Raw genomic sequence first — 57,671 nt, forward strand, 5'->3', positions numbered from 1 at the left:
TCTTTTGGATATCTTCATCCTGCCGCCATAACCCAGAGCAAATTGATTATCATTTTCTATTTCAGGATTGTATAGGTTTTTATGGATGTAGGAAGGCACGAGTTCTAAAGAAAGCCTTTCCGATATTTTTCTGGAAACAATCAACTGCGTGATATAAGTCAGCCTGTCTGAGAATTCAATTTTTGGATAATCATCCTTTTTTAGCAGACTATTGATATCTAACGTATTGTAACCTACAATTTCAAACGGGAACATATCGCTCTGACGTGCCAGTCTGTATTTTACAGAAGCCTCATATACTTTAGAAAGCGTATGCCTTGAACCACTAACCGAAAGCCAGTCCGTAAGGCCATAAATACCACCAATTTTAGTAGTAGCATCATCAAACCCAAAAAACTCGGAAATACCGCCTTTTACGGTTCCAAACCGGTGGGATACGACAAAATAGAATTCTTTTTTGGCCGGCATTTTGGTTGACTGCATAGTAATGACCTGCAATCCTTTGAATGCGGCAGTAGCATAAGTATCTTGCACCTGGGTAGAATCCAGTTGCGACAGCAGGTCTTCCTGAGCCTGGGCAGAAATGGCAAGCAACAGGCAGGCCAACTGAAAAAGCATTTTTTTCATGGGTAGTATTAACGTATTAGCGTACATTGGTCTAGTTTTACTTCTTCCATCAGTTCATCAAAGCCGATGCATCTTCCTTTTAAGGTTATTTCCTTGCCTTGGATATCAGCGCCCATCTTTTTGCCAAAACTGCAGGATATGCCGGAATCAAGAGTCAGCAGTGAATCGGAAACCTGTGTGACTTTTCCCCGAACTTCTAGGGTTTTATTCAGGTAGTTTGAATCGGATGCAGGCAGGTTGGCCTTATATTCAGCAGCAAGTTGCAGGGAAGAGAGCCTGAATGCGGCTTTTTCTTCTGCAATATTGCGTGCTTCCTTATATAGCACGCCATTGTAGAGATAGGATCCGCAGATAATCAACAGGGCTATTGCAGCAATCCACGCGTATCTTTTTTTGTTCATGATCTTGGATAATTTGTTTTGTCTGTTTTAAGTCCCCGGAAGAAGATTTTTAGAAACTAGAAACCTATTCCCGGGAATTTCTTAAACAACCAAAAACTTTTATCAAAATTAATTGATACGCTCGTAAGCCCAGAAAAAATCAGGTAGACAAAAGGTAGACAAGCCGTGGTAATACAGTAGAAAGTAAGTAGACAAAGGTCTTTTTTAGACCGAAAGAATAAAATTGGTAAGGTTTTCGTCGGCCGCAAGCTGTAATTTTTTACGCAAGCGATAACGGGCAGTTTTCACACTATCCGGAGATATGTTTAATATGGAAGCCATTTCCTTGATGGAAAGGTTTAGCTTGATAAGCGCACATATTTTTAAATCGTTGGCACTGATTTCCGGATAAAGTTGTTTGAGACGCGTGTAGAAGTTTTTGTTAATACTCTCGAAATAAAGATTGAAATCGTCCCAATTGTTGTTTTGCTCAAAATGGCGGTTGACCATTTTGATAAGCTGCTGCTCAGATTGTGGCTGTTGTTGTTCAATAGCAGACTTGATGTCGGTTAACAGTTCGTTTTTTTGCAACATCTGCAAAGTAATGGCACTCAATTGGCTTTCCTTATGGTCAAGATCATTCTGGAAACGTATTTCCTCCAATTCGCGCTGTTTTTCCAATGCTTCAAGTAGTGCTTCTTTGGTTTTCAGCAGCTTTCTGTCGCGTTTGTTTCTGCTTTTAAGATAGAAATATCCGGTTACTAATGCTGTCAGAAGTACTATAATACAAATGGCCAAAAGATAGTTAGTAAGCCTTGCCACTTCTTTTTCTTTTGAAATCAGAGCCAGCTTTCTGTTTTTTTCTGCCACTTCAAACTGCATTTCAAGACTTTTGACAATCTTTTCTCTTTCTAAAGAGTGAAGTTGGTCTTTAAGGAAAATCAAACGTTTCTGAAGCTGTGATGTTTCAAAATAGTTTTTTTCTTTTTCATTTAATTCGATCAGCGCTTCAACCGTCATAATTTCAAACAGCTTGTCCGAAAGTGCTTCCGATATCAGATGCGCTTTTTGGAAATAATGAAGGGCTTCTGTTCTGTGGTTGTGATTCAGATGCCATCGGCCTATGGCAAGGAGAGCGGAGGCCTGTGCCTGTTTATTTTCGGTAGTATTGGCTATATCCAGTGCTTTCTGGAAGTATTCGAGTCCGTTTTGATCGTTATGCCGTCCGAGTTCGCTTTCGCCTATGTTGATATAAGCATTGGGTAAATAGGCCTGATTGCCTGATTTTTCGAAGTCTTTCAGTGCCAGTTTATAAAAATAATAAGCTGAATCCCGAAGCTGTTGATGCTCGTATATTGAACCCAAGCTGGAATAGGCGAGTCCTAAAGTACCGCTTTTGTCTTCGCGGCTTTCAAGAATACTGATTACTTCACGGCTGATGGGTTTGGCCTGGGCATATTTTTTCTGTCGGGAATAAATAGTGCTGATAAGCTGCAGGCATTTACTGCGGCCTACTTGCCCAACATCGTGATTGGTTTTTTCTAATCGGGTATAAATAGTAAGCGACTGGAAAGCATAATCCAGTCCTTTTTCATAACTGGAACCAAAAGAGCAGATTCCCAGATAAAGCAGAGATTCTGCCATATCCGTTTCATTCTTCTCTTTTTTTGCTTTTTCGTAAGACAAGAAAAAATGTCGGAAAGCCTCATCATCATGGTCTTTTACAAGAGCATCCCAGCCTTTTTGTATGAGTGCATTTTGTGAAGAAGGCTGCGCCATGCCGCTTAAGGATAGCAGCAACAAAAGCAAGAGTAGGAGCAGCCGGTTATAGCGCATGGCAATTTTTTGATAGTAAAAAGGATTTCAAAGATATAAATATTTAGTCACTGTCCGGAAGTTTGTACCAAATCACAAAAGACACAAATGGCTTTCACAGAAATTGATGTGCTTTGCGGCTTTGCAAGCAATTATTTCACGCAAAGGCGCAGAGGCGCAAAGTTACAGAGCCACTATCGGCTGCTGTTTTTCCTACGGTATTCTGTGGGTGACAATCCTATGTTCTTTTTAAAAGATTTTCCAAAAGATGACTGGTCGCTAAATTGGAGTTCGTCTGCTATCTGTGCAATCGTCAGCATAGGATCAGATAGCAATATACGTGCTTCCATCAGAATCGCTTCTTCAATTAGTTCTCCGGCTGTTTTTCCGGAAACTTCTTTTAGTATTTTGGTAAGATGGCCGCTGGTAACGCAGAGTGAATCAGCATAAAACTGCACACTGCGCTGCTGTTTGAAATTGGTGTCGAGCAATTTGAGAAATTTTAGGGTGAGTTCTTCTTGCCGCGACAGTTCCGACCTGAGTCCTGAATTTTCTTTTTTATAACGAGAAGCAACAATATACATCAGCAGGCTAAAAGCATGGTGAAGGACTTCTTCACTATAGGGATTATGGCTTTTTTCAATATTTTCCTGCATCAACATCCGGGCTAGAAAAATAAAATCCTCCCGTTCTTTCTCTGTAAACGTAAGTTTAGGAATGGCTTTAGAAGCAAAAAACTCAAAAGCATCAATTTCGTTTTTATTTCGGTTGGACTGCCGGGCAAAATCGGAAGTAAAGCTGACGGCAATCAGTTCAAGATTTCCCGTAATCTCAAGTATATGGTTTATGGTTCTTGGCGAAATGATAACCAAATCATCAGGATAGGCGGTATGCGAAATAAGATCCAGTTGAAGTTTCATAGTTCCGGAAAGAATGAGCAATACCGAAAAATTATCAGAACGATACGGATATGGAAATGGAATTGTTGTGAGTGCACCTTTCCCCATATACACATGCAATCCCTCAGATTGCGGTACATCGCCCAATATTTCCAGAATATCGCTGATTGACAGCTTTCGGATGCTTGTCTTTTCCAAATCAAACGTCTTTAGTGTCGTAAAGTTAGTCATTTTATGCAACAGTTCTTTTTTATGGCAGTAGAATGCTCGTCATTAAGCTGTTGTAATAAAAAAGGCGGGTTTCAGACCAATTTCGGATGGATTGGCACGAAGCCTTAGTAGTGATTTAACCGTAAATTTAAGACAACTATTAGTAGCTCATTAAAACTTAAATATTATGAAATATATCCCTTTGATTGGTAGGTTTCTTTTCAGCATCATCTTTATGTATTCTTCTGTTGCTAAATTTTCAGATACGTTTGTGTATGAAGCAGCAGCTAAAGGAATTCCATTATCATATATACTGATTCCGCTTGTTGGCGTATTAGAAATGGCGGCAGGACTTAGCATATTGTTTGGCTTTATGGCCAAATGGGGAGCCTGGCTTATTATTATTTTCCTGGTTCCGGTTACTTTTATCATGCACGATTTTTGGATGGTTGATGACCCAATGCTGCACCAACTGGTTCTGATGACATTTATGAAAAACATGTCAATTATAGGTGCTGCCCTGATGCTAGCTTATTTTGGCGCCGGACCTTATAGTATCGATGCATTGCGGGATGAGAAAAAAGAGGCTTAAAAATAGACTTTCACATAAATCTTAAATCATAATTCACAAATCCAAATCAATACAAGTAGTATGTATTAAGGACTTTCCTATATTAGCTTTCTAAAAATTTAGAAATGAAAAAGTATGTCCTTATTCTTTTCGTCTCATTTTCTTTGCAAATGAGCGGACAGACTATCCAGCAAATAGATTCTTTATCTTCCAAAATGTGCGAATCGTTTAAGGCATTAAAAGGTGTAAAAGATCAAACTCAAATCTTGATGGTTTTTCAAAAACACACGCCTAGATTTTATAAAATGGTAGGAGTGACTTCTAAGGAACAGGCCGATTCAGTAGCCGATAGGATTTATTTCAGGCTCCAAAAAAATTGCCAGGCTTTTTTAGATGTTTTGGGGCATCTTGAGGAAAATAAGAGTGACTGGCAAAAACTTTTGGAAAAGCCGAAAGCCAAAATTTCAAAAAAACAATGTGATGCCTTCTTTTCAGGCAAAAACTTTTACTATAAAGAATACGATGGAAATATTGTAAAAGTCACGCTTTCTTCCAGCCATTGGATAGAAACATTTCACGATAATACTACTTCGACTTTACTAATCCGAAGAAAAGACAATTGTGAATTCGATCTGGAATTTCTTGAGAGCAATAATAACATGCGAAAAAATCTCAGTGTTAAAGGCGATGTGTATCACTACGGAGTCTTTTCAGTAGAGGAAGGTGTTTATAATTTGTGGAATCTTACAAAAGACAATCAATATTATTCGGTTCGCCTTTATCCTCAAAAATAAGCTGATTTAGCTTTATAGTTGATAGTTTTTAGTTGATAGTGGAAAGTCGATAGTTGGGAGTTATATCAAAAATCAGAAATCCGCTTTTAAAAATTAGATTGCAGTTGGCAGAAATCAAAAATCCCAAATCAAAAATCCCAAATCATAAATCGGGCTGCAGAAATCCAAAATCTCAAATCATAAATCCCAAATCAATGCGCAGTCGTTTTCGAAAAAACATTAATCACAACCACGCCGGCTATAATTAACAACATCCCTATAATAGCAGGCAAGCCAGGAACCTGTTTAAATAAAAAGATACCTGCTAGCGAGATAAGAACAATGCCAATTCCCGACCAAATAGCATAAGCAATACCCACAGGAATCGTTTTCAGTGTCAGGCTAAGAAAATAAAATGCGGCAATATAACCAATAACTGTTATAAGGCTTGGAACAAGTTTCGTGAATTGTTCTGATGCTTTTAGGGACGAAGTCGCAATCGTTTCAAAAAGAATAGCGACCATTAAAAAAAGATAATTTTTCATAGGGCAAGTGTAATTAAGGTATTCTGCTAAAATACGATTTCAAAAGAAAATAGGAATCATCAGGCTATGGTAAATCCAAAAGAAATCTTCATTTTTTCTTCATTTTTAGATACTAAATTTGTTTAGGATTCTTACAATAAGAATATCTGAAATCGAATTAAAAATGGTAAATTCGTTATAGAATGAAGTCTCTTTTGTATAATTTTAAAACCTATGCATCATGAAAAATACTTTTTTAGCAGTCTTATTGCTTGTTACAGCCAGTTTTTACGGTCAAACAGATAAAAAACAACCTTACTCTCCGCCTGATGAGGCACGTTTAGCTTTTGAAAAAGACTTTCCTAAGATCAATGCCGTGTGGCGAAGTGAATTTGACGGTGATGATGGCGATGAAGAATTGTATGTAGCAGATTTTACCGTACAAGGAACTAAAGTTTCGGCTTACTATAATCTAAAAGGGGAAATGCAGGTGTTGGAACACGCTGTTAAACCCAACAAGCTTCCACAAAATATTCAATCCTATCTCAAAAAAAATTATCCAACCTATAAAATTGTTGAGGCAGCACGAGTGCGTCAAAATCCAAACTATTATACTTATGAAGTTGGACTTAGCAGCGACTCCAAATTTTATGATGCCGTTTTTAGCGACCAAGGCGACTTTTTGCAAATGCAGGAAAAAGACCGCTAGTAATTGCTTTGCCTAATTTTAGGAACGATTTGCAAACAATAAACAAGCTATGAACGTTCTGATTGTAGAAGACACCAGGGAATTAGCCGTAGAACTGATAGACTATCTTGCCAAGAGCAGTTACATCTGCAAATGGGTAGCCAGTTGCGAAGAGGCTTTAGAAGAAGTTTCCGTAAACCAATATGATGCGCTATTGCTTGATTTAGGCTTGCCGGATGGTAGCGGGTTTGACGTGCTAAAAAACATACGTCGAACCAAATCAAAAATGGCGGTTATAGTAATTACTGCCCGTGGTGAGCTCGATGACAAAATCAACGGACTGGATTTGGGAGCAGACGATTACCTGACCAAACCTTTTGCTTTGACAGAACTGGTTGCTCGTTTGTATGCCGTTATACGAAGAATTCACGGATTTACAGTCAACGAGCTGGATATTCACGGATTCAAGATTAGGTTGCAGGACTATAAAGTAAGCTATCAGGAAAATGCCGTAGCGCTAACCAAAAAAGAATTTGATATTTTTCAATACCTGGTATTGAATAAAAACCGTGTCATTACACGTCTGCAACTCACAGAACATGTATGGGGCGATGTATTGGAAATCAGTTCCGATTCCAATTTTATAGATGTACACGTGCGGAACCTGCGTAAAAAACTAGACAAACATGCTTCTATCGAGTGGTTTGAAACCGTACGGAATGTAGGCTATAGGATCACAAGTTAGCATGAAGCTCAAAAATAAAATCTCAATATTCAGTGCCGTAACCCGCCTGTTGTTACTAACAATCATATGGTTTACGCTGTCTTTTGTAATCGAAAAGGTAGCCTATAAAAACATTGAAACTTCAATGATTGAAAAACGGGATAAGTTTGTCAAGAATCTCAACACTTCCGAAATCAATGCTTTTATAGAACGAAATGACAAGACTGAATTGTATGTGAGCTTTTCCAATCTTCACAGCGAATTTCTTCAACTATATCGCTCCAATGATACAAAACATCCAAAAGATCATTTTGTTGACGAGACCAGGATTGTAGAGAACGAAACCAACGAATACCGCGTGTTCTACCATCATTTCAGCTATAAAAATACCAACTATGTCCTTGAAATAGGTGAGCGGCTCAGTGAAGTAAACGAATTGCTAGATAAATTTCATCTGGTTATCTTATTATTACTTACGGCAACGCTAATTGTGTCTCACTTTGCCCAATCGGTATTTATAGATTATTTGCTAAAACCTTTTCAGAAAATAATCGATACAAAAATCAATCTTATTAATGAACCGGAGCTGTTTGACCATTCCAAAGTACATACAACCACGTCAGATTTTGCCGTACTGGATGATGGTTTGAATCAGATGATGGATCGCATACAAGAACAATTCAAGAAAGAAAAGCAGTTTATCGCCAACGTTTCTCATGAATTGCTTACTCCGATTTCTATTCTTCAAAACAGACTGGAAAACCTACTTAATAATGAATCCATCAACGATGAAGGCGTCGATAAGATTGTCGTTTCGCTCCGAAATCTGGACACGCTAAAACGCATCATCAATAATCTATTGCTGATTTCGAGAATAGAAAATCACCAATATTCCAATTTTGAACCGATTGATTTTCGCAGTCTGGTTTCCGAACTGCTGGATGATCTTGACGATCGTATCGAAATGAAACAGCTTCAAGTTTTGAATACGGTAGAAAACGATTTTGTTTTTGAAGGCAATAAAACGCTGATACATATATTAATTTATAATATTGTTTTCAATGCCATCAAGTTTACGCCCAACGGTGGCAGCCTGACTATTTCTGATTCTTTTGAAAAAGGACAGTATTGTATTGCTATTTCAGATACGGGCAAAGGAATGTCAGAACAGCAATTGTCGCAGATTTTTAACCGGTTTATGAAAATAAATCTTGAAGAAGATGGACAGGGCTTAGGGCTGGCTATTGTGTCTAGTATTGCTAATCTGCATAAAATAGAAATAAAGGTAAGTTCAGAACTGAATGTAGGCACTACTTTCCGGCTTGTTTTTCCGGAAGTGAAAAAATAAAATGTTAAATTATTTCCTGACGGCAAAATCTTCATTTTATCTTCATTTAAGGAATCTAACTTTGACGTATAATTAAGAAACAAATAATATTCTTGTTTAATTCAAAAAAATAGAAATCATGAAAAAATTAATGATGTTAGCAGCTTTAGTTCTAGGAACAAGCGCAATGGTAAATGCTCAACAAAAAGCACCTGCAAAAGCAGAAACAAAAATGGAAGCTAAAGCTGATGCAAAAGAAAAAAAGGCTGAAAACAAAGAAATGAAGAAAGCAGATAAGGCTAAAAAATCTGAAGTAAAAAAAGTTAAAGAAGAAGCGAAGGCAAAAGCCTAAGGTTCTTTGCCTAATCTGCAATAAACTGTACCAAGAAAGCTCCTGAGATATCAGGAGCTTTTTTTATGCCAATAGGTATGCCTTAACAATATAACTATCTGGTTAACACAATCATAATTTTTATTTGTTCGTTTTGAAAACTTGGCGTAATACAGGAAGCATAAGTTTGTTCCGCTTGAAAATTAAGCACTTAGGAATTAACTAAACTTGTATTACAATTATGAACAAAAAATTACAAAAACAAATAATGCAAATGGCCTTGTTTCTTATGTTGGCTATTACAACAGATTCATGGGGGCAAATCGCTCCGGATGCCAATGGCGTTTTATACGTCAAAAAAGGTGCAACCGGAAATGGTAGCAGCTGGACTAATGCTCTTGGCGAACTGGGCAATGCGCTTAAAGCCGCAAGAGATCTGACTGCGGGAACTGTTAGCCAGATATGGGTAGCTGGCGGAACGTATTATCCGCAATACCGACCGGATAATTTTAGCGGAGCGAATCCTCTCGACAGGAATAATTCTTTTATGTTGGTGAAAAATGTCAAGGTATATGGTGGATTTGCAGGTATAGAAACGCAATTATCACAAAGAGACTTGTCTTTGACAGCAAACGCTTCTATTTTGAGCGGAGATTACAATAACAATGATATAATAAGCGGTAACGGGAGTACGTTGGCTATAACCAATAATGACGAAAATGCGTATCATGTGGTTATGAGTATGGGTGTTAACGCATCGAATCCAATTACTAATTCTACAGTTTTGGACGGTTTTACAATCCGTGGTGGTAATGCCAATATGGTAGGTACAATAATACCTATGGGAACTACCAAATATGTTGGTAATAATATAGCCGGCGGAATGTATAATTATTTTTCATCGCCAACCATTTCCAATATCATCATTATTGGAAATGTGGGAGAACAGAAGGGAGGCGGAATGTATAATATTTCTTCATCGCCAATCGTTACCAATTTTACGATAAATAAAAATATTTCACTACAGGGAGCTGGAGTACAAAATGACGAAACCCAATCTAAACCGTACTTCTCAAATGGAATATTTAATGGAAATGTGGCCAGAGGAGGAGATGCAGAAGGAGGAGGAGCTATGAATAATTTTGCATCATCGCCAACACTTATCAATGTTGAAATCAGTGAAAATCATACGACTAAATTAGGAGGAGGGATAGTTAACAATACTACCGTAACCATAATGACTAACTTAGTGATTAAGAACAATTCGAGCTTGAATCAGGGAGGGGGAATTTACAGCAATAATTCAGAAGAGGTTATCACCAATTGTATTATTACGGATAATACGGCAGTTTATGGGGGCGGAATGTATATAGAGCGCTTTACCGGTACTAAATCGCCATTTCTGACTAATGTCACCTTTGCAAAAAATTCAGCAACTGTGAATGGTGGTGCTATATATAACACCGCAATGGCATTAAAAATACGCAATTGTATTATTTATGATAACCTTACCGGTGTTTATTATTCGCCATCCCAAGCATTTGCAGCACCTCAATACAGGCATAGTCTTGTTCAGGGTGCTACTACAAATGATGCCAATGGAAATATAGACGGTGCTACCAATCCGCTATTTGTTGATGCTGCGAATGGTAATTATAAAATACAGCAGGGAAGCCCTGTTGTTGATGCAGGAAGCAGCAGTTATTATGCTTCAGGAAGTACGCCTGACATATCAGCAATTACTACCGATATAATTGGAAATGACAGGTTTTATGACGGTACTCCGGATATGGGAGCTTATGAGCTTAATTGTGCCGTGCCTAATGCTCCAAGCGCTTTACCGCAATCTTTTTGTGCTTCGGCAACCGTAGCTGATCTGGATGCTACTGTTATTACCGGAGCAGTTGCCATATGGTATGCTTCTGCAGATGTTTCTGCTGTTGCTTTAGAAGATACAGCGAGCCTGACTTCTCAAACGTATTATGTATCACAAGCTCTGGGAATTTGTGAAAGTGCAAGAATTCCTGTTGTAGTAACCGTTACTGAATTGCCTGTAGCTCCAACTGCTGCCAATCAGACTTTTTGTGGTGTTACGACTGTAGCTTCTTTAGTTCCTGCACCTTCTGAAACTATTTTATGGTATGCCACTGCAAATGCTACGGAAGCATTGGCGGAAACGGCTACATTGGCAACCCAGACTTATTTTGTATCACAAAAATCAGGAAGCTGTGAAGGGCCAAGAACAGAAATTTCTGTGCTAATCAATACGCCCGATCCTGTAGTTGTATCTCAAACCTATTGCGAAGGTGCTACTGTAGCTCAATTACAGGCTACAACCATAGAAGGTGCTTTGGTACAATGGTATGCCGGAGGTACTTTTGGCGAAGTATTGGGCAGTACGTATCAGCTCACAACAGGATCTTATTATGTATCGCAAACCGTAGACGGATGTGAAAGCAGAAGAGTTCAGGTTACAGTAACGATAACAGAACAGGCTGTACCGAATTTTGCCACGATGGAACCAATCTGTAAAAATGCAACCGCTCCGGTTTTGGAACTGACTTCTCCAAATGGTATTGCCGGAACCTGGTCGCCGTCAACCGTTAATACAACGCAGACAGGAACTACTGACTATGTATTTACACCGGCTGAAGGAACCTGTGCTGCAATCCAGACCTTATCAGTAACCATCAAAGAATTGGTTGCAGCACCTACAGGTGAAGAAACTCAGGACTTTGTTGAAGGAGCTACACTTGCTGATTTTGAGGTAACGGGACAAAATATTCTTTGGTATGATGCCCCAACAGGTGGCAATCTGTTATCATCAACAGATGTGATCGTGTCAGGAGGAATTTATTATGCTTCCCAAACTTTAGATTGTGGTGAGAGTAGTGACCGATTGAAAGTTATAGCTGGAACCGCTTTGGGAACACCGGTTTTTGGGAACGAGAATTTCAAGTATTATCCGAATCCGGTTAAAGATATAATGACCGTTAGCCATACCGAAACTATTGACTCGGTAGTAGTATTTAATGTATTGGGGCAGCAGTTATTTGCAAAAACAGTAAACGGAAAAGACTTTACGTTACCTTTTTCAATGATGCCTTCGGGAACCTATATTATCAAGGTAATAGCAGGCCAGACTTCTAAAGTTTTTAAGGCTATTAAGGAATAAATTTGTTTTTACAATCCATAAAAAAAGCACCTGATTTCAGGTGCTTTTTCTAGTATATCAATAGATTTTCAGGACTTTTTATTGTAAGCCTTAATTGCTTCTTCAAGCGGAACTTTTTCATATTCGCCATCTTCGCCAGGATAACGCAATGATGGAGAAATGCTTTCTATTTTTTTAGCACATTGCCATATAATACTTTCTCCACAAGGAACAATATCCGGGGCCTGTTCGAATACAGGATCTTTGAAAGCAGTTTCGGCATTAATCAGTTTCCAGCCATTTTTTTTAAGAGCCGCTAACAGGTCATCAAGAAACAAAGCATTTAGTAATGAATGATGAATCAGGAGCGTATGTTTTACAGGTCTGTTGAACACCTTAAATGCAAGAGAATCATAATAACCGGCACGGTCAAGAATGTGCTTTATGTAATATTCTTTATAAGGAGTTAGGTTGGCAGTAGGATTTTCTTTTAATGCCTTGGCTATTTCGGCATCAATATACCAATCCGAAGCATCAATTGTAACCGCACCATTTTTGTAATTGGCTTGCGACATGAATACTCTCATGGAATCTCTTTTTTCAGCTGTATTGCCTTCTTTTAGATAAGGAAACCTGAAATATTTGGAATAATGACGGTACTGCCGGATTATACTGTCGCCTTTGCTAAAATCAGCACTGAATTTTTTAAAGGAATTGGATTTGGAATTGAAGTATAAATGCGAATAAGAATGATTGCAAATCATATGGCCCTGGTCGTCCCATTGGGTTAACAGGGTTTTCCCATTAGAATCGGCAACCCGCATACCGCAAACAAACAATGCTGCTTTGATATGGTGTTTTTTTAATGTTTTTAAAATCGCATCATTCCGTTCCTGCCATCCTAATTTTGGTGTAACGGTGGTATTTGGATCGTCAATAGTGATTGAGATTTCTTTTTGGGCGAATAAGCCTGTGTGTAGTAGAATGGATAGTAAAAAAAAGACGTGTTTTTTGGTAAGTATCATTGTTGGGTAAATCAGGTTTTAATCGAAAAAGCAATAAACAAATAAAAAAATGTTTATTCCAACAAAGATAGAATTTCCCTGATTGAAAAATGTGCACCACAAACAAATTCATCGGCAGCGCCGTAATAAATGGTGAGTCGGTCACCATCAATAATATGTCCGTTGGTAAAAACAACACCGCCAAAAAAGCCATTGGTTTCATAGGCTTCTGTGGGAACCATTATAGGTTCTACGGTGCGGGAAATTACTTTTGAAGGATTGTCTAAATCCATCAGGAAAGCACCCAGGCAATAGAAGTTTTCAGCATTGGCACCATGATAAATTTCCAGCCATCCGAATTCTGTTTTTATAGGAGCAGCTCCGGCACCAACTCTTGTGCTATCCCAATGATTTTCTCGGGTTTTGATAATACACTTATGGTTTCCCCAATGCAGTCCATCGGGCGATTCGGCTATCCAGATATAATTGCCGCCAATTTCCTTGCTGCTAGGACGATGCAGGGCATAATACTTACCGTTTATAAGTTCTTCGAAAATGGCACAGTCTTTATTGTGAGGTGGAAAAATCATTCCTTTTTGGTCAAAATCTTTCCAATTGGTCGTAGTCCGTAAACCAACTCCAACACCATTGTTTGAAACAGCCGTATACGTCAGATGGTAAGTAGAACCTATTTTGCTGACGCGGCAATCTTCAATGCCAAATTTTTCCTGAAATCCAATTCCTGATAAGATGGGATAACCTTCGGGTTCTTGAAAACGGATACCGTTGTCACTACTCAACAGTCGGAGATGCGAAAGAGTAGTCAAATAGTCGTTTCCCTTATAATTGATTACCCGGGCATCATTAGCAATAAGATGAGGATCGTCTAGTAATATTTCGAGAATTTCAATTTCTCCTGATTCATCCATGATAGGGAAGAAGATAGAACCTTCTTTTTGGGCTATATTTTCGGCAACCCTTACGATGAGCCAGATTTTATTTTCATAAACAAAAACACCCGGATTAAGAAGGCAGATTACCTGAAATTGGTTGTTGCTGGCAGACAGGTCTTTAGGGCTGAGTAATGGATTTTCTGGGAAACGGTTGGCAATATCTCTCATAATCACTTTTTATATCTGACTGAATTTACGAAAAGTTTTTTTCGAATAGGCTTAATAGAATCCTAAAATACAGTAAGTCAAATTCTAATGAGGTGTTTTAAAAATACAAAAGCCTCCAGATGGAGGCCTTTGCGTTATTAAATGCTTATAATTTTGAATTAGTTTACCACTACCTTAATGGTATATACTTTATTAGAATGGATTTTTAATATATAAGTTCCCGAAGGCAAACTTTGGTTGATAATTGAATAATTGTAATCGTTAATGTTTTTTGAAGAGTAGAACAGGTTTCCAGTCATGTCAAACATATCGATCTGGTCAATTGGATATTTTGATTTGATATAGGTCTTTTCACCTGCTTTTACCGGGTTAGGATAGACTTTTACTCCGTTTTGAGAAGAAAACTCTCCGGTTCCCAATGCTTCTTCAACCACAAATGAAATTCGGTTAGATACTTCATTATAAGAGTCGTTTGTAAACATCACAATAAAATAATCTCCGGCTTCCGTTGGAAGTTTCTCTTCCTGGATTACTTTTGTTCCTTCAGAAAGTCCTTCGAAATACGTAAAGCTCACCAATTCGTCTACATTCGGATCATCTCCGGCATGGTAAATTCCCAACCAGTCTTTAACAATTCCTGGCGCATTTGTCCATGTAGCGATAATGTTTTCATTCAGGTTGTAGATGGTCTTGTTGATATTTAGCTGTGTAATCTGGTTTCCAACCTGGAAAAATACCTTATTCCCAACACTGTTATAACCATCCTGAAGGAAATATTCGGCGAAGTAATAACCATCGGCCAAATTGTTGAATGTAAAGTTTCCGGAAGCTGTAGTAACATAACGCCATTGCGTTGATGCAGGACCACCGGGAGTTTGTCCAACTTTATAAATTCCGATCCAGTCATTGGCAAGTTGAGGTCCGTTTGCAAAAGATAATGTTACCGGACTGCCTGAAGCATAAGTTTGAGCATTTGAAGAAAGCGTTACTAATGGACCTACATAAAATTCTTTTCTGCCTGCCAATTCCGTATAACCGTCATTTTCTAAAAATGTTGCATAATACCTTCCTGATTGTGCCAAGCCGCTAAAAGTAACGGTACCGCTTCGCTGACTGTTTACATAAGTCCACAATTGTGAAGGACTTGCGCTTCCTGGTGTCTGACCAACCTTATATAAAGCAATCCAGTCTCTTTGGTTACCCGGACCGTCAGTAAAAGAAACGTTTATTGGAGTATTTGGTCGGTAGGCAATAGTGTCAAGTTGAATCTGCGTATTTGCAAAACTACTGTTTGTAACATTAAATGATTTGACGGCACTCCAAGGAGACCAATTTAAGTTTCTGTCTCTGTGACGTACCTTTACAAAATACTGCCCATTAGGAATTTCATTTGCTGCCAGACTAACCTTTGTGATATCGACTCCAGCATTAACATCTTTTGATACGTCAACTTGTCCGTTTAATGGACCGTATAGGTTTTCATAATCTCTGTAGACATCTTTTTCAATAATTTCGAAATCTGCTGTTTTTCCAATCAGGAATTCTGTAGAGTTTAGCAATTGGTTGGAAGTAGTAGTATAAGCAGAACTTGAGATTTCAAGAGGTAATTCTACATTACCACCATTAAAATCGTTTACTATTGTTGGCTGTTGAGGTGAATCCAATCCTTTATAACGGTGGAATACATCCATAAGTTCATTGTTTTTCCAAGTATAGGCACTTCCAATAGAATACGACTCAACTTCAAAAGTATCGTTATTTACATCAACATCTATAATCTGGTACATCCAGTTAGAAATTGTCTTCTGTACGTCATCAAAGTCTTTCTCGGCTGCCATTCCCCAATATTGATCCCAGGCCACACCTCCTGAAATAATCTGATAGGTTGGTGTGTTTTTTAATTGGCCTCTGTGGTATAAGTGATGGTGGGCTCCAATATGCAAGATGTGTTTTGAAGAAGTGACCAAAATAGGCATAGCAGAATTTCTGATCCAGGTAGAAATATCGCCTACATACTGTTCAGCCTGATAAGGTCTGTGTCCTAAAGAAACGATCCATTTTACTGTAGGATCTGTATCGGCTGCTTGTACTACCTGTGTCAGCCAGTTTAATTGCTGGATTCCGGTATGCTCTGTATCCATAGCTATAAAAAGAACATTTCCTACCTGGTTGGCATAATAATTCTCTGTTCCTGATGAAATTCCTCTATACGACATTTCATCAAGCACATAGTGGTCATAATAGGCCTGCATAGCTAATGTACCATAAGTTTCGTGGTTTCCTACCAAAGTTTGGATCGGAAGATAACCAGATAATGCCTTGTTCTTTTTGAAATGTACGTTTTCATAATGATCTAAAGTACCAACATCTACCTGATCTCCAACCATTACGGTCAACGCAATATTGTCGGATGGATCGGCCGTGATTCCCCATTTTTCTGCAATTTTTCTTTTGGCTTGGGCTACAAGCGTATCAAATCGAGGAACATTTCGCATCTGGTTGTCACCCAGAACCAAAAAACGCAAGTGGCCGTCTGCTGTGGCAGCTTGTCCAGGAAGCGGAAGCGTTTTGAATGACATGGTTTGTGAAGTGCTGGTTCCGGTTTTAACGCGGTAATAATATTTAGTATTTGGGTTAAGCCCCGTTACTTTTACGCTGTGGTAATAGTAATTGCTCGGATATCCCGTATCCGTAAATATGCTGTTTGTTCCGGTAACAGAATTGGTAAGCGCATTGGGTGTGCTTCCATATTCTACTATCGATTCCGGATTGCTCTCCGTTTTCCAGTTGACATAAATAGAATTGGTCGTAGGAGCTTGCAAATAGGGCGACAATGTTTGTGCCTTGCCCATCCATCCTGCAAAGAGCAGTAATAAAATGTAAATTTTTTTCATGATGTGTTATGTTGTTTGATGGCACAAAAGTAGGTTGACCAGAATTGTCGGGAATTAGAATAAGATTAAGTTAGAGTTAAAGAATGAAGGCTTTATAGACAGTTGGTTTTAAGAGAAGTTTAAGCAAGAAATGTTTAGCAAGATGTTGTTGAGTTTTGTTTTACAATCTGTAAAACCAGTTATTCTTGAAAACAACCAGTTATTCTTGTATACTGCCAGTTACTACTTTTTGCTACCATTTTATAAGTAAGCCTCCCATCTTTGTATAACGATTGGGAGTTATAAATTCATCAATCATATGGCTAGACCTGGCTATCTACAATCGATTAGGATTACATAAATCGGCCTATTTAAATATTCTGGACAGAATAGAGGACCGCCCCCACAAGTAGATTATTCATGATAATTACATTCTCCATGAAAATAGCTTTTCAGGTTGAAATTATCTTGTCAGGGTACTAGCTTTTGGAATATAATAATGAAAAAGAATATATAATAAAAAGCGGGTCAACATGCTTCTTTCATAGGACGCTCGTCCTGCATGAGTGCTGTATTGTGGTAGAAACAGCACAGCCGCTTTTTCAGGTTGCGGAAGCGGGAAAGCCGTAAGAGTTTTAGGGGTAAAGTTCTTCGTACGGATCCCGCTGGGCGCACCAAGTAAGGCTTGATATAAAGAAATAAGGCAATTCAAATGAGTTGCGAAAAGTAGGTATGAGTACTTAAACATTTAGAAGATTTATTACTTCAAGATAAAAATTAAATGATTAGATCCCGGTTTATGCAAGTAAACCGGGATTGTATCTTTTGTAGAATACAAAAAAGACAGAATGTAAGACAACATTTTTGATATGAAACCCGACACCATAAAGAATAGTAACCTTAAATTTTATATATATGACTTTTACGCCAGCCAAACAACATCTTACTGTTCGAGATACTACTTTGTTGATAAGCTACACAGGCAAATACCAGGAATTTAGTATTGACGAGCTTAATTCCCTCTATATAGGTAAAAGGAAAATCCCTTATCATGGCCTTGCCCGTATTATCCTTTTAATCCTCCTGATTCCTTTAATACTATTATGCATAGAGTTGGAATCGCTTTATTGGACCATAGGGTTAGGTCTTTCATACGCTTTACTGTATGTATTGCATGATCTGAAAACCTATACGCTTTGTGTGCAAACCAAAACCGGAAAAAGATGGAGCCTTGCTGTCAAAAGACGTGACAAGAAACGACTGTTGGCAGAAATATCTGATTTTCTCGATGATTTTTATGAATTGATGAAGAAATAAATAATGAATTTGTACTAAAAAAGCGTTCCTACTAGGAACGCTTTTTAGTATGTATTTATTGGAGAAGAAGAGTTGTATTAAAAATAAAGGAGGTTACCAATGCCATAATGTATAACGATGTTTTTTTCACATAGCTACTATTATATTTTGTGAAACTGGCCGATAACCTCCTTATTATTGTAAAGTGCCTCTTTAACTAGATATTATGAATAACTAGAAGCCCAAATCTACCATTCATAGTAACATATCTGAGGATTAAGAAAGTTATTAGAGGCACTTATTTTATTATAATTTGATGAAAGAAAGCGGCTTTTTTATTTATCCCTAAACTTGTTGCAATTGATCAAAATAACCCATTATGAAAAAATATAGAGCCCACTTTCTTATAGGTGTCGTATTTTTATTCGCTAATAGAATGCTAGTGTTATAGCTGTTTCTAAGTAATATAGTGTCTCTCGTTTATATTTTTTATCTAAACTAAACTTTATATTAAGAACGTAGTGAGAGACACTATATCTGCCAGATAAACCCTATAAAAAAAATATCAGCTAATAAGTAATATTCTATTGTTTTTGAATTTTGCTTACACAAAGATTGTAGATTATAAAGAAATAATCAATCACAAAGTAATAACTGGTCTCTATGAAGAATAACTGGAAGAATAGAAGTATAAGTGGTTTTTAGCTTCTTTAAAAACCACACATTGAAAAACAAAAATTAGGAAAATGAAGGTTAATTTTTGATTTTAAGAAAACGATGAAAGTCTTCCAACTTTCGTCTGGCGATAGGCAATAGCGTACCGTCTGATATTTCACAGTAGCTTCCATCTTTTTTAATAATCGTGACCAAGTGCTCGATATTGACAATAAAAGAGTGGTGGACCCTAAAAAAACGAGTTTTGTCTAAGGTTTCTTCAAAACTTAAAAGGTTTTTACTGGATATATATTTTTTGCCCTCTTGGGTATGGAAAACGGTATATTTAGAGTCAGCCTCAATATAGGTAATCTGACTGCTTTTAACCATATCAACCTTATCCAGAGAAGGAATGGCAATATATTCTTTATTGTCAGAAAAAGATATGGCGTCGTTATTAAACGATGTGAGTTTGCCAAAATCGAAAAAGTCTTGCTGCTCGATGTTTTTTATGGCTTTGTTTACGGCCAATATTATATCTTCGATAACGATTGGTTTGAGTATATAATCAACAGCATTGTATTTGAATGCCTTAAGAGCATATTCGTCATAAGAAGTGACAAAAATTACCTGCGCCTTAAGGTTTTCAAGTTGATCAAGAATTTCGAATGAATTGCCTTCGTTTAGTTTTATATCCAGAAAAAGGATATCCGGTTCCTTGTCCTTAATTTCAGAAATGGCTTCGGCTATAGTCATTGCTTCTCCCACGACTTCTACGTTGAGGCAGTATTTCGTAACGAAGTGCTTTAATATGGCAATATTGTTGACTTCGTCATCAATTATGAGGGCTTTATGGGCGTGCATATATTTTGAAATTGGTGGTGATTAAAGTTATAAATATTATGTATATGTTCCAATAAAGTTAAATAATTAACCAAAAATTAAGAATCATTGTAAACCTGAAGTAATTTTAAGGTTACACGAGTTCCAAGAATTGTGCCATTTTCTTCTAAATCATCAATTTCTAAAATAACGGCTTTTGGCTCATTATTAGAGTAGTTCATAATACTGATACGTTCATTAACTATGGTAGTGGCCCATGATCTGTGCGTTTCTTTTTTGTTTTCAGCATGTTTAGCAGCCGCGATCCTGCCAATTCCATTGTCCTCGATAACAACTACCAAATAGTCTTTTTCCATAGAAAAATCGATAGTTAGTTTTTTGTCTCGTTTTTGAGAAAGTCCGTGTAGGATCGCATTTTCCACAAAAGGCTGGATCAGCATGCCGGGCAGAACTATCTTGCCGGTATCGTTAATACTATTTTGGACATTTATAGTATATTTTAATTCATTATTTAACTGAAGGTTGTTGAGCAGCAAATAATTGTCAAGATATTCTATTTCGCTTTTGAGTGTAATGTGTTCCTGTCTGGATATATCGAGTGTCTGTCTGAAAATTTTAGAAAAAGCTCCAAAATATTTGTTCGCCTCGGCTTCTCCTTTCAGAATCAGTACGCTCTGCATATTGTTTAGGATGTTAAATACAAAATGAGGGTTCATCTGGGCTCTCAGGGCACTGGATTTTAATTCCTTTACTTCTTTTTCTCTTTCAAAAAATTTCTTCTGTATTCGGTTTCGCCTGATAAAGAAATAGATAACGGAACCTATGATAATAAGAGCCATTAAGAAAATAAAAAGCGGCGTCTTGAAAAAGATTTGTTCTACATGGAGGTTGATTTTTATTTCATTTAGGGTTTCAACATTCTTGGCATCTTTTCCTTTTACTCTTAATACATAATCTCCCGGAGGTAGGCTGGGAAGTTCAACAAGACCCGATGTTCCGGCGTTAATCCATTCGTTTCTAAGTCCTTCTATTTTGTAGAAATAGATGTTTTTTTCGATATAAAACAATTCGTTAATTGAAAATACGGCAGAAAAATAGTTCTTGTTATAAGGAAGATTAATAGTTTTTTTGTGGAGGCTCAGGTAATTCGTTACATTTTTGCCCTCATCTTTAGAAAAATAAGTAGAACTATATAAAAAAATGGTATGCGGATGTTTTCCCTTGAGTTCTATTTTTTCAGGATTGAATTCTATAATACCATTCAGACCTCCAAAATAGTAAGCATTGTCATTCTTTTTATAAGTGGATTTAGTATTGAATTCGTTATCAGCCAGTCCATCTTCTTTATAATATACCGCAAAGAAACCTCTCTGTTTGTCAAATCGTGAAAGTCCATAGTAAGAAGAAAACCACATGGCATCTTTACTCTCTAATATGCCACAGATTATGTTGTTTGAGAGCCCGTCAGACTGTGTTAGGTTTTTGAGTTGATTTGTTTTTGGGTCCAAGAAAACGATTCCTTTTCCATCTGTACCAATCCATAGGTTGCCCTTCTCGTCTTCATATAATACCAGTAGGTTTTTATAATCAAAGGAAGGGTTGAGTTTATGGTAATCTATAAAATCCTTTCCTTTTTCTTTTAAGAAAAGTCCTTGGCGGGTCGCAATCCATTTTTTCCCATCTTTTGCTTCTATGAAACCAAAAACAGGGATATTTCCTAAAAAATAACCATCTTCTACATAGGGGCTTACTTTTTCCGTTTTTTTATTGAAAACATACAAGCCTATATTAAAACCTATCCATAACTCATCTAGCGATTTTTCCTTCATGTACTCAACCTTGAAACCTTTAGGAAGCTCGATGTCTTTTTTAGTATGGGTAATCAGATTTACCTTTTTAATTCTATGGTATTCTTGTGAGCCCCATAAAATGGAATCATTTTTTTCTAAAACGAGGATATCATATAAACCATTTTTCTCACCCTTAATTAAAAATTGTGTTGGTTTTTTACCATTCTCTTGCTTGTAAAGCCCTTCGTATGTGGCTATATACAAATTGTTTTTTGAATCGGAAACAATACCTCTTGTACTGTACTGCTTGTCATCAAATTGAAGGCTTCTTTTAAAATTATTTGGTATGATCAGTAACTTATAAAGCTCATCATAGGCAGATATCCATATAAAATTAGGATTATGCTTGTTATTGGATATTGAAATTTGCTTTTTGAAATGCAGGGTATCTATTGTAGTAATCTCATTAGTATTCTTATTGATGCTGTTGATGAAGAGATTTGCGTCATCGGCTATATAAAATTTTGAATCAGCAACCAAAGCATTGGCGTTCCAACTGCAATTGCCTAAAAAACAGTTTTTCTCATACGGATAGTTAAACAACTGTACGTCCAGTTTCTGTATATAGATATATTTGTAAGAAACGTTGTTGTATTTATAGTAGCCGCTGCTGTTTTCTGCAGCAATTTTACCATTCTCAAAAAGAGCAAATTCGGAATTAATATCCTTATCTATGGCCTGAAGATTATCAAAAAAATGGATGCCTCCGGAATCTATATAAAAAAGGTTATATCCCGATTTTGCAATGATTTTCCCGTTATTTAAAACCTTAATTATCTCAATTTCCTTTTCGTTTTTCAAAAAGGGATGAGTAACCTGGGCTACTTTCCGGTTGGGAGCAATTTTGATTAAGAATCGAGATCCGTTGCTAATCCAAAGGTTGTTTGATTCATCTTGTGCAATAAAAGATTTGGAACTTAACTTTTCCGTAGGATATTGGATGCGTTCGACTTGAAGTTTACCAGGCGTTATGATATAAGCCTTATCGAGTTCGGCAGCCCAAATCGTATTATTATGGTCTTGTATCCATGCATTACTGGATAGGTAGAAGCTATCATCATAACTGTTTTCATCTTTATAAAATTGATATCGGAGCTTATTTTTTCCGTCAAACCTATAAAAATCACCATCGCGATTAGTAGCATACCAAATAAACCGGTCTTTGTCCACAAAAGCGGAGCTTGAAAACAGGTAAGTATTAAATCCATCCCTAATTTGCGCTTCTTTCAATGCGTAATCCTGTCCAAATACATGAACGGCAAACAGCATAAAAAGTATAGATATGCGGAAATGCATAAAAAATAAATTATACTACCAAAGTAAGTTTTTTTATGCAAATAAATAACAATATGTTCTGAAAAGCGATTTTACCAGTTATTCCAAAAAATCAACCAGTTATTCCTATATACGACCTCTTGCTACTTCTTGCTTTAGGTTTTGGAAAAGAATTCAAATCTTTGGACTATTAAAGATGGGGGGAATACGCTCTCCTTACCAGTTTTTCACGACAGGCAAATAAGTAAATTGTGGGAGTATTTTATTTTTTGCCTGTCTTTACTGGTAATGATTAAGCTACAATTTTGGAATGTGTCTCCATAGCTTTATTAATAATCGGGTTGGATGGAACAGCATAGCTAAAAATACTACCAGCTATAGTACGGTTTTCTGCCCAAATTCTTCCTCCAAGTTTTACGATAAAGTCTTTACTAAACGAAAGTGCTATACCTGCGCCTTCATGCAGCGAACCGCCTTTGCTGCTTATAGAAAACAGTTTTTCTATCTGGGTGTCTGATAATCCCGGACCTTCGTCTTTTACAGAAATAACAATTTCCGAACCGTTTTTGAATGCATCTACAGCAATTGTCTTGCCTTTTGGGGAAAACTTTAGTGCATTTGACAATAGGTTCCTATTTACAAATTGCAGCATTTCTTTGTCGGATGTGGCAAAAATGCCTTCAGGCACATTATTGATAATGCTAATGCCTTTTTCATTCAGCTGTGCGTTGTATCCGCTAATGGCTTCGTCAAGGAGCGAACGGATATCGACGGTTTCAAAATTAATCTTGAATTCGCCAAGCTGTCGTTTAATCCATTGCAGGGTAGCGTCAAAATTTTCAAGCGTTCCGGAAATATCGTTACTTATTGTCAGGTAAAAAGATTCTTTTTCAGATTCGGTAAGTTCGGTGTTGCGCTCCAGCAATCGGATCATATAAAGTGTTGAAATAAGAGGCGAACGGAAATCATGTGCCAAGATGGAGACCAGGTTTGATTTCATGGCATCGGCTTCAGATAAAGAAACATTCTTCTTGTCGATGATTTCGTATAATGCCGCTTTCTTTTTGGAATCGGTTCGTATTTTTTTATAAGCACGGAATAGGAGCAATAGCAAGACACCGCAGATTATAGAAAAGATAGTCAACATCATAATTGTTTGTCGTGATGCTTTCTGAGATTTTTCTAAATCTTTGTTGTTTTCCTGTAATTGGTAGTAATGGACGTAGTCGCCTATAAATTTTTGCAAACTTGCTTGTCGTCTTAGTTGTGCATCAATCATCTTTTCGCTTAATTCCCGCTCTTTATCAATATTGCCCATCATTTTGGCAAACCGCAGCATTGAAAATAGGGCTGGTGCTTTTAATTCGTCATAACCGCTGGATTCAATTATTGCCATCTGTTCTTCCATGTATTTCATGGCTAGTTCCGGATTTGTGGCGTTATATTCTGCCATAGCGTTAAGACCTTGGAGCTCCAATCGTTCCAATTTGGCTTCCTTTGCCTCTTTGAGAGAGCTTTCCAATAGAGGCAAGGCTTTATCTCTTAAACCACGCACCATGTAAAAAATACCAAGAATCTGCTTGTTGCCTATAAGCAGTGACTTATCATTTATTCTTTCACCAATTTGATTGGATCTTCCCAAATAATAGTGGACGCTATCTTCAGGAAGTTGGGTGTTTGCCATGCAATAGTTGGCATACACCCTGCTCATGATACTGTCAGTTGGGATATCTTTTCCTATTTTCATAGCTTCCTTGTTATACTCTATGGCGCGAAGTTGATTTCCGACCTGCATCTGAAGACTCGCTAAATTCATGTAGAGTTGGACCGTATTGGGTTTGTCGCCCATTTCTTGGTAGTCAGCCAGTACCTGACTGAATATATTTAGAGCTTCTCTGCTGAGTCCTTTTAAAGCTAATGAAATCCCAATAACATTTTCTGCATCGACGGCTCCTTTTTTATAGTTGATTCGAGCTGCTACCGTACGGGCATTCATACCATAAATCAGACTGCTGTCAGCATTTTTCATGTACATCAACATACCAATACGGTTGATTTTATTGACATAAGAAATACTGTCTTTTATAAAAGGCAGGCTTTTTTGAAGTTTGTGTATTTCCTGTGTTTGAGAGTAGGAATAGGAAAAACAAAGGAAAAATATAGCCGAAAGTAAAAAGTGTCTTGTGGGGAATGGTTTGGGCATCTTCTTATTTTTTGATTGTAAAAATAAGGATTATAATCATGCGAAGTGGTTTTCTATAAAAGCAGGAATAATAATATATTTTTTTTCACAACAGCAATTTCTACTTAAAAGATACTTATAATTAATAACCCAGTAAAAACCGGGTTATTGCTTATTATTTCTTTGAGGAATAGTATTCTGTGAAAAAAAATAACAACATATCATATTCTTATTTATCAGTGTTTTAAGAAATAGGAATGGTTACGGAATTGATTTTTTGGGCTGAAATTGATTTCAGGAGGTATTTTATTTTTAAAATAAAACAATATATTTCGTTGATTATCAATAATCATTGACTACATTTGTCGGCGATAATTATATAACAGGTTTCTGTTGCCTTTTCTGGAATAGTTTAAAACACTCTTTTTCTCTCTCTCAGTTTTTGCTTTTTCAGGTGCCATTTTTTTAATCTTAATCTATATTACTTATGAATATTTTTGTTGGCAACCTGAATTTTAGGACTACAGAAGAACAATTGTTTGACTTGTTTGCTGCTTTTGGTGAAGTTACTTCAGCTAAAATCATTACAGACAAATTTTCCGGAAACTCCAGAGGATTTGCCTTTGTAGAAATGCCTGATAACGAGGAAGCACAGAATGCGATCAACAACCTGAACGAATCAGAACTTGACTCACGTACAATGGCAGTAAAAGAAGCATTGCCAAAAGAAAACGATACACGTTTTAATAAAAAACGCTACTAGATACATACCTCATTTTTGGCCAGAGCTGCCACATATTGAAAATTATCAATCGTCGGATGTTTCTGAAAACTATGTTCGGCGAATCGGAAGAAGTGTATATGAATGCTAATGCATTCGAAAGCTCATCTTCTTATCCCATTTAAACTAAAAACCCAGCATGGCAGATTCGTTTTTTAAAAAAGAAAACAACAAGAAAAAACAAAAAAAACAACAGGATAAAATATCCAGAAGAGAAGAACGAAAAACAAATAACAATAAAGGGAAAGAACTTGACGACATGATTGTTTATGTCGATATCAATGGTAATTTCACTTCATTACCTCCTCATGCCCAGAATAGGGAAGAAGATGCAGCAAAAGCAAAGCAAGCTAAAGATTCCCAAATGATTACAGCAGATACAGTTTTCTCTGGAATAGTTTCTTACATGAGTGAAAAAGGATATGGCTTTATTACAGAAGAAAATAGTAATGAAAATATTTTCTTTCATTACGGACAATTAAATGAGCCTGTCAAAAAAAATGATAAGGTACAGTACAGAAAAGAAAAAACAGTAAAAGGATATCAGGCAACTGACATAAAAAGTAATAAATAACAAATTAAAAAAAAGATGCAAGAAGGCACAGTAAAATTTTTTAATGAAACCAAGGGATTTGGATTCATTTCACAAGAAGGAAGTAATGAGGATATTTTTGTCCACAGTACTGGATTATTAGATAAAATTCGTGAAGACGACAAAGTAGTTTTTGATATAGAAAAAGGACAAAAAGGGCTAATCGCCGTTAATGTCAAAAGAAAGTAATTACCTGTACTAGTTTGTAAAAAGGTGTATAAATAATTTTATTTTATACACCTTTTTTATTTTTAAAACTTGTAGACAAAGGCATTGATATTCATACCGGCTCCTACGGAAGCAAAAAGAACAACATCGTCTTTTTTGATAGAATGCTGAGGCAATTCGCCTTTTAAAATCATGGTTAGCAGTGATGGGATTGTAGCTACGCTGCTATTTCCGAGCTTATGGATAACCATTGGCATTATATTTTCAGGTACTGGAGTATTGTAGATTTTATAAAAGCGGTTCACAATCGCTTCATCCATCTTTTCATTAGCCTGATGAATTATTATTTTAGTAAGGTCACTGATTGAATAGCCGCTATTGTCCAGACATTTCTGCATTGCGCTAGGAACATTCAAAAGGGCAAATTCATAGATTTTTTTACCCTCCATTTTTAAGTAGCGTACACTGGGGCAATTTTCAATATTATAGGATTTTCCAAAATGCAGGTAGTCTTTCTCATTTAGTGTGAAAGAACCTGATATATGTGATTTTATTCCTGATCCATCTGTACTGCCTTCGAGAATAGCAGCACCGGCTCCATCAGCATAAATCATGCTGTCTCTATCGTGAATGTCGACCACGCGGGTAAGCGTTTCTGCGCCTATAACAAGACATCTTTTGGCTATGCCGGATTTAATAAAAGCATTGGCCTGTATCATACCTTCAATCCAGCCCGGACATCCGAACAGGACGTCATAGGCCACACAAAAATTATTCTTGATTTTTAAAAGATGTTTGACCCGTGCCGCAAGACTTGGAACCATATCAGATTGGATAGTTCCTGTTCTGACATCGCCAAAATTATGTGCAAAAATAATGTAGTCTAATGTTTCCGGATCGATTCCTGAATCTTCTATGGCAGATTGAGCAGCGAAGAAACCCAAATCAGAAGCTACCTGATCAGAAGTGGCATAACGCCTTTCTTCAATACCTGTAATTTCTTTCAGTTTGTTGGCAATGGTTGCATTGTCCTGTTTTAAAGCATATCCTGTTTGGTCTAAAAAATGATGCTTGTCAAAAAATAAATTGGTAATGGTTTGGGAAGGAATATAGTTTCCCACCCCGATAATTTTACTCGTCATTAAAAAAAGGTCACTTTTTACAGTAACTTCGTTTATGAAGAGAATTAAAGTGATGCCGTAAATATAATGATTTTAGATTATATGCGTATTATCTAATTCTTTTGAATTTCAAGGTGTTGTTTTTGACCGTGATAATTAAATTGTTTTCAATTAATTTGTAACTCCCTTTTAAATAATTCTCTGCTTTTTCTGAGGTGGTTTTAGAGCCTATTAAAGTTAAGGAGTCTTTTGTGAATGTATAGTTACCGTTTACAAAATTCTCCAACTCATTTCTTTTGTTGATCTGAAAAGTATTGGCAGCTTCAAAATGCAATCTTTCTGCTGTTTCGACATTTTCCCAGGTTCCATAGAACTCGTTTTTACCCATATACTTATTTTTTAGGGTATATATCAAAACAAAGAAACCAATGAATACCAGTGGTATATAAATGAATTTGATTTTACTTATTTTGTTCATTCGCATTGGTCTGTCGCTATCTTGGAATAATGGCGGCTCCTGAACAAAATATTTTAATAAAGCCTTGTAATCTGATAACAACACAAATAAGGCCATCAGGGTTAATGTCAGTGCCATTCCTTTTGCTCCCTGAATATCATAAGCAAAATCCATCAAAAGGATATTAACCATAAAGGTGAGAAACAGTATGATTCCGATTCTTGTGGTTTTCCTAAAAAATAATAATATGGAGCTAATTATTTGTGTAACGGCTATTACAAGTCCATACCAATAGGAATATCCATAATAATACCACGTAAGCTGGAAACCACTTAATGAACCTATGGGTTTGTCATATATGTTTGGCTGAGAGGTAAATTGTGTTTCAAATATTTTGGCAAATGCGTACGAAATAATCATCGTTGCTAAAAAATACCGACAAAATGTATAGAGGTATAAATGTGCCTTTTTTAAATCCATGCTTTTTAAATTAAGAGGTAACCCTGTTTTTGTGTACTACTGCAAATGTAGCCTGTCTTCCAATCATAGGATTGTACTAATGGAAACACTTAAATAAAAAGCCATATATTTTCTTTGTCCAGATCGACATTTTTAAAAAACAGCTGCGGATTAATGTGGGCAAGTTCCTTAAAGTTTCTGATAAAATGAGATTGGTCATAAAAACCACATAACGATAAATCGGTGAAGTTTTTGCTTCCTTTTTGCTGAATCAGGGAGTTCCTGAAACGGTGTATTTTTCTATACTCTGAAAGCGATTTACCCACATGCTTTTTAAATAGCTTATTAAGATATTGCCTTGTGATATGGTGTTTTTTGGCAATGTATTCAATTTTGATATCAGACTCAATATCGACAAGTATTTTTTCAATTAAAGAAAAGTCTTTGGTTTGCAGTTTTGATACTAAATAATCTTCCAATTCCTGAATCTGTTGGTCTCTGTCCAGATTAAAAATCTCTAATATTTTAGCATTAAAATCCGGGAAAAAGGTAAAATCCAAAAGCGTATTATTCGAAAATACCTCCTTGGTATCCTTTAAAAAGTGATTGATGCCTAAAGGCTTAAAGTAAATGGTAATTTCATTTATAGGATGCTTATAATGAATCTGAATGGGCGATGTATATCGTGATACGACACAAGTCATCATGTTTTCTTCTGCCGAAGATTGTATCGTAACTTCATTATTTGTGACTTCAACCGCTATGTTCTGATTGGTGGTCAGTATGCAAAAGTTATTTGGGAAAGTCCGGTATTTTACCTGATTTAGGTGTTTATCTTCGGAGATGAAGTAATAACCTTCAATATATTTTTCTAAAATTTTACTGTTTGGTTTATAAAAATGTAGTTTCATTAGTGTTTACTGCGTATAAATTTAATGTTTGGAAATACAGTGTTCCCCATGATTATTCCGATTATTGATCGCAAAGGTAGGAGTTAATAGGTCGCCTTAGCGTGACATACAAAAAAGCCTGCAAATATAATTTTTGCAGGCTTTAATAACTAAAACTTTTTAGACGTTATATACTTGAATTAATTAAATGCCAAGCTCTGTAAATAATTTGATTAATTGTTCTTCTGATGGTCTGGGAGCGTCACCAGAAACAATGTTTCCGTTAGGGTCAAGTAAAATAAAACGAGGTATACCATCAATGGCATAATCCTTCACAAATTGGGATTGAAATGCGTTATCTGCATGGAGTTGAACTCCTTGCATTTCTCTCTGTGTGACAACTTTTTTCCATTTTTCAGAGTCTTTTTTCTCATCAACAGAAATGCTTACAAAAGCAATGTTTTTGCCATGATATTTCTTTTCAATTTCTTTCATAAAAGGGAGTTCTTCCATACAAGGACCGCACCACGTTGCCCAAACATCGATGTAAACAAATTTCCCTTTCAAATCATCGAGTGAGGTTGTTCCTCCTTTGATGTTTTCATAATTGAATTTAGGAGAAGGATTTCCCTTGGTAAGTTTTTTTAATTTATTGTATTTCTCAGTCAATTCCTTTTTAAAATTATCATCTGTTGAAATCGATAAAAGGTTATTATAAAATGCTTCCATTTTTTGAATAGAAAGAGAGACTTCGTATGAAAACGTTTCTGCCAAAGCATTTTTAATATTTTGATTTTTTAGTGCTTTTATTTTTGCTATCACGGCATCATGAAAATCCCCATTCTTTTTAGCTTCTTTCTGAGTTTCATCATCAAAATGTGTTAGGACAAGTTGGCGGTATGATGTTGAAAAATCAAAATCAGCTCCATTGTCAAAATCAATAGCATCATTGGTTTTTGGATAATTTTCAGAAACTTTAAAATTTTCATTTCCTGCAAAAACGCCATGATAATCAGGATAAATTTTTAAAAGATATTCTTTATGATAATTTAAGTTTCTAGCTTCTTTATCTTTAAAATCGCTAATTGTAAAAGTGCTGCCTTCTAATAGTTTGTTGCGCTTTTTAGCCAATTCGTCAATTTTTGCCAAATAATCGGTTTCTTCAAGAGAAAAAAGCGTTTTGGCATCACTGCCTATTATTTCTTCCTGAAGTTTTCCTTTCTTAGCAATATAATTGTTTTCGGCGGCCAAATCTCCGGTAAAAACAATATCATTCAGTTTTTCGAAATTAGCCTCAAAAGAAAGATTTTTGCCCTTGTGCAGATAAATGTTTTGTCTTCCAATTTCGTATGTTCCGTTATATCCTAGCTGAAGCGTATCAGTAAAACTTCCGTCTTCTTTTACAGTGATTTCTTTTTGGAAAGAATTTCCTCTAATAGCAAATTTCCCGTCTTCTGTATTGGTCATCTTCCCCGAAATAATAGTGTATTCCGGAGCGGCTTCTTTTGCACATGAAAATAAAAGCAAGGATAAGGCAAACGTAATTAGTTTTTTCATAAATCTCTATCTTAAGTTTAAATCAAATATACTTACTTTAAGTAAACATCTTTCAAAATAACATCTTTCATTTTTTGATGTTAAATGCAAGACATCATTAACTCGACAAGCCATCAGATTGTTAGAAACTAGATTTCAAGTGTATTTTTAGTTGCTGCATTAAAATATATGATTGATTAAATCTTGCCTATTTCAGATTATTAAATGAGTTTAAGTAACTATTTAAAAACCATAAATTGTTACCTTTGTTTAAGTGAGAAAATTTATAGCCATATTACTATTGTCTTCATTTTTATTTTCAACTACTGAGTTGTTTCAGTTGTTGAAAGTTCCAGTATTGGTGTCACACTTTATAGACCATAACAAAAACAGTAATATGGATTTCTTGCATTTTATGAGCCATCATTATAGAGGCCATGAAAAAGATGCAGACAGGGAAACGGATATGAAACTACCCTTTATGCGACATTCTGATTTGTTGCAGGTAATGGTTATAACTCCTAAAAATATATTTGTTTTCCATAGTAAAAAAGTAGTTATCCGATCTAAGGATCTATTCTCTTTTTACAAAGAAAAATTTGTTCCCTCATTGGTATTGCCGAAAATCTGGCAGCCTCCTAGATTATGTTAATCAAGAGTGCAACTTCGCATTCTATGAAAAAATCGTATAAGAACACCTTTATTGGGATATGTTGATTTATTTCAATGGATTAACATAGTAAACTTTGATATATAAACTTGTAGCACTATAAGTGTTCCTGTTAGGCTTGATGTATTTTGTATTTTCATTTCATGTGCTACAAAATAGGGCAACTTGCAGGCTACTCCTTAAAAAATAGTATTAAAATACTAATGAAAGAACAAACTTTAGAGCAAAAGGCTATTAAGGCTACTTATTTTAGTATAGTAGGAAATTTTTTTCTTGCCATGTTAAAATGGTTAGCCGGATATTTTGGGAATTCGTATGCACTGATTGCAGATGCAATTGAATCTACTACTGATATTTTTTCATCTTTTTTAGTTCTTTTCGGACTTAAATATGCACAAAGACCCGCAGATGAAAACCATCCCTACGGACATGGGAGAATTGAGCCTTTGGTTACTTTTGTGGTAGTTGGGTTTCTGATTATTTCAGCCACGATTATAGCTCATGAAAGCATTCAGAATATTGGCACTCCGCACGAGCTACCCGAAAAGTGGACATTATTTGTACTGGGCGGTATTATTATATGGAAAGAAACCTCCTATAGAATTGTATTACGCAAGAGTAAAGAGACGGGAAGTTCATCCTTGAAAGCAGATGCCTGGCATCACCGCAGTGACGCTATTACTTCTGTTGCGGCATTTATAGGTATTTCAATAGCGCTGATACTTGGAAAGGGATATGAAAATGCAGATGATTTTGCCGCACTTTTTGCATCAGGCTTTATCCTTTATAACTGTTATCTTATTTTTCGACCGGCATTGGGAGAAATCATGGATGAAAATGTTTATCAGGAACTCATTCAGGAAATAAGAGAAAAATCTCTAAAAGTAGAAGGAGTAAAAGGTACTGAAAAATGTTTTGTTAGGAAATCTGGAACCAAATACCATATCGATTTACACGCTTTGGTAAAATACGACCTAACAGTGGAGGAAGGGCATATTATTGCTCATAGACTTAAAGATTATTTGCGGGAACAAATGCCGCAATTAGGTCATGTGTTGATTCATATTGAACCATTTAATGAAATGTAAAGTTTAAATAAGTAGGTCTATTCATGCGCAGACAAAGAATCTGAAATATTGTTAGATTTTATGTCAATAGAAAAAAGTATAAATTTTTAAAATCAATATATTATGAAAAAAATGATAGTAGCGAGCGTATTCGCTTTCGTGTTTTCGCAAACTTCGTTTGCACAATTTAAACAAACTCCTCTTCCGTATGCCTACAATGCATTTGAAAATGCAATAGATGCGCAGACAATGGAAATCCATTACACAAAACATGCGGCAGCTTATGTAAATAATCTTAATAAGGCTATTGCAGGCACACCATTGGAAAAAGAAAGTTTGGAAAGTATCTTTTCAAAAATATCTGAACAGAGTGCTACCGTAAGAAATAATGCGGGTGGACATTACAATCATGAACTATTCTGGACTGTCCTGACGCCGAAAAAGGATACGAAGCCTTCTACAGAGCTTTCTGAGGCAATCAATAAAACTTTTGGAAGTATGGATGCTTTCAAAGAGGCATTGAGCAAAGAGGCTGCCGGAAGATTTGGTTCGGGATGGGCTTGGCTGATTGTCAGTCCTGATAAAAAGTTAGTAATAACATCCACTCCTAATCAGGATAACCCGCTAATGAATGTTGCGGAAGTAAAAGGCACTCCAATTTTTGGAATTGACGTATGGGAACATGCTTATTATTTAAAGTATCAGAATAAAAGAGCTGATTATCTTTCCGCTATATGGAGTATCGTAAATTGGGAAACAGTTAGCAAAAGATACGCGAAAGCTATTGGAAAGTAATTTTCAATAGAATACGTAAATAGATAGGATGTAAATCGACCTCTTGAGTAAAATTTGGAGGTCGATTTTATTTTATATTATTGTTTTGGCATAGCTCAAACTATATATCAAACCCATTCCGATACATTTTTTTAAAACGCGATGCCATAAAAAACGTTACTAAACAAAAATGCCATCAATTACGATGGCATTTTCTTTACAAAATAAAATTTTGATTTTTATGTGGATTCAGGAGAGTCAAGAGGTGGCTCTATACCTCCATAAATACTGATTCATTGGGTAATTATTACAAGTTAAATTTGATTAAAGAATCGCCCCCAAAATGGAAATAAATTATATTTGTACGTAATATGAAAGGCCTGTATAAATATCTTTTAATATTCCTGGTAACCGCTTGTTATTTGCAGGCGGCCTTGGAGCTGAATATTGGTCCCCTCACTAATACCTTTGATGACATATACGATACATATGTCCAGGCAGACGATCTGTCTACCGTTCAGAGCCAAAAAACTGAAAAATCTTTTGATTTTGTAGTATTACCTATCCAAGCGATGTATGAACAGCCGATTTGTTTTTTAGAGTCGGATTATACTACAGTATCATATAATACTGATGAACCTTATTATAAAAAAAGGTATATTTTCTTCTGTAAGTTGTTGATTTGATTAAGGACTGTATTGCCTTAGGGTATTTATTGTTCAATATAAAATCAAATTAAAATGAAAACATTCTTTTTGGTGCTGGCATTGCTGTTCAGCATCGGTTTTGCATTTGCGCAAAACACACTAAAATTGACATTAAAAGATAATAGCACAAACGAACCGATCAGGTTTGCGTCCGTGTCTATTTTAAAAACAAATATTGTTACAAAAAGTGATAGTACGGGAGTTGCAATCCTGGATAATGTGCCAGATGGCAGACAAACCGTCTTATTGAGTCTTATCGGTTATAGATCAAAGGAGATACAATATGACTTTCCCATAGCTGATATTTCCGAACAAATCATATTGATGGATAGCGAAGCGCAGGATATGGAAGAAGTCGTCATAACGGCTACCCGTTCCAGTAGGGCAATTTCTGATATCCCAACCCGGGTAGAAACTATTGGTGGCGAAGAATTGGATGAGAAAATTACGATGCAGCCAGCTAATGCTAAAATGATACTTACGGAAAGTACGGGCATTCAGACACAGCAAACATCTGCGACATCCGCTAATGCCAGCATACGTATCCAAGGACTTGACGGTAAGTATACCCAATTATTAAAAGATGGCTTTCCTCTGTATTCAGGATTTTCTGGCGGATTAAGCCTCGTCCAGATACCGCCGTTAGATCTCAAAAGAGTGGAAGTGATAAAAGGAGCCACATCGACTTTATATGGAGGGGGAGCTATTGCCGGCCTTATAAATTTCATTACGAAGGAACCTACTGATGAAAGAGGGCTGTCGTTTCTGCTCAACGGTAATATTACAAATGCAGCCGATTTTAGCGGGTTTTATAGTCAAAAGTTTAAAAGAACAGGAATTACCGTATATGCAGCGCAAAATATACAGGCAGCATACGATGCCGATAAGGACGGACTATCTGATATACCAAAGTTTTCACGCTTTACCTTGAATCCAAAATTCTTCTATTATATCAATCCCTCCGCAATACTTTCATTTGGCCTTAACTCCTCATTTGAGGATCGTCTTGGGGGAGATATGATATTAATCGAAAATAAGGCAAGTAATGAACATTCATATTTTGAAAAAAATAGATCTAGCCGAATTTCTTCCCAACTTAAATTTGAGAAACATTTTGTTGATGAATCCGTTTTTTTCTTCAAGAACAGTATCGGGATATTTAACAGAAGCATAAGGAAATCAGATTATTATTTTTCGGGAAAGCAGCTCTCAAGTTTCTCAGAACTTTCCTATCTGTTCAATACGGGAAAGTCAGAGTGGATTTTCGGAGGTAATTTGTGGACAGATAATTTTCAACAAGATAATGCTACACCATATTCTCTTAACAACAATTTGTTTGTAGGAGGTGCTTTCATACAAAATAGCTTAAAGGCAAGCGAGAAATTTATTATTGAGAGTGGTTTACGGGTTGATGGCACAAATGAGAATGATTTTTTTATTCTTCCCAGAATTTCAGTACTGTATAAAATTACGCCAAAATTTACTTCAAGAATAGGGGGAGGATTGGGCTATAAGACACCCACGCTTTTTTCTGAAGAAGCTGAAGAAAGAAGTTTTAGGGATATTCAACCGCTTGATCTAAGTAGGGTCAGATCTGAAAAATCCATAGGTATGAATTTTGACTTAAATTATAAAACCCGCTTGTTCGAGACAGTCTCTTTTTCAATCAACCAAATGTTCTTCTACACTCGCCTTAACCGGCCCTTGATTTTAGATAATATACCCTTGTCCAATGGTAGATATGAGTTTACTAATGCCGAAGGTTATCTTGACAGTAAAGGTTTTGAAACCAATGTAAGATTGCGCTATGATGATATATCGCTATATTGTGGCTATACCTTTATAGATGCTATCAGACATTTTAATAGTACAAAGGTCATTAACCCGCTCACTGCAAGGAATCGAATTTATACGACGCTTTCTTATGAATGGGATGAAAGATTAATAGCTAGTTATGAGCTTTTTTATACAGGCAGACAAACTCTTAGCAATGGAGAAACAAGACCAGATTATTGGGTGATGGGGGCATCTGTTCAATATAGGTTCAAACATTTTAGCCTATTTGTTAATGCAGAAAATTTTACTGATACACGACAAACACGTCACGAGAGTATTTATACGGGTTCTCTACAGAATCCACAGTTCAAGGAAATTTGGGCTCCTACCGACGGTTTTGTCTTTAATGGAGGCATAAAGATAAACTTGTGATTCTTATGTCATAGTTTTAGAGATTGAATATTCTCATAGTTTTTTGCGTAGTCATAAAATGTTAGAAGCATTAGCTTGCTATAAAATTAGATAGTAATCTTTTGCTCCTTTCTTTACTGATTGGCTTCAATAAAAAATTGCATTACCTTTTTGTAGCAAAAATGGGAGCAGTTCCAATCAACTATTGTCAGGATGTAACCAGACTACTTTTTGGGCTGGTTTATGTTGCTGGCCGATAATCTCGCGGTAGAGGTCGGGCCGTCGGGCGCTCATGTAGCGATGTCCGCCGGCCTGTATTAGTTTTTCGGGTGTCACTATTGCAGTGACAAAACTATCTTCAAATGTATGGCATTCGGCCAGAATATCCCCGAATGGGTCCAAAATCATAGAGCAGCCATTTTTTAACTGATCGTCATCCATACCAATAGGGTTTGAGAAAACAACATAAACTGCATTGTCATAGGCCCGGGATGGCAACCATTTCATCAGCCAGCCGCGTCCTTTCATTCCGTCGAATTCCAAGCGTAGAGAGGTCGGATCGTTTTCACGGTTTTGCCAAAGCTGAGGATCTACAAAACCTGCTCCAGGCCGTGATGAAGGTGTACACATGGTCACATGCGGCATAAAGATGATATCAGCTCCCAATAATTTTGTCGCACGTACATTTTCAATGATATTGTTATCGTAACAGATCAAAATACCGCATTTCCATCCTTTGATTTCAAAAATAGTATAGTCCTGTCCTGCTGTTAAGTGGGGATTGATAAAAGGGTGCAGCTTGCGGTGTTTTGCAATTAAGCCATTTTTGTCTACGCAGATGTAAGGCTTGTATAAATTGTCGCTTTCATCTTTTTCAAACAAACCCGCAAGAATAATGATGTCATATTTGGATGCTATTGCGATCAGTTGCCGGGTACTTTCACCGTCGGGAACAAGTTCAGCGATAGCAAGCATTTGCTGTTTATCTAAATCTCGCGCAAAAGTATAACCTGTAATAGAGCATTCATGAAAAGCAATCACGTCAGCTCCCTGGGATGCAGCCTCTTTTGCTAGTCGCTCTATGACAGTTAGATTATAGGCTTTATCCGCACTTTTATGCTCAAATTGTGCCGTCGCAATTTTTAATTTGTCCATATCTCCTTAATTGATCTATTGACAAAGCTAACCCAAGGGCATTAGGTAAAATTGTACAAACCCGACATTTGATTAGGGCTGTCCTTGAATTCCATAAAATTTACAGCGAGTCTATTTGTGCTGTTCAGATATTCAGAAGGTGTGATACCCGTGTATTTTTTAAACGTTCTAATGAGGTGAGACTGATCAAAATATCCCGATTGATAGCAGATCGTAGTCAAATTGGTTTCGGCAGTTTTATGACGTAGCAACTTCAAAAAGGAGTGGAGTTGGACGATACTGCCAAATTTTTTGGGACTTATTCCAACCTGTTCCGCAAATATCCTTTCCACATGCCGCTCGGTATAGCCGCTATAACGGACAAGTTGTTCAACAGTCACTAGGCCTTTGTGGTGAGTAATATGTTGTAATATCGTGGAAAGTAAAGTATGACCAGGAGGCTTGCGTTGAATAGCTAATTCGTAAAAGAAGGTATTTAATGCATTTACTTTTTCAGTTGACTGTTTAAGATGTAGAAGGCTATCGTAGAGCTTTTTTGCTGCCTGTCCAAACACATCCTGTGTAGCAACAATCTGCTCTTTTAGTTCAAGAGCGGACATGCCCAGCAACTTGTAGAGTCCATCCGGCTGGAATACAACAATAATAAAGGATGTCTGTTCAGTCAAAGTGAGATCTTGAAAATTACTGATCTGACCATACGCAAATGAAGAAGGTAGATGTTGGCTGTGATTGGTAGATAAATGAACTTGTTCAAGAAGAAATACAATTCCAGTGTTGCCGTCAGGAAATAGACGAAGTGTTTTATGCGGATCACCAACACTTTCCAGGAAAAGATAATGTTTGATATATGGGGACAAGACTTCTGGCGGGAGTACCTGCATAATTTAATCCGTGAATTATATCCCAAATGTACATATTTCTTGTTGTCGTAAATTAAATTTAGCATACCTTTTAGACATGGACTTAAATAGATGCTTATGTAGAGAAACCAGAACACCCTTTCATTTGAAATGTAAACGATATTACTGCGAGTATTAATATGTTATTCAATCCCATGCTCTATTGCAATTTAGTCAACACCATATCTTCAGGAATTACAAAATCAGAATTATCCGGTCTTAAGCCATTATCACAAAGCATGTCATGAAAATATCTGGTTGCGGTCTTTCGTTTCCATGAGAGTTTTTGCGGATTATTACCACTGTATGTAATATGTAAACTTCCAACCTTTCTTCTATGGCAATCATTGGTTGAAGGTTCTGTATAAATAAAACTTATAGTAGTGTTTTTAACAAAGCTGCTTTGTATCTCGCTTGGTTTAGTATTCACCAGTCCTTGATCTCTTGAATAACTGCTTGTGCCATAATTATCATAAATAATCCTACCATCTTTTTTGTATAGAAATTTTGCAAAAAGCTTGTCCCCAAATACGTTATAATGCTCATTTTCGATTACTTTCTCTTTATAAAAGGTAATCTTAAAGTAATCGGCTCCATTATCATAAACCCAGCTTCCTACAAGGTTTTGCAATTTATTGTTGGTGTCCTTATAATAACTGTTAGGGTAATCCATATAATTATTACGTAGACGGTCTTCAATAGGCCTTACAATTTCTTGTGCTTTCATTGAGAACGCAACTAACATTAACGCTATTACTAAGAAGCTATTTACCCTCATACTTTACTGTAATTTAGTCAACACCATATTCTCCGGAATAACAAAATCAGAATTATCAGGTCTTACACCGTTGTCGCAAATTCTATCATTAAAATATCTGGTCGCTGTCGTTCGCTTCCATGAGAGTTGAAGCGGATTTCCATTAGTATATGAAACATCTAAACTTCCAACTTTTCTTCTATGGCAATCATTATTCGAAGGCTCGGTGTAAACAAAACCAATAGTCGAGTTTTTTACAAAGGAACTTGATATCTCGCTTGGTTTATCATTTATAAGTCCTTGATCTCTTGGATAACTGTTTGTACCATAATTATCATAAATAACCCTACCATTCTTTTTGTATAAAAATCTTGTGAACAGTCTGTCTTCATACACATTATTATATTCATTTTCAATTACTTTTTGTTTAAAAAATGTAATTTTAAAGTAGTCAGTTCCATTATCATAGACCCATGTCCCTACAAGGTTTTGTAATTTGTTGTTGGTGTCTTTATAATATGTATTAGGATATTCACTAGTATTATCATGTAGTAAATCCTCTATTGGCTTTACAATTTCCTGAGCGATTAAACAAGATGATGCGCACAATATTACGATCATTGTTGTAATTTTTAATATTGTCATAATCAACAACTTTATTTCGATAGCTATTGTTTCACCAGAGTCATCGTTATGGGAATCTTAAAAGGGATCTCAGCTTCCATTGTAGAATAGTAACTAACATTCCATTCGAGAATTTGTCGATTTTCTACTATTCGATATTCAATTAGCAGATTACCGGTAGGCCTTTCAGTAAACCTTCGTTCTTGGGCGGGTTCACAATAAAATAACTTCATTTTATTATTGCTGACAATCAATCCCGCTTGGTTAATAAAAGAACTATTAGGAACTATCCACGCCCCAGAGATTGAACTATAACCATCATTATACAGGTCGAATACAGTTACACCGTCGACTGTATACTTATATTTGCTAACCAATTCATCTGTAAGACTTGACCCTCCTCTATCAACCTTTTCGTTTTTCGAAAAGGTAATTATAAATGTCTTATTTGAACCTATATCAATGCTTTTCCATGTACCTATGAATTTGTCCATTACACCATTTATATCTTTATAATATATTTTTGGTCTTTCAAACGGATCATGTTGTGATTTTTGTTCAATGGCTACAATATTCTCCTGAGCATAGCAAGTCAAAATACTAAGTAGAGAAATTAATATTACAATATTTTTCATATTTACTTTTTTATCCAGTTAATAATATTTTGCTGGTCGTCATAAATAGCTTGAAATAATATCAAACCAATAGGATGTTCTTTGACTCTGTAAGTGTTGAGAAATTCAACAAATTTAGATACATTACAACTATTAGGGGCATCTTTACATGGATCTATTACTTCTTCCATAAATTGCTTTTGAAAATTCTCAAATGCTACTGAATCATTTGAAAGGGTGTTGTAGGTATCTTCCAGATCATTTTTATTGCCAACTCTAAGCGCAAATGTTCCTTGCTCACTGACCAATATGCTTGTAAAGTCTTCATCATTATTAAGATCTGTGAACTGCTCTGCTGTTTTAAAAATATCGGCGTCTGAAAAAATGGGAGACAGCTGCTCATATACTATGCGAGGTAATCCCGTAGCAGGATCTACTCCACATCTCACTTCCACTAAAATGGTATGCATATGGACGACTACTTTTGTATTAGGTAATACACGGTCACCATTAGAATATTTAACCCAATAGCTACCTCGGGATGTTGGCAGCCTTATCTCGTAGCTGCGCCCTGTCTTGATGAAATGAGCACCATCTTCCATGAAATCTGTTGCTACTCTTGGTCTTAGTTCGTCTATTTTTTCTTTTATTTTTGTTTTTGAACCGTCTCTGTTGTTTTTTGTTAGCTTGTTAAGAGTAACGTTATGCCGTAGAGATTCATCTTGCAAAAGTATAGGCGTAGTCCTTATCGTGTTCCCGTCTTCGGTTATGCTTCCTGATCCTGTGCCTTCTCTGCCCGGACTTCCGGCACCACCGCCACCGCTGCCCGGGCCTATGCTAACACCACCTGTATTACCGCTTCCCGATGTTGGCCCGTGGCCTATTCCCGGGCCTGAAAGACAGTCTTTATTGATAAAAAAGACTGTATATTCCTCCTTCGTCCAGTTTGAAGCGCAACGGCCATCGTTGTCTCCATTGTGGGTAATCCTGTTTCCGTTCCTATCATCGCAATAGTCTCTGGTTATGATTGCTATCCTAACGCAATTACTGCCATTACCGCCAATATTGATACTTGCTTTTTTTTCAACCTCCAGTAAAGTGCTCGGAATTATGTTTTTAGGCTTTATTCCTAAAACCAGCATTTCTCTGTCTTTATCCGTTAGGATGTACCCTGCAATGTATGCGGTATAATCCTTTCCGTTAGAAACAAGGATGAGGTTTTCGATGATCTTGGCACCAGGTTCGCCTTGGATGCGGAACGTAATGCTGTGAAAGTCGCCCTGGGTAATTCGTATGGCACTTTCGGTATCAACATCATAACCATAATCTTTTACATTGACAGATCTTCTTTGCAGCGAGCTACTTCCTGCTGATTGTACATCATTCAGTTTTTGCAGGGCTGCATTGTTTTTACTAAAATCTGAAAAACTGAGCGTTTCCAGTTTCAGTTCAGTACCGTCACTTGATTGGTTTTGTTCGTTCAGCGGATCAGTCTCGCATGCAATGGCAAATATGGACAGCCAGAGCAAAATTCTAGGATGTTTTTTACGGATTTTCATTTGGCGTATAATCTTGGTTAAGGCGTGTCTGTTTAGGAAAGATGAAGAACGTGCAGGAGTAAAGAATACGGCTTGTCCTAAAACAGTTAATAAAGTTCTATGCAAGGTGCTGGTAAGCACCTGCATTAAGTGTGATTAGGTAAACATAGTGCTTTTTTGTTGATTAACTGTGAGTTACGTGTTTTTCATCCGGTATTAAGTGTTTAAAAACGGATAAGCAAACTTAATTGATGTCCTTTCAAGCTGCTTAAAAAAAGATATTCAATAGCCGCAAGGTTGCATATGATCGTTTTGATCTTGATACAGCTTATGAAGATGTAGTAATCGACAAAGACATCGTTGATGATCGTCCTGATGAAAACACAAACAGCGAGATTGAAGATATTGAAAGTCTTGTAACACAGATAAAGGATTTCCTTTCGTCTCAGAATGCAAAAACAGCTCATAAGGACGATCTCATGCAATATATAGGTCTGATGCTGGATGAATATCAATCCCTCAAAACTCTCAGTTGGGAGAATCTATTAACGAGTTAATCGCATCGGAATGCGAAAAGAATGGCACTGCCCAGATCAGCGAACGTGAAGCAGATTTTTTATGATAAAAAGGTAGCAAATTCACTGCTTGATACGCCACAAACTTCTTTTACATTTTTATAAATTTTGTTTGTTGCCAATTAAAAATAATAAAGCCTGCAATTATCACAATTGCAGGCTTTATGTTGTATAAAACCAAACAACCATTTTGATTAACATTAGAAGATAAATAAAGAATATGCTAACAGTCGTTTTGCGCAATAACCAGTAATTCTTACACTAGAAACTTTTTGTGCTTAGAAACTTTTGTAATAATTTTATGCCACCACCGCTAAGCTGCGGAATGTTAGCAACAACTTTTGAAAAAATCGTAAAATGGCTCCAATTAAATATCTTATCTTATTCTTTTTTTTAATTAGCTGTACTAAAAAGTATGATGAAAATGCAATTATTAAAACAAACGAGGTAATAAGTAAAAAAGATACTACAGAATTAGAAAGTGATTTTAAGAATAAAGTGAATGATTCCGTTTATGTTATAAAAAATGAGAATCGTGAGAGTTTTGTTAATCTGTTCTATTCTAAAGACCAGAATAAATATGTTTTTTTTGATTCAATCATAATACAAAACAAATCGGATAAAACTATTCAGAAAATTAAATTAAAAAATGAATCTTTTTTATCAGATTGGGAAACAGAATATTGTTTATCAGTAGACAAAGATATTAATTTTGATGGTTTTGATGACATTAGCCTCATAAATTACAAAGGGTTATATAATTCATCACATAGTTATTGGGTATATAAAAAGAATTTTAAAAAATATAAACACATTAAATCCCTGGACAGTATCTATAATGTTGGTTTTGACAAAAATAAAAAAGAAGTTTATTCAGAATGGAGAGTAGCTCTTCAGGAATTTCACTCTGAAACCTATTTTTGGAAAAATGACCAAATCATTTTAAAAGAAGAAAATATCAGATTCAGCACACTTGATTCACTTAATCCTGAAGTTGAGTATCATCGAAAATTAATCAATGGAAAGTATATTGAGAGCGGAGTTAAGTATTACTAAAGCTGCTACTAACAGCGATTTGGCGTTATAGCAAATCTTTGGCAAATTTTCAGAAAGCATCTTATCGCTTGTAAAAAACAGATACTTCCTTCTATTATTCATGATAATGATGTCATTGATGATGCCAGTATTTTGCTACAAAGTTTCTGTGTTTTTTTGTAAAGTTTGCTTGTTACCAATTAAAAATGACAAAGCCTGCAATTGTGATAATTGCAGGCTTTATGCTGTATTCAATTTTTTTACTAAAACCAGAACCATGTTAGTTTAAAGTACACTGTGGAGTCGGGGAGAGTCGAACTCCCGTCCAAACAAGCAACCAAAAGGCTTTCTACACGTTTAGTTCCTGATTGAATTTTCGTCATTGTGCGAGGCCAGGAACAGCCACACAACACTTATCTTCTTAGTTGTCAAAACAGCCCCGAAGCTTAACTGTTTCTAGGTTTATTTTTACGGTTCCCCTTTTAAGAACGCCACAAACCAAGGCTTTCAAGGAGAATCTAGCTTTCCTGCCTTGCAGGAACTAGGCAAATCGTACTATAATTCGGATTAAGCAGCTAAAGCGTAATTATTTTCGCCGTGTAAAAGTGTAGGACCATTTAGTAACGAGAATTGTCCCAGTTCTCGACGTGCTTACTTTTCAATTCGACTCGCTGTCAAAACCAGTCGACCCCCATTATGTTTAAGAACTCTGCTATAAAGCAAAAAACATACCGCAAAAGTAGTCAAAAAAACTACATTTCCAATTTCCGTTAATTGATTACGTCGTCTTTGTCAAGTTTAATCGGATAAGTACCAAAAAGAGGCGCCAATTTCCAGATTTTATAGGTCTTTAGAGTGTATTTGTTTGAAATGGCAAAGAGTGCCACCGTGTCTTTTTTCAGTTTTACATAGGATGACGTATTTCCATGCCACCATCCGTTATGGTAAAATAACTGTTCGCCGGTTTCCCATTCCAGCATACGGATACCAAGTCCATAATTTTTGGTGCCGCGATGTTCATAGCTGTACCCTTTGAACGCTTCACTAACCAGTACCGGATTCAGGAACTTGTCAGAATAGGTAGCCATGTCAAATTTGAGCAGGTCGCGTGGCGTAGAATAGATATTTTTGTCGCCATATACATCATCCAGATGATTCAGTTCATAAAGTACTTTGTTGCCCTTATAAGAAAGACTTGCCGTTTCTTTATCTTTTGAATAATCGTATACATAGGTGTTTTTCATACCAAGCGGCTCAAAAATCATTTCTTTCATTGCCTCACGGTAATTTTTTCCTGTAATCTTTTCGATTACCAATGCCAGGATCGCATAATTGGTATTGCAGTAGCCAAATTTTCTGTCAGGCTTGAAATACAATCCAAATTTATGTTGTGCCAGTAAATCAAGAATATCCTGGTTATGAAGCATTTTTGAGCGGTTCCAGACTTTAGCATCATCTGCAAAATAAGCATAATTAGGCAAGCCGCTCCTGTGACTCAATAGCATCTTGATGGTAATTTCATCATAAGGAAATTTAGGAAGAATAGAATTGACCTTGTCTTCCAGATGTAATTTTTCCCGGTCTATAAGTCTCAGGATAGCTGTAGCTGTCAATACTTTGGAAACGGAAGCGATATGTAGCGGAGTGTTCGCATCAATGTCTTCGTTTTTTGAAAAATTGGATTTCCCTTCATACTTTTCGAAAATAATCTGTCCGTTCTTAGCTACCAGAAAACCACCATTCATGGAGTTGTTAGGCCAGTTTTTTTCATAAAACTTTTCCAGGCTTTCCTGTTTTGAATTGACATAGCTGGCCGGAAGTTTTTTTGATTTTATGCTGTAAGGTGAAAGAGCATCTGTATTATTTTCGGTTGGTTCGTTAGAGGCAATCTGTTTATTTTTTTCCTGGCATGATGTAAACAACAATGCCGAAGCAAGTAAAGGATATATATATTTTGAAAATGTCATTGCAATTATAATGGTTGGGTAGCAAATATAGAAAAACAGGCACATTGTGGTTTCTATTTTAACAAAATAAAAAGTAACTTATTGTGTCATATTCTTCCTTTAACATTTTCCTGCGCTAAATGAGAAAATATATAAAATATTTATGGATAAAAATTTTGGAAGGCTTAGAGGTTAATGTTATATTTGGAACAAATTATAACGTTGTAGTTATAAAGTTATAATTAAAGAAGTGATTTTGTTAAAATATTGCAATACTCTCAATCATTTCGAAAATTAACCGAAACACCACCCTTTATTTTTTAAAAACTATTATGAAATTCGGAATTATTAAGGAAAGAAAAAACCCGCCCGACAGAAGGGTTGTATTTACCCCAGAAGAAGCCTCAAGATTACTAAAAGAACACCCGGAAGTAGAACTAAAAGTTGAAAGTTCAGATATCAGAATCTTCAGCGATGACGAATACAGGTCGCAAGGCTTGCAAGTAACGGAGGATATTTCAGATTCTGACGTGTTTTTTGGAGTAAAAGAAGTTCCGATTGATGCATTGATTCCTGAAAAAAAATATTTTTTCTTTTCACATACCATAAAAAAACAGCCACACAACCGCAAGCTGCTGCAAGCTATTCTGGAAAAGAATATTGATTTGTATGACCATGAAACCATAGTGGATTCCGAAAATAGACGACTTATCGGTTTTGGCAGATATGCCGGAATTGTTGGAGCCTATAACGGAATAAGAGCGTTCGGGATTAAGTTTGAGCTGTTTAATCTGCCAAAAGCAGAAACGCTTTCAGGCAAAAGTGATTTGGTTGCACGATTGAAGCGACAAATCCTTCCTCCAATTAAGATTGTTTTGACCGGACATGGAAAAGTAGGGATGGGCGCAAAGGAAATTCTTGACGGAATGAAAATTAAGGAAGTAACGCCCGAAAACTTTTTAGCCAAGAAATATACAGAACCTGTCTATACCCAGATTGATGTACTGGATTACAACAAGCGAATGGACGGAACCGTTATCGACAAAGAAGATTTTTATAATAATCCGCAAGACTATACCTCAGATTTTGAGCGTTTTTCACAAGTTGCGGATATTTTTATGGCCGGACATTTCTACGGTAATGGCGCTCCGGTAATCCTGACAAGGGAAATGCTCAACTCAAAAGACAATAAAATCAAAATCATAGCGGATATTTCTTGTGATGTAGACGGCCCAATTGCATCAACTATCAAGGCTTCGACAATAGCAGAACCGTTGTATGGTTATTTGCCAAGTGAACACAAGGAAGTTGAGATTTTTCACCCGGCAGCAATAGTGGTTATGGCGGTTGATAATCTGCCTTGTGAATTGCCAAAAGATGCCAGTGAAGGTTTTGGCGAAATGTTCATGGAGCACGTTATCCCGGCCTTTTTTAATGGCGACAAAGATGGCATATTGCAACGCGCCAAAATAACCGAAAAAGGAAAACTGACTAAAAAATTTGAATACTTACAGCCGTTTGTTGACGGTAAATAAAATCTGGCCTCGAATTATCGGGGCTTTTTTATGTCTTGTTTTGTCTTTTTAAGCAATGCTATTTTTATCTTTATGAAAATTATAATCACTATGAAAAGACAATTTTTAAAAGCATTGGTATTTGGAACAGTACTAGCTATTTCCAGTTGTAACTCCAACAAACAGGCAACAATTAAGGAAGACGGAACTGAAGTGGTAAAAATCAGGACTCCGGAAGAAGGAAAAGAAGAAAAGAATGATACGATTGCTGTGCAAGGTAAAGTCAATGAAATCAACAGAGGAAAAGATGGCTACACGGCTATCCTGACTGCGGAAGATGGAAAGATTTATTATGCCACAATCAGTATTCCTAATTTGAAAGATCCAAAACAGTATCGTTCTGTAGCGATTGGCGAAACCATCAAAGTAAAAGGGAATTCATGGAAAATGGAGGATGATAATTATATTACTGTTCGGGAGTTAGAGAAGTAAAACAGCATTCAAAACTTTGCGGCTTAGCGTCTTTGCGTGAAATAGGCTCGCAAAGGCGCTAAGCCGCAAAGTTTATAAAGAAAAAAGGTCTGACACTCGTCAGACCTTTTAGTTATACTATAGATTAGTTTTCTTCTTTTATCGCATTCCAATCAATTTTTCTGGAAAAATACATCACAAGTCCCAGGATAATAAAAAGCCCGACACTGCCTGCTAAAAGCGCATAATTTTCTAGCTGAATGATAACAAAAATAAAGGTGTAGAGCGCTGTTAGAGAAAGGCCAATAAAGACAGCGAATTTTTTACTCTTTAAGATCGAAACGGAATACAGCGAAATCATCAGGACGACAGAAATTCCGGCAATTAAATAGGCTTTCAAAAAGCTGCTATGCTCCGTAATGGATATCAGAAGCGTATAAAACATAACCAAAGCCAGCCCAATCATGGTATAATTGAAAATATGGATGCTGATTTTACTAATAGATTGGATAACAAAAAAGACAAGAAACGTCAACCCGATTACTAAAAAGCCATATTTTGAAGCCCGTTCGTTCTTTTGGTATTCGTCAACAGGAATTATAAAATCAACTCCAAAGGAATAATCTTTCAGCTCCGGAAAATCTCCAAAATAGTGTTGTGCAAAAGGCCTGTTAAAGTCAAGGACTTTCCAGCTGGCTTCAAAACCTGTATTATCAGACTTTTTCTCACTCCCGCCAGGTAAAAAATAGCCTGTAAATTTTGGAGTTTTCCAATTGGATTTCATGCTTACAGAAGTTGTTTTTCCGATAGGAACAATTTTTAATTCCTGGCTTCCATCATAAGAAACATCAAAATTAAAAGCAAGTTTCTCGTCTATAAAAACCTCAGAAATAGAGAAGCTGGGCGTTTCTAAAGTTGAAACGGATGTTACCGGATCATTTGTGGCCGTTTCAAAAGCCATTACTTTTTCTCCCAGTTTTATTTTCATACCGTCTTTTATGCTTTTGAGATTGTTTGCTTTAATCAATAAGGAAGCCTTATCCCATTGGATGTTTTCAGGTGCGATACCTTTCGAGCTGAAATCAGGCTTACTAAAAGTTCCATTAAATTTCATAGCCGAACTAAAAACTACAGCTTCATAATTATTTCTTTTTTTCTCGGTCGTATTCACATCAATATGTCCTTCAAGCTGCTCAGGAAAAAAATAGGCATATTCGATTTCAGACATTGTTTCGGTTGAATTTTTTATGGGATAATTAACCCTGTAAGGAATTTTAATTATTGGACCATAAAGCAGGACGCTGTCGCCCCATTTTGCAGTAATCTCAGAAATGACTTCCTGTTTGCGTAAAGAACGTTCGGTAATAAGATCCTGAACAAATGTCAAAGGAACTAAAAGGACAATAGTAAGCAGGCCTATCATAATTAGCTTGGCTGTAGTCGATTGGAGAATAGGAATCTCGTTTTTCATGATATGATTTTTTAGGTTATTAATTAGTTGTTATTTCCTGATAATGATTTCTTGTTTGGTTTCATGAACCCGGATTTTAATGCCTTCATACTTCCATTCAGAACCAATTTTTTGGGCAGAAATATCCATTTTCCCTTTGGCCTTTTTTCCGGTAACTCTTACGGTGGCTTCAATCGCTTTGTTGTCGTTGGAATATCTCGTATTCCCTTCAAGAATCGCCATGTTATCCAAAGGCTCCAGGGTTCCGAGGATTTGAATTACTTCATCGTTTTTGTTTGCTTCGGTTATGGCTTTTTGAAATAGGACAGGATCAGCATAAGCCTGTGCCATATCCTTAAAACTACCTTGACTTATGGCATAGGCCAATATCAGGCAGGCTATAATAAAGGCGGATAATGAAAGGAACCATCTGTAATTTATTTGCCACCAGCTTTTTAAATTGATCTTGTTTTTCATAATTATTTGATTTTAAAAGTATTTCGGATTGTTGTCAGGGGAATCGTAAGCATTTTGGAATAGTCGAGATTATGAAAAGACAAAGCGTTTTGGCCTCTTTTATACTGTTTCTTAAAATACCCTAGCTGGTCAGGATAGAAAAGAGTTCCGGTAGCCATTACCATATACAGATACAAGCTCCGTTTGCCGTTTCCAAATAAAAAATACTGCATGCCTATTTCTTCAGGAACTGTAACTCCCGTTTTGGTGAGGACATGAAAAACATCATGGTCTTCGAGTTTGGATTGCATATCGAAATTATATCGGGTAAGAAAACTGCCTAAATGGAACCCTAAGGTTTCATAAGGCATAAGGAGCAACTCTTCTTTGGTGATCTTCCAGGGCGCATTCTTTTTAAAATATTTTTGGTATGGTTTTTTGCTCATGTCGTATAGCTTTTCGATAAATAAATCTCTCATATTTTATTTTTAAAAGTACTTTGTATTTCAAAGTTAATGGATAAAAAAAATCTTAGCTTTTTTGGATTAGTTTTTCAAGGGCATCGATATGCTCTTTAAAGGCTTTCTTGCCTTCTTTTGTAGCGATGTAGCGGGTATTTGGTTTTTTGCCAATAAATTGCTTTTCAATAGAAATATAATTTTCGGATTCCAATGCTTTGGTGTGGCTTGCCAAGTTACCGTCGGTTACACCCAAAAGCTCTTTCAGCATATTGAAGTCAGCAGATTCATTTACCATCAATACAGACATGATCCCGAGCCTGATTCTGTGGTCGAATGCTTTGTTTATATTTTGGATGATATTTTTCAAATTATAATTGTGAACAGGTTATAAATACATTCTTTGTTTCCTTATCAATAAAAATCTTGAAATCATTATACAGATTACTTTCTTTAATGATATAATGGTCTTCTGTTTTAGGCGTGAACCACGACGGTTTTTCGGTTATTTCTACGACCTGAAAATCCGAACTGTTCTTTAATTCATATTGTTTCTCAAAGGCATCCATCAGTTTTTTATTGGATTTTATTTCCATAAACGACTGAAATTCGTAGCTCCAATGTGATGAAACCCAAATTTTTGAATTCAATAGGATTATCTCTTTTGGCTTTTCTGCATTAAATGTTTTTTCCCAAACAGCATCTCCATTTTCCCAGGTTCCTCCGCATGAAAGCAGTGCCGCCAAAGATACTATTTGTAAGGCTTTAAATATAAATTTAATTTTTTTCATGCTTAAAATACAACTTGAAGCCGTAAAAAATATGGCAGACACCAAAGCCTAATGCCCAAAATAACAATCCATATCCAATAAAATAGGAGGAAACCAGACCTAATATAATCAGTGTTATACCCAAATAACGAATATCTCCCAATGTGTATTTACTGGCATTGACACAGGCAAGCCCATAAAAAATTAGCGTTACAGGAGCCACAAATCCATACACTTCCTTTTCAATCAGAAACAGCACGAAAAAACCTCCGGTTGCTAAAGGAATTGCAAAATTAATCAGCAATCTTTTAGAAGACGCATCCCAGATTTTTTCGTTTTCCTTTTTTGCTTTTTTGATACTTAATGTAATTCCTGTTATGATGGAGAGGACTATAACGATTATGGCAATAGAAAAAAGCCTCATCATGGAATTTTCTCTAACGACAAGGTTTTTATAAGTACCTAATGGAGTCGAATCGCTATAGATGGTTTGATAAGCCAGCCAGGCACCAATCAGGGAATAGACTCCAGCCAAGACTCCGGACAGGCCGCTCAAGGAAATAAATCTTGAAGAACGGTTCATCATGTTCTTGATTTCTGAAATGTCATTAAGATATTTGTTTGTCTCCATATAAAAGTACTTTGAATAACAAAGTAAAATAATAAAAATGAAATGACAAAAAAAATCCCCCGAAATTTTCGAGGGATTGCAAATTATTTTTTTTAAAGCCTAAAGCCTGAAGATTCCACCTACGGTAATGATTCTTTGGAAGAACCCGAAGTGCTGTGAAGCGCTATCGGCATTGCTTGATGTAGTCTTGATATCTTGCATGTCAATATAACCTCCTTTTAATTCGCCCTGAATAAAAAAGTGCTTGAAGAAGGTTACGTTTAAACCTACCTGAGCTGATACTCCATATCCGGAAATGTGAAAATCATCATGTCTTTTTTTGCTTAGCAAGGTTGCATTGGTTTTTGGATATAGAAGTCCGCCGCCAATACCTTCTGTCAGGTTAATCTGGATCTTGTCTGTATTCCAGATTCTGAAGAGCTTAGAAATATCATCTACTCGGTTGATTTGTGCATGCACGTAGTTAAGTCCGTCCGTATGTTCAAATTTTAGAAAGTCCTCAGACATTACAGTTGGTGTATTGTTATACGTACCGTTGTGTATTGCCCCGGCTTCTGATGCTGGAAGGTTGATTTCTCCTGTAACGTTGGCGGTTTGGCCCTGTGTCATTACATATTTCATGTGGTCAACACCAATCGAAACGTTGTAATGGTCGCTGATAAAATAACCAATCCTAAGGTTTGTTTGTGGGATGGTCATTCTACCCGGGTTCACATAATCTAAATGGTACCCTTTAGGCTTGTCATGCGCTTTCACATCGTTTACTGTGAAATTGTATCCATCGCCCTTGAAGGTAATGTCTGATTTTGTATATGATTCTCTGTTGCCACCCCAATAGATAAAGAATTTTCCTTTGTTGTGAGCAGTGTATTTTTCAGGACTCGGTGCCAATTCTTGGGCAAAGGTGTACTGTGAAAAAGCACAAAAAAAAGTTAGTACACCCATTAGTAATGGATGTTTCAAAATAAGGAATATTTATATTAAAAATTATTTACGGTTTTTCTGATAGCTACCAGTTTTGTCATAAGTCCTTCGAAATATTTCAAGTCCAACATGTTCGCCCCATCACTTTTTGCATTTGCGGGATCGAAATGAGTTTCTATAAAGATTCCGTCAACACCAACGGCAATTCCTGCTTTGGCAACGGTTTCAATCATATCAGGTCTTCCACCGGTTACACCAGCAGTCTGGTTTGGCTGTTGCAAAGAGTGGGTTACGTCAAGAACTGTTGTAGCATATTGTTGCATTGTAGGAATACCACGATAGTCAACAATCATGTCCTGATATCCAAACATGGTTCCTCTGTCAGTTACCATTACTTTTTGGTTATTGCAGTCCAATACTTTTTGTACGGCATGCTTCATGCTTTCCGGACTCATGAATTGTCCTTTTTTCAGGTTTACGGTCTTTCCTGTATTGGCAGCCGCAACAACAAGGTCGGTTTGGCGAACCAAAAAGGCAGGAATCTGAAGCACGTCAACATATTCTGCAGCCATAGCTGCATCTTCGTTGGTATGGATGTCAGTAACAGTTGGAACATCAAAAGTTTCAGAAACTTTTCGTAAGATTTTCAGAGCTTTTTCATCACCAATTCCAGAGAAACTGTCTATTCTGGAACGGTTGGCTTTTTTGAAAGAACCTTTGAAAACGTAAGGAATTTCTAGCTTGTTAGTAACTTCAACAAGTCGCTCAGCAATTTTAAGAGCCATTTCTTCACCTTCGATGGCACAAGGGCCAGCTAAAAGGAAAAAGTTATTACTGTCAAGATGCTTTATTTTTGGTATATCTAGTAGATTCATATGTTGTTTTTTGAAAGCGCAAATTTACAAATTATATCAATCGAAAGATAATTTCTGTTAAAAGTTTAAGAAGCAAAAACACAGGGATTTATCAGTTTTCTTTTTTCTTTTTTTGGACACCTGTTTTTGGGCATAAAAAAACACGAATTCAATATTCTGATTCGTGCTTTTCGTTTTATTCATTTTTCTTTAGTCCAAATCCTTTTGGAACAAAAAGATATCCTTTTTCGAAGATATTAAAATAGAGGCGGATAGGTTTTGAAAGTCCGGGCCAGGTGATTTCATACACATCTAATAATCCGGCTCCCATATCATTCCTTTTAGTCGGGAAAGGGCAACAGCTCTCTACTTTTTTATAAGTTATGGTTTCGCCTTTTGGCCCGGTCAGGGCATCCAGAAAGCGTTTTGGGTTAATATCTTCATCCGCTACACTGCGGTAATACACATTAATTGGGTAGTCTTTGTCGTAACCGTATTTTTTATCCTTGCTGAATTCCGTAAGCAAAAACCAGCCATTTTTTGTAATGATAGGTTCAGGTGCGTTGTTATCAATGTTCTTGATGGTGGAACGCGTACTAATACAGGAAACAGCAAGAATTCCTGTAAACAAGACCAGGATTAGGGTTTTGATTTTCATTTCGTTTGCTTTTTTGTTTGGACAAAATAGGCCACGATAGCCGAAATTACCATTCCAATAGATAACGTAAAAAAGATGCTCTGTATGATATAGCTTTTCAGATTAAAATAGTTTGCCGCTGCTTCTTTATCTTTAGAGGCATTAATCATGTTTTCAAAAAACTCAGGAGCAATTAATTCGTGGAGCGAAGCTTGCGCCAAAGGCATTAATAAGGCTATAACAATAGTCATATAAAGTCCTGTAGCACAGCCTTGTTTCCAGTCCATATTTCCATTGAAATAATGTGTCTTTTTTTCTCTTAGCGCCAAAGAATAGATAAGTCCGGCAAAAATGTAAAAAAACAGAGAGGATAGCATATAAAAGCTCATGTTTTCTCCGTAAATGCCTAAAGTTTTTTCAAGAATGGCCCATGCCAGATAGCAAAAAATGTATCTGATGCCCCATTTGATTTCAATCGCAAATTTTTTCATTATAGGTAAGTGTAATTCTGACCCAAAATTAAGTGATTATTTTAATTGGGCTATATTTTAAATGGGAATATTATGGAGGTATGGGAGCGAATGTCTATTTTTGTGCAAATAATTTTTAGCTATGTACAGTTTTTATGGCACTTGGCCTTGGTATATTTCCGGTTTTTTAATTGGAATGATAATGCTTATTTTGATTTATTTTGGAAAGACATTCGGAATGTCATCCAATCTTCGTACGCTATGTTCCATTTCCGGAGCTGGAAAATTTTCTGATTTTTTCAGATTCGACTGGAAATCCCAGCGTTGGAATCTGGTAGTTGTACTTGGAGCCATGATTGGTGGTTTTATAGCCGTACATTTTTTAAGCGATGGTTCCGGAGTGAATTTAAATCCGGCTACGGTAGCTAAATTGCAAGAGATGAATATCGATGCGCCTAATGGAAAATTGCTTCCGGAATTGTTTACTTCAGGAGAAAATGTTTTTACTCCAAAAATATTCGGATTCCTGTTGTTTGGTGGCCTTTTAGTAGGTTTTGGTTCAAGATATGCTGGCGGATGTACTTCTGGCCATGCGATTACAGGAATGAGTAACTTACAATTACCATCATTGATTGCGGTTATCGGATTTTTTGTTGGTGGATTAATTGCGGCTCATTTTTTACTTCCTTTGATTTTTTAAGACGATGAAATTTATAAAATATTTACTTGTAGGAATCCTTTTCGGGATTGTATTGACTAAATCTGAAGCGGTATCATGGTACCGTATTTATGAGATGTTCCAGTTTGAATCTTTCCATATGTTTGGAATTATCATGACGGCTATTGCGGTAGGTGTTGTAGGTATTCAGATTTATAAAAGAAATAAAGTGGTAGGGCTTGATGGCAAGCAGATCCAGATTGCAGATAAAGAAAAAGGGTTTAAGAATTATATCATTGGAGGAACAATTTTCGGATTAGGCTGGGGGATGATTGGAACTTGTCCGGGACCTATCTTTATCTTGATTGGAGCTGGTTTTTACAGCATCGGTATCGTATTTTTAGGAGCCTTGATTGGTACGTTTCTATACGGTTTATTAAAAGACAAGCTGCCTCATTAATTGATTAAAACGTATAAAAAAGCCCCAGAAATTTCTGGGGCTTTTTTTATGTGAGCATTGATTTTTCAGCGTTTTCAAGTGACATAGCTTCTCGGTCAGCCAAAATCACACGTTCGAGTTCTTCGATTTTTTCGCGTACGGCGCTGATATATTCGTCCTGATTGCGGATACTGGCGAGGTACTTTAGCGTTTTTTCATCATGTGTGAAAAAGGTTCTGGCAGAACGCGTAGCTTCATGAGTATTATGTCCCAGTAATTTCATAACATCTATGCCTACACGCAGACTGGTGTCAAGAGTTTCTCTGTAAATGTGCATAATACCGGCATTCATCTGGTCATAGGCATCGTCTCTGTTTTCAGAACGTACCAGTATGTAAAGATTGGGAAAGTGTTTTTTGACCATTTCAATCATTTCCATTCTTTTTTCGCGATTGCCAATGGCGATAATAATGATCTGCGCCCTGCCGGCTCCTGCAATTTCCAAAAGATCGTGTCGTGAAGCATCACCATAATAGACCTTGAAACCGAGTTTCCTCAGTGTATTTACGTTGTCGCTGTTATTGTCGAGTACAGTAGCTTGTATGTTGTTGGCTCTGAGAAATCGTCCTACGGTATTTCCAAAATGACCATAACCGGCTATAATAACCGGATTGCTTTCAGAGTCAACATCGCTTTCGGGTTCTTCTTCGCTTCCAATCATCGAACATTTTGATTTCATCAGTACTTTTTCATTGAACATCATCAGCAAAGGCGTAAAAGCCATGCTTAAAGCAGTAACGGCCATCATTAGGTCTGTAATTTCTTTGCTGAGTATGTTTTCCTGCAAAGAGAAACTCAGAAGTACAAAGGCGAATTCTCCTACTTGGCTAAGGCCGAAACTAAAAATAAAGTTTTGGGTATATCCAATTTTAAAAAATTTCCCCAAAAGATACAGTACTATAATCTTGATTGTAATGATACCTAACACAAGTCCCATAATAAACCAAGGCTTTGACAGCAGAAGCTGAAAGTCTATTGAACTGCCTACAGAAATAAAGAAAAGTCCCAGAAGTAAACCTTTGAACGGGTCGATGGCAATTTCGAGTTGGTGTTTGTATTCGCTATTGGCCAACATAACTCCGGCTAAAAAAGCACCTAATGCCGGGCTTAATCCCACGGAAGTCATCAGTACGGCAATACCCACTACCACAAGCAATGCCATTGCGGTAAACATTTCACTGAGTTTTGTTTTTGCCATAGCATGAAAAATAGGACGTAAAAGATATTTACCGGAAAGTAACACTACAGCTATGGAAGAAAGTACAAAAAGGGCTTGTAACCACTTCGAAAAACCATCCATTAATGTTGGATGCGCAGTTATCGCTGCCTGTTGTAATTCTTTACTGGCGAGCAACGGCAACAAGGCGAGCATGGGTATAATAGCGATATCCTGAAAAAGTAATACGGCAAAGGAACTTCTGCCGGCTACCGTTTTTATCCAGCCTTTTTCGTTAAGGGTTTGCATGACTATGGCGGTTGACGACATAGAGATTATCATTCCCAATACTAAAGCTGTTTTCCAGTCCAATCCAAAAGCGAGTGCAATGGCTGTGAGCACGAGTGTGGTTCCTGCAACCTGTATGCCTCCCATACCGGCTATTTTTTTCCGCATTCTCCAGAGACGTTCGGGTTCGAGTTCCAGCCCGATAACGAACAGCATCATGACAACGCCAAATTCAGCGAAATGCATAATGTCATGTCCTTTGGTTCCAATGAGACCTAAAAAGGCGGGACCAATGATGATTCCTGCCAGGAGATATCCCAACACGGAACCCAAGCCAAGTCGTTTGGCAATTGGAACCATAATTACAGCTCCGGCCAAATAGATCATTGCCTGAAAGAAGAAAGTGTCCTGCATATAATTCATTTACTGTTTATAAAAATAGCTATTTTGAAAAAGATTTTAGTTTTTGGAAATAAAAAAAATCAACTGCCTGAATTGATTTCCAGACAATTGATTTCAAAAGGCCATGGGTAGCCGTTATTTCCAGCCGCCGCCTAATGAGCGATAAAGCTCAACGTCGGCATCAAGGCTAGTGCGTTTTAATGTGGCAAGTTCCAACTCACTTTGGAGCAGATTTCCTTGTGCCACGATAACTTCAAGGTAAGTTGCCATTCCGCTTTTGAAAAGCATGTCCGCATTTTTTACTGCTTTTTGCAAAGTAGCGACACGACCGGCAGCTATAGATTGTTGTTCTTTCAGTTT

At 36.6% G+C, this 57,671-nt stretch carries 54 protein-coding genes and 1 other RNA gene (2 of these 55 cut by a window edge); 20 read left to right on the forward strand and 35 right to left on the reverse strand.

Translation table 11 applies throughout. The features are described from left to right. From ABH942_RS10095 to ABH942_RS10110, 4 genes are all read right to left on the reverse strand, one after another. On the reverse strand, positions 1-627 hold the 5' portion of the coding sequence (locus ABH942_RS10095) for a DUF5777 family beta-barrel protein (protein WP_370031603.1). 219 nt of this gene lie to the left of the window's left edge; the window shows 627 of its 846 coding nt (coding positions 1-627); the start codon lies at positions 625-627; its stop codon lies off the left edge, out of view. 8 nt (positions 628-635) lie between these two features. Continuing rightward, positions 636-1,028, reverse strand: coding sequence for a hypothetical protein (locus ABH942_RS10100; protein ID WP_370031604.1), 393 nt, complete (start codon positions 1,026-1,028; stop codon positions 636-638). A 204-nt stretch (positions 1,029-1,232) separates the two neighbouring features. Beyond that, the gene (locus ABH942_RS10105; protein WP_370031605.1) at positions 1,233-2,843 is read right to left on the reverse strand and encodes a tetratricopeptide repeat protein; all 1,611 of its coding nucleotides are present in this window, start codon (positions 2,841-2,843) and stop codon (positions 1,233-1,235) included. A 173-nt stretch (positions 2,844-3,016) separates the two neighbouring features. Further along, a complete protein-coding gene (locus tag ABH942_RS10110; RefSeq protein ID WP_370031924.1) occupies positions 3,017-3,952 on the reverse strand; it encodes a helix-turn-helix domain-containing protein in 936 nt (311 codons plus the stop codon). Positions 3,953-4,118: 166 nt separating this feature from the next. Here ABH942_RS10110 and ABH942_RS10115 point away from each other — a divergent pair, with 166 nt between their 5' ends. Both ABH942_RS10115 and ABH942_RS10120 read left to right on the forward strand, forming a co-directional pair. Next, positions 4,119-4,523: a DoxX family protein gene (locus ABH942_RS10115; protein WP_370031606.1), complete on the forward strand. Its 405-nt coding sequence runs from the start codon at positions 4,119-4,121 to the stop codon at positions 4,521-4,523. Between the two features lie 104 nt (positions 4,524-4,627). Continuing rightward, a complete protein-coding gene (locus tag ABH942_RS10120; protein ID WP_370031607.1) occupies positions 4,628-5,296 on the forward strand; it encodes a hypothetical protein in 669 nt (222 codons plus the stop codon). Between the two features lie 191 nt (positions 5,297-5,487). Here the strand turns inward: ABH942_RS10120 and ABH942_RS10125 are convergent, their stop codons facing one another. Next, a complete protein-coding gene (locus ABH942_RS10125) occupies positions 5,488-5,820 on the reverse strand; it encodes a multidrug efflux SMR transporter (protein WP_370031608.1) in 333 nt (110 codons plus the stop codon). 220 nt (positions 5,821-6,040) lie between these two features. On the opposite strand from ABH942_RS10125, the gene ABH942_RS10130 reads away from it, so the two are divergent. The 5 genes from ABH942_RS10130 (at position 6,041) to ABH942_RS10150 (ending at position 12,044) form a co-directional block, all read left to right on the forward strand. After that, on the forward strand, positions 6,041-6,508 hold the full coding sequence (locus ABH942_RS10130) for a PepSY-like domain-containing protein (RefSeq protein ID WP_370031609.1): 468 nt from the start codon (positions 6,041-6,043) through the stop codon (positions 6,506-6,508). A 49-nt stretch (positions 6,509-6,557) separates the two neighbouring features. Further along, positions 6,558-7,232 (forward strand): response regulator transcription factor, encoded by a 675-nt coding sequence (locus ABH942_RS10135; RefSeq protein WP_370031611.1) that lies wholly within the window; start codon positions 6,558-6,560, stop codon positions 7,230-7,232. Position 7,233: 1 nt separating this feature from the next. Beyond that, on the forward strand, positions 7,234-8,559 hold the full coding sequence (locus tag ABH942_RS10140) for a sensor histidine kinase (RefSeq protein WP_370031614.1): 1,326 nt from the start codon (positions 7,234-7,236) through the stop codon (positions 8,557-8,559). 118 nt (positions 8,560-8,677) lie between these two features. Then, positions 8,678-8,890, forward strand: coding sequence for a hypothetical protein (locus tag ABH942_RS10145; RefSeq protein ID WP_370031616.1), 213 nt, complete (start codon positions 8,678-8,680; stop codon positions 8,888-8,890). Positions 8,891-9,110: 220 nt separating this feature from the next. After that, positions 9,111-12,044, forward strand: coding sequence for a T9SS type A sorting domain-containing protein (locus ABH942_RS10150; RefSeq protein ID WP_370031618.1), 2,934 nt, complete (start codon positions 9,111-9,113; stop codon positions 12,042-12,044). Between the two features lie 68 nt (positions 12,045-12,112). Here ABH942_RS10150 and ABH942_RS10155 read toward each other — a convergent pair whose 3' ends face one another. The 3 genes from ABH942_RS10155 to ABH942_RS10165 form a co-directional block, all read right to left on the reverse strand. Next, positions 12,113-13,048, reverse strand: coding sequence for a polysaccharide deacetylase family protein (locus tag ABH942_RS10155; RefSeq protein ID WP_370031620.1), 936 nt, complete (start codon positions 13,046-13,048; stop codon positions 12,113-12,115). A gap of 53 nt (positions 13,049-13,101) precedes the next feature. Further along, on the reverse strand, positions 13,102-14,148 hold the full coding sequence (locus ABH942_RS10160) for a glycoside hydrolase family 130 protein (protein ID WP_370031622.1): 1,047 nt from the start codon (positions 14,146-14,148) through the stop codon (positions 13,102-13,104). Positions 14,149-14,306: 158 nt separating this feature from the next. Then, positions 14,307-17,042 (reverse strand): fibronectin type III domain-containing protein, encoded by a 2,736-nt coding sequence (locus ABH942_RS10165; protein ID WP_370031624.1) that lies wholly within the window; start codon positions 17,040-17,042, stop codon positions 14,307-14,309. 894 nt (positions 17,043-17,936) lie between these two features. Between ABH942_RS10165 and ABH942_RS10170 the strand changes: the two genes are divergently transcribed. After that, complete coding sequence (locus ABH942_RS10170) at positions 17,937-18,338, forward strand: hypothetical protein (RefSeq protein WP_370031626.1); 402 nt, start codon at positions 17,937-17,939, stop codon at positions 18,336-18,338. A gap of 732 nt (positions 18,339-19,070) precedes the next feature. On the opposite strand, the gene ABH942_RS10175 is transcribed toward ABH942_RS10170, so the two are convergent. The 3 genes from ABH942_RS10175 to ABH942_RS10185 all read right to left on the reverse strand — a co-directional run bounded on the left by ABH942_RS10175 (position 19,071) and on the right by ABH942_RS10185 (position 25,142). Then, a complete protein-coding gene (locus ABH942_RS10175) occupies positions 19,071-19,835 on the reverse strand; it encodes a LytR/AlgR family response regulator transcription factor (protein WP_370031628.1) in 765 nt (254 codons plus the stop codon). A gap of 77 nt (positions 19,836-19,912) precedes the next feature. Beyond that, positions 19,913-22,960 (reverse strand): histidine kinase, encoded by a 3,048-nt coding sequence (locus tag ABH942_RS10180; protein WP_370031630.1) that lies wholly within the window; start codon positions 22,958-22,960, stop codon positions 19,913-19,915. A 271-nt stretch (positions 22,961-23,231) separates the two neighbouring features. Continuing rightward, positions 23,232-25,142 carry an ATP-binding protein gene (locus ABH942_RS10185; RefSeq protein WP_370031632.1) on the reverse strand — a complete coding sequence of 637 codons (1,911 nt, stop codon included), beginning with the start codon at positions 25,140-25,142 and terminating at the stop codon, positions 23,232-23,234. Positions 25,143-25,608: 466 nt separating this feature from the next. Here ABH942_RS10185 and ABH942_RS10190 point away from each other — a divergent pair, with 466 nt between their 5' ends. From ABH942_RS10190 to ABH942_RS10200, 3 genes are all read left to right on the forward strand, one after another. Next, positions 25,609-25,884, forward strand: coding sequence for an RNA recognition motif domain-containing protein (locus ABH942_RS10190; protein WP_370031633.1), 276 nt, complete (start codon positions 25,609-25,611; stop codon positions 25,882-25,884). A gap of 157 nt (positions 25,885-26,041) precedes the next feature. Continuing rightward, positions 26,042-26,476: a cold-shock protein gene (locus ABH942_RS10195; protein ID WP_370031635.1), complete on the forward strand. Its 435-nt coding sequence runs from the start codon at positions 26,042-26,044 to the stop codon at positions 26,474-26,476. A 15-nt stretch (positions 26,477-26,491) separates the two neighbouring features. Beyond that, positions 26,492-26,683: a cold-shock protein gene (locus ABH942_RS10200; RefSeq protein WP_139998460.1), complete on the forward strand. Its 192-nt coding sequence runs from the start codon at positions 26,492-26,494 to the stop codon at positions 26,681-26,683. 62 nt (positions 26,684-26,745) lie between these two features. Here the strand turns inward: ABH942_RS10200 and ABH942_RS10205 are convergent, their stop codons facing one another. From ABH942_RS10205 to ABH942_RS10220, 4 genes are all read right to left on the reverse strand, one after another. After that, complete coding sequence (locus ABH942_RS10205; protein ID WP_370031637.1) at positions 26,746-27,804, reverse strand: 3-oxoacyl-ACP synthase III family protein; 1,059 nt, start codon at positions 27,802-27,804, stop codon at positions 26,746-26,748. An 88-nt stretch (positions 27,805-27,892) separates the two neighbouring features. Beyond that, entirely contained in the window at positions 27,893-28,720 is an 828-nt protein-coding gene (locus tag ABH942_RS10210; protein ID WP_370031639.1) for a hypothetical protein, read from the reverse strand. An 89-nt stretch (positions 28,721-28,809) separates the two neighbouring features. After that, entirely contained in the window at positions 28,810-29,610 is an 801-nt protein-coding gene (locus ABH942_RS10215) for a helix-turn-helix domain-containing protein (protein WP_370031641.1), read from the reverse strand. A 183-nt stretch (positions 29,611-29,793) separates the two neighbouring features. After that, positions 29,794-31,146 (reverse strand): TlpA family protein disulfide reductase, encoded by a 1,353-nt coding sequence (locus ABH942_RS10220; protein ID WP_370031643.1) that lies wholly within the window; start codon positions 31,144-31,146, stop codon positions 29,794-29,796. 253 nt (positions 31,147-31,399) lie between these two features. On the opposite strand from ABH942_RS10220, the gene ABH942_RS10225 reads away from it, so the two are divergent. The 4 genes from ABH942_RS10225 (at position 31,400) to ABH942_RS10240 (ending at position 36,551) form a co-directional block, all read left to right on the forward strand. Beyond that, positions 31,400-31,777 carry a hypothetical protein gene (locus tag ABH942_RS10225; protein ID WP_370031645.1) on the forward strand — a complete coding sequence of 126 codons (378 nt, stop codon included), beginning with the start codon at positions 31,400-31,402 and terminating at the stop codon, positions 31,775-31,777. 221 nt (positions 31,778-31,998) lie between these two features. Continuing rightward, positions 31,999-32,883 carry a cation diffusion facilitator family transporter gene (locus ABH942_RS10230; RefSeq protein ID WP_370031647.1) on the forward strand — a complete coding sequence of 295 codons (885 nt, stop codon included), beginning with the start codon at positions 31,999-32,001 and terminating at the stop codon, positions 32,881-32,883. Between the two features lie 102 nt (positions 32,884-32,985). Beyond that, positions 32,986-33,657 carry a superoxide dismutase gene (locus ABH942_RS10235; protein ID WP_370031649.1) on the forward strand — a complete coding sequence of 224 codons (672 nt, stop codon included), beginning with the start codon at positions 32,986-32,988 and terminating at the stop codon, positions 33,655-33,657. A gap of 719 nt (positions 33,658-34,376) precedes the next feature. Then, complete coding sequence (locus ABH942_RS10240) at positions 34,377-36,551, forward strand: TonB-dependent receptor domain-containing protein (protein WP_370031650.1); 2,175 nt, start codon at positions 34,377-34,379, stop codon at positions 36,549-36,551. A gap of 177 nt (positions 36,552-36,728) precedes the next feature. Here the strand turns inward: ABH942_RS10240 and ABH942_RS10245 are convergent, their stop codons facing one another. The 6 genes from ABH942_RS10245 to ABH942_RS10270 form a co-directional block, all read right to left on the reverse strand. Further along, complete coding sequence (locus ABH942_RS10245; RefSeq protein ID WP_370031652.1) at positions 36,729-37,685, reverse strand: nitrilase family protein; 957 nt, start codon at positions 37,683-37,685, stop codon at positions 36,729-36,731. Between the two features lie 41 nt (positions 37,686-37,726). Next, a complete protein-coding gene (locus ABH942_RS10250; protein ID WP_370031654.1) occupies positions 37,727-38,566 on the reverse strand; it encodes a DUF6597 domain-containing transcriptional factor in 840 nt (279 codons plus the stop codon). Between the two features lie 178 nt (positions 38,567-38,744). Continuing rightward, positions 38,745-39,362, reverse strand: coding sequence for a DUF6705 family protein (locus ABH942_RS10255; RefSeq protein WP_370031656.1), 618 nt, complete (start codon positions 39,360-39,362; stop codon positions 38,745-38,747). 3 nt (positions 39,363-39,365) lie between these two features. Then, a complete protein-coding gene (locus tag ABH942_RS10260) occupies positions 39,366-39,962 on the reverse strand; it encodes a DUF6705 family protein (protein WP_370031657.1) in 597 nt (198 codons plus the stop codon). A gap of 47 nt (positions 39,963-40,009) precedes the next feature. Next, positions 40,010-40,600, reverse strand: a complete 591-nt coding sequence (locus ABH942_RS10265) for a DUF6705 family protein (RefSeq protein ID WP_370031659.1) — start codon at positions 40,598-40,600, stop codon at positions 40,010-40,012. 2 nt (positions 40,601-40,602) lie between these two features. Further along, the gene (locus tag ABH942_RS10270) at positions 40,603-42,264 is read right to left on the reverse strand and encodes a hypothetical protein (RefSeq protein WP_370031661.1); all 1,662 of its coding nucleotides are present in this window, start codon (positions 42,262-42,264) and stop codon (positions 40,603-40,605) included. A 785-nt stretch (positions 42,265-43,049) separates the two neighbouring features. Here ABH942_RS10270 and ABH942_RS10275 point away from each other — a divergent pair. Beyond that, positions 43,050-43,748: a hypothetical protein gene (locus ABH942_RS10275; protein ID WP_370031663.1), complete on the forward strand. Its 699-nt coding sequence runs from the start codon at positions 43,050-43,052 to the stop codon at positions 43,746-43,748. A 274-nt stretch (positions 43,749-44,022) separates the two neighbouring features. Here ABH942_RS10275 and ssrA read toward each other — a convergent pair. Both ssrA and ABH942_RS10285 read right to left on the reverse strand, forming a co-directional pair. Next, positions 44,023-44,419: a transfer-messenger RNA gene (gene ssrA, locus ABH942_RS10280) on the reverse strand. A gap of 78 nt (positions 44,420-44,497) precedes the next feature. Then, the gene (locus ABH942_RS10285; RefSeq protein ID WP_370031665.1) at positions 44,498-45,694 is read right to left on the reverse strand and encodes a serine hydrolase domain-containing protein; all 1,197 of its coding nucleotides are present in this window, start codon (positions 45,692-45,694) and stop codon (positions 44,498-44,500) included. A 311-nt stretch (positions 45,695-46,005) separates the two neighbouring features. Here ABH942_RS10285 and ABH942_RS10290 point away from each other — a divergent pair, with 311 nt between their 5' ends. Further along, positions 46,006-47,208 (forward strand): NAD(P)-dependent oxidoreductase, encoded by a 1,203-nt coding sequence (locus ABH942_RS10290; RefSeq protein ID WP_370031666.1) that lies wholly within the window; start codon positions 46,006-46,008, stop codon positions 47,206-47,208. A 90-nt stretch (positions 47,209-47,298) separates the two neighbouring features. Further along, entirely contained in the window at positions 47,299-47,679 is a 381-nt protein-coding gene (locus ABH942_RS10295; RefSeq protein ID WP_370031668.1) for a hypothetical protein, read from the forward strand. A gap of 124 nt (positions 47,680-47,803) precedes the next feature. On the opposite strand, the gene creD is transcribed toward ABH942_RS10295, so the two are convergent. From creD to ABH942_RS10345, 10 genes are all read right to left on the reverse strand, one after another. Next, positions 47,804-49,129: a cell envelope integrity protein CreD gene (gene creD, locus ABH942_RS10300; protein ID WP_370031670.1), complete on the reverse strand. Its 1,326-nt coding sequence runs from the start codon at positions 49,127-49,129 to the stop codon at positions 47,804-47,806. A 30-nt stretch (positions 49,130-49,159) separates the two neighbouring features. Beyond that, positions 49,160-49,585, reverse strand: coding sequence for a cytochrome c oxidase assembly factor Coa1 family protein (locus ABH942_RS10305; RefSeq protein ID WP_370031672.1), 426 nt, complete (start codon positions 49,583-49,585; stop codon positions 49,160-49,162). Positions 49,586-49,587: 2 nt separating this feature from the next. After that, on the reverse strand, positions 49,588-50,043 hold the full coding sequence (locus ABH942_RS10310; protein WP_370031674.1) for a Coq4 family protein: 456 nt from the start codon (positions 50,041-50,043) through the stop codon (positions 49,588-49,590). Between the two features lie 52 nt (positions 50,044-50,095). Then, positions 50,096-50,392 carry a transcriptional regulator gene (locus tag ABH942_RS10315; protein ID WP_139998425.1) on the reverse strand — a complete coding sequence of 99 codons (297 nt, stop codon included), beginning with the start codon at positions 50,390-50,392 and terminating at the stop codon, positions 50,096-50,098. 1 nt (position 50,393) lies between these two features. After that, positions 50,394-50,813 (reverse strand): hypothetical protein, encoded by a 420-nt coding sequence (locus tag ABH942_RS10320; RefSeq protein WP_370031676.1) that lies wholly within the window; start codon positions 50,811-50,813, stop codon positions 50,394-50,396. Next, positions 50,800-51,423: a hypothetical protein gene (locus ABH942_RS10325; protein WP_370031678.1), complete on the reverse strand. Its 624-nt coding sequence runs from the start codon at positions 51,421-51,423 to the stop codon at positions 50,800-50,802. The genes ABH942_RS10320 and ABH942_RS10325 overlap by 14 nt, the downstream gene beginning before the upstream one ends. A gap of 99 nt (positions 51,424-51,522) precedes the next feature. Then, the gene (locus ABH942_RS10330; protein WP_370031925.1) at positions 51,523-52,368 is read right to left on the reverse strand and encodes a hypothetical protein; all 846 of its coding nucleotides are present in this window, start codon (positions 52,366-52,368) and stop codon (positions 51,523-51,525) included. 35 nt (positions 52,369-52,403) lie between these two features. Next, positions 52,404-53,222 carry a 3-deoxy-8-phosphooctulonate synthase gene (gene kdsA, locus ABH942_RS10335; RefSeq protein WP_370031680.1) on the reverse strand — a complete coding sequence of 273 codons (819 nt, stop codon included), beginning with the start codon at positions 53,220-53,222 and terminating at the stop codon, positions 52,404-52,406. Between the two features lie 175 nt (positions 53,223-53,397). After that, positions 53,398-53,859, reverse strand: a complete 462-nt coding sequence (locus tag ABH942_RS10340) for a 2-dehydro-3-deoxyphosphooctonate aldolase (RefSeq protein WP_370031683.1) — start codon at positions 53,857-53,859, stop codon at positions 53,398-53,400. Further along, positions 53,856-54,329 carry a DUF4199 domain-containing protein gene (locus tag ABH942_RS10345; protein WP_370031685.1) on the reverse strand — a complete coding sequence of 158 codons (474 nt, stop codon included), beginning with the start codon at positions 54,327-54,329 and terminating at the stop codon, positions 53,856-53,858. Before ABH942_RS10345 ends, ABH942_RS10340 begins: the two co-directional genes overlap by 4 nt. 121 nt (positions 54,330-54,450) lie before the next feature. On the opposite strand from ABH942_RS10345, the gene ABH942_RS10350 reads away from it, so the two are divergent. Next, the gene (locus ABH942_RS10350; protein WP_370031687.1) at positions 54,451-55,008 is read left to right on the forward strand and encodes a YeeE/YedE family protein; all 558 of its coding nucleotides are present in this window, start codon (positions 54,451-54,453) and stop codon (positions 55,006-55,008) included. Between the two features lie 4 nt (positions 55,009-55,012). After that, positions 55,013-55,426: a DUF6691 family protein gene (locus tag ABH942_RS10355; protein WP_370031689.1), complete on the forward strand. Its 414-nt coding sequence runs from the start codon at positions 55,013-55,015 to the stop codon at positions 55,424-55,426. A 46-nt stretch (positions 55,427-55,472) separates the two neighbouring features. Here the strand turns inward: ABH942_RS10355 and ABH942_RS10360 are convergent, their stop codons facing one another. Both ABH942_RS10360 and ABH942_RS10365 read right to left on the reverse strand, forming a co-directional pair. Next, positions 55,473-57,323: a monovalent cation:proton antiporter-2 (CPA2) family protein gene (locus ABH942_RS10360; protein ID WP_370031691.1), complete on the reverse strand. Its 1,851-nt coding sequence runs from the start codon at positions 57,321-57,323 to the stop codon at positions 55,473-55,475. A gap of 123 nt (positions 57,324-57,446) precedes the next feature. Next, positions 57,447-57,671, reverse strand: the 3' end of a protein-coding gene (locus tag ABH942_RS10365; RefSeq protein ID WP_370031692.1) for an efflux transporter outer membrane subunit. Its footprint extends 1,191 nt past the window's final position; the window shows 225 of its 1,416 coding nt (coding positions 1,192-1,416); the start codon falls outside the window, past its right edge — the gene reads right to left on this strand; the stop codon is at positions 57,447-57,449.

Source organism: Flavobacterium sp. 28YEA47A (assembly GCF_041262125.1).
GTDB lineage: Bacteria > Bacteroidota > Bacteroidia > Flavobacteriales > Flavobacteriaceae > Flavobacterium.

Coding starts and splice junctions, on each gene's coding strand:
- kdsA (WP_370031680.1), bottom strand. CDS start 53,222: ATGAATCTACTAGATATACCAAAAATAAAGCATCTTGACAGTAATAAC.
- ABH942_RS10275 (WP_370031663.1), top strand. CDS start 43,050: ATGGCTCCAATTAAATATCTTATCTTATTCTTTTTTTTAATTAGCTGT.
- ABH942_RS10235 (WP_370031649.1), top strand. CDS start 32,986: ATGAAAAAAATGATAGTAGCGAGCGTATTCGCTTTCGTGTTTTCGCAA.
- ABH942_RS10285 (WP_370031665.1), bottom strand. CDS start 45,694: ATGACATTTTCAAAATATATATATCCTTTACTTGCTTCGGCATTGTTG.
- ABH942_RS10240 (WP_370031650.1), top strand. CDS start 34,377: ATGAAAACATTCTTTTTGGTGCTGGCATTGCTGTTCAGCATCGGTTTT.
- ABH942_RS10105 (WP_370031605.1), bottom strand. CDS start 2,843: ATGCGCTATAACCGGCTGCTCCTACTCTTGCTTTTGTTGCTGCTATCC.
- ABH942_RS10260 (WP_370031657.1), bottom strand. CDS start 39,962: ATGATCGTAATATTGTGCGCATCATCTTGTTTAATCGCTCAGGAAATT.
- ABH942_RS10110 (WP_370031924.1), bottom strand. CDS start 3,952: ATGACTAACTTTACGACACTAAAGACGTTTGATTTGGAAAAGACAAGC.
- ABH942_RS10185 (WP_370031632.1), bottom strand. CDS start 25,142: ATGCCCAAACCATTCCCCACAAGACACTTTTTACTTTCGGCTATATTT.
- ABH942_RS10190 (WP_370031633.1), top strand. CDS start 25,609: ATGAATATTTTTGTTGGCAACCTGAATTTTAGGACTACAGAAGAACAA.
- ABH942_RS10150 (WP_370031618.1), top strand. CDS start 9,111: ATGAACAAAAAATTACAAAAACAAATAATGCAAATGGCCTTGTTTCTT.
- ABH942_RS10130 (WP_370031609.1), top strand. CDS start 6,041: ATGAAAAATACTTTTTTAGCAGTCTTATTGCTTGTTACAGCCAGTTTT.
- ABH942_RS10160 (WP_370031622.1), bottom strand. CDS start 14,148: ATGAGAGATATTGCCAACCGTTTCCCAGAAAATCCATTACTCAGCCCT.
- ABH942_RS10100 (WP_370031604.1), bottom strand. CDS start 1,028: ATGAACAAAAAAAGATACGCGTGGATTGCTGCAATAGCCCTGTTGATT.
- ABH942_RS10180 (WP_370031630.1), bottom strand. CDS start 22,960: ATGCATTTCCGCATATCTATACTTTTTATGCTGTTTGCCGTTCATGTA.
- ABH942_RS10175 (WP_370031628.1), bottom strand. CDS start 19,835: ATGCACGCCCATAAAGCCCTCATAATTGATGACGAAGTCAACAATATT.
- creD (WP_370031670.1), bottom strand. CDS start 49,129: ATGAAAAACGAGATTCCTATTCTCCAATCGACTACAGCCAAGCTAATT.
- ABH942_RS10140 (WP_370031614.1), top strand. CDS start 7,234: ATGAAGCTCAAAAATAAAATCTCAATATTCAGTGCCGTAACCCGCCTG.
- ABH942_RS10350 (WP_370031687.1), top strand. CDS start 54,451: ATGTACAGTTTTTATGGCACTTGGCCTTGGTATATTTCCGGTTTTTTA.
- ABH942_RS10205 (WP_370031637.1), bottom strand. CDS start 27,804: ATGACGAGTAAAATTATCGGGGTGGGAAACTATATTCCTTCCCAAACC.
- ABH942_RS10200 (WP_139998460.1), top strand. CDS start 26,492: ATGCAAGAAGGCACAGTAAAATTTTTTAATGAAACCAAGGGATTTGGA.
- ABH942_RS10115 (WP_370031606.1), top strand. CDS start 4,119: ATGAAATATATCCCTTTGATTGGTAGGTTTCTTTTCAGCATCATCTTT.
- ABH942_RS10145 (WP_370031616.1), top strand. CDS start 8,678: ATGAAAAAATTAATGATGTTAGCAGCTTTAGTTCTAGGAACAAGCGCA.
- ABH942_RS10165 (WP_370031624.1), bottom strand. CDS start 17,042: ATGAAAAAAATTTACATTTTATTACTGCTCTTTGCAGGATGGATGGGC.
- ABH942_RS10270 (WP_370031661.1), bottom strand. CDS start 42,264: ATGCAGGTGCTTACCAGCACCTTGCATAGAACTTTATTAACTGTTTTA.
- ABH942_RS10330 (WP_370031925.1), bottom strand. CDS start 52,368: ATGGGTGTACTAACTTTTTTTTGTGCTTTTTCACAGTACACCTTTGCC.
- ABH942_RS10355 (WP_370031689.1), top strand. CDS start 55,013: ATGAAATTTATAAAATATTTACTTGTAGGAATCCTTTTCGGGATTGTA.
- ABH942_RS10325 (WP_370031678.1), bottom strand. CDS start 51,423: ATGGAGACAAACAAATATCTTAATGACATTTCAGAAATCAAGAACATG.
- ABH942_RS10310 (WP_370031674.1), bottom strand. CDS start 50,043: ATGAGAGATTTATTTATCGAAAAGCTATACGACATGAGCAAAAAACCA.
- ABH942_RS10195 (WP_370031635.1), top strand. CDS start 26,042: ATGGCAGATTCGTTTTTTAAAAAAGAAAACAACAAGAAAAAACAAAAA.
- ABH942_RS10340 (WP_370031683.1), bottom strand. CDS start 53,859: ATGAAAATCAAAACCCTAATCCTGGTCTTGTTTACAGGAATTCTTGCT.
- ABH942_RS10295 (WP_370031668.1), top strand. CDS start 47,299: ATGAAAAGACAATTTTTAAAAGCATTGGTATTTGGAACAGTACTAGCT.
- ABH942_RS10210 (WP_370031639.1), bottom strand. CDS start 28,720: ATGGATTTAAAAAAGGCACATTTATACCTCTATACATTTTGTCGGTAT.
- ABH942_RS10125 (WP_370031608.1), bottom strand. CDS start 5,820: ATGAAAAATTATCTTTTTTTAATGGTCGCTATTCTTTTTGAAACGATT.
- ABH942_RS10230 (WP_370031647.1), top strand. CDS start 31,999: ATGAAAGAACAAACTTTAGAGCAAAAGGCTATTAAGGCTACTTATTTT.
- ABH942_RS10255 (WP_370031656.1), bottom strand. CDS start 39,362: ATGAGGGTAAATAGCTTCTTAGTAATAGCGTTAATGTTAGTTGCGTTC.
- ABH942_RS10265 (WP_370031659.1), bottom strand. CDS start 40,600: ATGAAAAATATTGTAATATTAATTTCTCTACTTAGTATTTTGACTTGC.
- ABH942_RS10155 (WP_370031620.1), bottom strand. CDS start 13,048: ATGATACTTACCAAAAAACACGTCTTTTTTTTACTATCCATTCTACTA.
- ABH942_RS10135 (WP_370031611.1), top strand. CDS start 6,558: ATGAACGTTCTGATTGTAGAAGACACCAGGGAATTAGCCGTAGAACTG.
- ABH942_RS10305 (WP_370031672.1), bottom strand. CDS start 49,585: ATGAAAAACAAGATCAATTTAAAAAGCTGGTGGCAAATAAATTACAGA.
- ABH942_RS10250 (WP_370031654.1), bottom strand. CDS start 38,566: ATGCAGGTACTCCCGCCAGAAGTCTTGTCCCCATATATCAAACATTAT.
- ABH942_RS10320 (WP_370031676.1), bottom strand. CDS start 50,813: ATGAAAAAAATTAAATTTATATTTAAAGCCTTACAAATAGTATCTTTG.
- ABH942_RS10220 (WP_370031643.1), bottom strand. CDS start 31,146: ATGAAAAAACTAATTACGTTTGCCTTATCCTTGCTTTTATTTTCATGT.
- ABH942_RS10345 (WP_370031685.1), bottom strand. CDS start 54,329: ATGAAAAAATTTGCGATTGAAATCAAATGGGGCATCAGATACATTTTT.
- ABH942_RS10215 (WP_370031641.1), bottom strand. CDS start 29,610: ATGAAACTACATTTTTATAAACCAAACAGTAAAATTTTAGAAAAATAT.
- ABH942_RS10290 (WP_370031666.1), top strand. CDS start 46,006: ATGAAATTCGGAATTATTAAGGAAAGAAAAAACCCGCCCGACAGAAGG.
- ABH942_RS10120 (WP_370031607.1), top strand. CDS start 4,628: ATGAAAAAGTATGTCCTTATTCTTTTCGTCTCATTTTCTTTGCAAATG.
- ABH942_RS10245 (WP_370031652.1), bottom strand. CDS start 37,685: ATGGACAAATTAAAAATTGCGACGGCACAATTTGAGCATAAAAGTGCG.
- ABH942_RS10170 (WP_370031626.1), top strand. CDS start 17,937: ATGACTTTTACGCCAGCCAAACAACATCTTACTGTTCGAGATACTACT.
- ABH942_RS10360 (WP_370031691.1), bottom strand. CDS start 57,323: ATGCAGGACACTTTCTTCTTTCAGGCAATGATCTATTTGGCCGGAGCT.